Genomic DNA, 54843 nt, shown 5'->3' on the forward strand with positions numbered 1-54843 from the left:
ACATCATAACCAAGAGCCGCAATGAAGGGCATCACCAAGGCGTTTTTCGTGGCCTCTTCGGTTTTGAGGGTGTCACCGAGATTCTTTACCTTTTTCGACAATTCAGCAATTCTTTCCGAAAAATCCATAGCCCTCTCTCCCTGTTCTAATTTAATATATTAAGATTTATATATTTTTTTGTATGTTTTCCAAGAATACAGACCGGAAAGGATAGTGAGGATTCCCCATAACAAGGCCCCATTTGTATTGGGAGGCGTTTGGAGGGCACAACTCAGCCATAACACGGCTAGTACTACCGTCACCATCACTCCAATGATAAGGGCAATTTTTTTAGGGGGTGTCTGAGAACGTTCATGCTGTATAAACGGGCTTGGTTCTCCGCGCTCTTGTGTCAATTGTTCATCAAAAAGGTGTGCGCGGATAACCTCCATCATGGGGCTATTCACCTTTGCCAATGCCTTATTTCCATTTTTGAATTCAATAATGACGGTAGACTCAGTTGTCTTACCTCCTGCTACAGCGCCCGCAACCGCTCCGATGCCTCCAAGCAAGACGCCGCCGACAAGTGCGCCTCCCAAGGTCCCACCGAGTTTTTTGACCGATTCTTCATTGGCTACTTCGCAAGAGGCAATACTGGAAAGGAAAAGTTCCTTTGCTCCAAACATTTTTGAAGAGCAACGCAACTGATTTTTATTTTTAATGTAAATATATTCTTCTTTCCCATAGTCCCCAGCCAGAAACTTGATGTAGGTAGCCATACATCATCCCTCTTATTATAGATGAGGCTATCATGGCATAGGCCGTTTCAAAAATCCACCGCCGCCCCGAAAGGGGCTTTTGTTTTGCCCTGTGCGAACCTTGTTCACGGTGTGCCCCCACGCCGCCATGAGGCATTATGGCCGAAACACTATGGAGGCTCAGCAATGGAAAATTCCCCCTTGGCTTTTTTTGAGCATGAAAAGTTCGGTTCTCTTCGTGTCGTCAGAAGGGAGCAGGGTGATCCGTGGTTCATGGCGAAAGACGTGTGCGAGTGTCTGGGATTGGAGAATATTTCAGAGGCACTGCGGGGACTGGACGAAGACGAAAAGATTACCCTCAGCAATCCTGATGGTAATCCAAGGGCCGGAATTCCCCATCAAATGAATGTGGTATCCGAACCCGGCCTGTATTCCCTCATCCTCCGTTCCCGCAAGCCCGAAGCCAAGGCTTTCAAGCGGTGGGTGACGCACGAGGTCATCCCCTCCATCCGCAAGGCGGGCGGCTACCTGATGGCCAAGCCCGACGATACCCCCGAAGCCATCCTTGCCCGCGCCGTGCTGGTCGCGCAGGACACCATCAGGCGCATTGAAGCCGAGCGCGACGATGCGATCCGCACCAAGGCCGAAATCGGTTCACGCCGCGAGGCCACCGCAATGGCGACCGCATCCGCCGCCGTCCGCAAGGCTGCGGCTCTTGAGAACGAGCTTGGGCGGGGCAGGGACTACAAGTCCGTGAAGGGCATCCCGTGGTTCCTTGACGTCTTTGCGGATACGCCAGCCGCGTACTCCGTCGCGGGACGCAAGCTCTCCGATATGTCCCGCCGTATGGATTACGAGATCCGGGAGATCGAGGACAGCCGTTTCGGGAGCGTCAAGGCGTACCACGTCGACGTGATCGAAGCCTTCCGGCTGGCCCTGAAAAACGACTTGAACATGCTGGGCAAGTATCGCATTCGCCGGGCGGCATAGCCTCGAATTTTGTTCACGGTGATTTTTCCCCGTCCTTTTTGCCATGATGACCAAAACAACGGAGGACAGATATGGCCAGACCCAAAAAGAATACCGCCCCGGAAACGGTGCAGGCGACGAAGGCGGATACCGTGATGGTCGCCCTGAACCGGACGACCGGGATCATGTTCCCGATGCCCGACGGTCGCAAGGTGCTCATTGAAGGCAACGCCGCCGGCCTGCGCGGAAAGGAAAAGGGCGTGCTGCCCGTGGGCGCGTTCGGGCTGACGCGGGTGAATGCCGACGATTGGGCGTACATCGAAAAGACCTATGGCCCGCACATGGAGATTTTCAAGTCCGGCCTCATCTTCGCGCAGGCGCGCAAGGCCGACGCTGTGGACGAGGCCGACGAAAGGGCGGAACTGCGCCACGGTCTGGAACCCGTGGACGTAGCCAAGGCGCAGACCGAGCCGCTCCAGAGCAAGGCGGGGTTCTAGCCCGTGTCCGTGGTCGTCTTTGATCCGCAGGAGTTCCGGGATGCCTATCCGCGCTTCGTCGATCCGAAGACCGGGCAGCCTCTTCTGACTGATGCACAGCTTCGGCAGGCGTTCGACGTCGCCTGTCTGCTTCTGGACAACACGGACTCCTCCCCGGTTCCCTACGACCCGGCCCACGGCGTCATGATCCGCAAGACGCTGCTGTACCTCCTCGTCTGCCATCTGGCGACGCTGGCCTTGTGGCCGACGGGACAGGCCGGGCCCGTGGCTTCGGCTACGGAAGGGACTGTCAGCGTCAGCTTCTCCGTGCCTCAGAACACCGGGAAAGCCTTCTATGCGCAGACGCCGTGCGGACAGGCGTTTTGGCAGGCCATCCAGCCCTATGCCGTGGGCGGGCGCTACTATGCCGCCCGGTATTGGCATCCGTGGGGATAAAACTGTGCCCGGAGAACTCGAAAAACTGCTCAAGCGGTACATCACCCCAGACATCGTCGTGAAGGCCGGGGTACTCGAAAATGCGACGCGGGGCGAAGGCGGTACGCCCGTTGCGGAGTATGCGGCGTACAACGAATACGGCGCAACAATCGAAATCCCTGAGCGGACGCAAACCTTGTACTTCAAGCGGAAGCGTGACGGCAGCGTCGGAAATCGGTTCGTAAAGAAGGGCAAAAGCGATTTTGCGCAGGATGCGACGGTCAAAGCCCACACCGTCACCATCCCCTCCCGGCCTTTTCTGCGTTCCACGCTCGATGCCAAGGCGGGCGTATGGTGTGATAACCTCACGAAAGCGTTGGAAGCCGGACGGACACCGAAAGAGGCGATGCGGCTTGTGGGGCGTCGCATGGCAGACGACATTCAGGCGACGATCAAGAGCAATATGCCCCCGGACAACGCCGAATCCACCAAGCGCCGCAAGAACGCCAAGGGCGCGGGAAAGGGGACGCTCATCGACTCCGGGAGCCTGCTCAAGTCCATTGATTACGAGGTAGTCAAACGGTGAATCTTCATGAGCTGGTGCGTCCGCTTGTCGGCATCGTGAACCCTTTCCAGCCGATTGTAATTCTCGTCTCTGTGGGGTTCACGGTGAACGCGCAGTATGAGCAGGTTCCGGCATGGGCCCCTGCCGTGGAGGTCATGGCGCAGCCGCAGCCTGTTGCGGACAAGACGCTGCAATTCCTCGTGCAGCAGCGCCAGAATACGATCTGGCACGATTTTTACCTTTCCGGGGACTGGTCTGCCCTTGATCGTCCGGCGGAGCAGGGCGGCGATCTCGTCTATTGGGACGGCGCCGAGTGGCAGGTTGATCAAGTTCTGGAACGCTGGAACCCCACGGCGGGCTGGACGAAAATCCGGTGCGTAAAGCTCCGGAAAACCGCGCCGCCGGAAATCGGGGCCACGGAACCGCCCAAAGGGGAAGGCGATGAGTGACGGCATCCTCGTGCAGGCCCTTGGGGACTTTTGCAAACGCTACCTCGGCGATTCCGCCGTTGTTGTGCGCGGCTACGTCAACCGCGTGAGCAAGCCGAAAACGAAAAGCTACGTGCTCGTTACCCCCATGACCATGACGCGCCTCTCGACGAACCTGCATCAGACCGAGTGCGGCGGGACAGCCATCGTACAGCCGCAGCGCCGCCGGGTACAGCTCGACGTCTACGGGCCGACCGCCGCCGACCGCGCCCAAACGCTCGCAACGCTCCTGCGCGACGGCGTGGGATGCCGCTTCCTCCAGACATACGGGATCGCCCCCCTGTACGTCGAAGACCCGCAGGACATGACGCAGGCGGAAGGTGACGAGCAGTACAATCCCCGCTTCATGCTCAACGTGCTGATTCAGGCTAACCGCGTTGAACACGTTGAGATGGATACTTTTACCGACGCGGACTTTTCCGTTCATCCGCTGGCATAGCAAACACAGGAGGGCGCAATGAGCGTCAATGCCGACAAACTGGTTCAAATCATCCCCCGCATCATCGCAGGCGGCACGCCGGGCCTGACCTTCGCCGGGCTCCTGCTCTCGCAGTCCGAGCTTTTGCCCGCAGGCCGGGTCGTGCAGTTCGCCAGCGCGCAGGCCGTGGCGAATTATTTCGGCTCGCTCTCGGAAGAGGCGGGCATGGCTTCCATGTACTTTTCAGGCTACGTGAACACGACGAGCCTCCCGGACAAGATCTTTTTTGCCCGGTACAACGGCGAGGCCGTGGGCGCATGGCTGCGCGGCGCGAAGTATACGGGCAATCTCGCCGTGCTGCAGGCCGTGACCAACGGAAGCCTTACCCTTTCCATTGATGGAAAAGAGCAGCATGCAACGGGTATCGATCTCTCTTCAGTTACGAGTTTTTCAATGGTTGCTGAGGCGGTACAGGCCGCTCTTGTCCCTGCGAAGACCCCGGCAACCGCAGGTTATCTGCATGGCGGCGCAATCAGTGCGGCACCCTTCGCTTTTAAGTCGGTCAACGCAGGCGCACTCGATATCAGCATTGACGGCACGCTGCACGAGTTGACGGGTCTGAATTTTTCTTCGGTGGAAGATCTCGCGGGCGTTGCCGGGGTGCTCGAAACCGCGCTCTCGGCATGGGCGACCGTCGAACTTGAAGTTGACCATCTGATGATCACGAGCAAGACCACGGGCGCAAGCTCAAGCGTGTCTTTTGCAAGCAATCCGGGAGGCAGCAGCGAGCCGGATCCGACGCCGACAACGGACCTCGCCGGGGCTTTGGGTCTTACGTCCGCGACTGGCGCGACGGAAGCGCAGGGGACGCCGGAAATCCAGCCTGCGGGTCCCTCCGTCACCTATTCGAGTCAGACGGGGGCGTTCCAGATTACAAGTTCAACAACTGGAGCGGATTCATCTGTTTCTTATCCTACGCCGACTACTTCCGGGACCGACCTCGGCGCGCTTTTGCTGCTCACCGAGCAGGCCGGGGCCGTGCAGTCCGTGGGCATGGCCGCTCAGACGCTTCCCGACTGCATGACCAACGTGCTCCTGTACGCCCGCGATTGGGTGACGTTCGGGACTGTCTGGGAGCCTGAGCTTGACGACAAAATTTCACTTGCCCGGTGGTGCGCGGGGTATGACACCCGTTTCGCCTACGTGATGTGGGATACCGACAACGCCGCGCAGGTCGCGGGCTCTACGGCCTCGGCGGGGTATCAGATCGCCAAGGTGCTCGAACTCGACGGGACGGTTCCCGTGTTCAACACGCCTGAACTTGCGGCGTGGGTCATGGGCACGGCTGCCTCCATCAACTTTGAAGAGACGAACGGACGGCTCACCTTCGCGTTCAAGCAGGGCGAAGGGCTTGCCGTAACCTGCGACAACGACGAGAACTATGACGCGCTGATCGCCAACGGCTACAACTGCTATGCGGACTTCGCCACGGCCTCCAGCCAGTTCAAGTTTTTCCAGAACGGGCAGGTTTCCGGCAAATGGGGCTGGCTCGACACCTACCTTGACGCCATCGCCATCAAGGACGGCCTCCAGCTGAACCTCCTTGACCTGTTCAAGGCCGTAAAGTGCATCCCGTATAACGAGAGCGGCTACGGCATGATCCGCACGGCCTGCCTCGACACCATCACCCGTTTCCTCGACTTTGGGGCCATCCGCACCGGAGTGACCCTCTCGAACACCCAAAAAGTGCAGCTTCTTGCTGAAATTGGGCAGGACGTTTCCCAGACGCTTGAAACGCAAGGCTGGTACATGCAGGTCAAGGACCCCGGCGCAACCGTGCGCGGACAGCGCCAATCCCCGGAATGCAAATTCTATTACATGGACGGCGGCAGCGTGCAGCAAATCGTCATGCCCGCCACGGCCATTCAGTGATGAGGTAAAACATGGCTGACAACTTCGGCAACATGACGATTACGGCGGCGAACTGCACGCTTTTCCTGACGGTTCCCGGCCTCTACGACAGCCCCGTGCAGATCGAGGGGTTCAGCACCGACGCGATGGTCAGCGTCGCTGCAAATACGCCCATCGTCGCTGAAAAGGGCGTTGACGGGCATACCTCTTTTGGGTGGGTCCCGACCAACAAGGAAGTCACGATTACCCTCGCGGCGGACTCGCCCAGCCGCCAGCTCATGGAAGATTGGGCGACATATCAGGAAACGGCACGGGAGGTGATGCTCTGCAATGCCGAGTTCGCCATGCCGAGCATCAACCGGAAGATCACCGGGAAGCGGGGCGGCCTCACCTCCGTGCAGTCCAGCCCCAACGCCGCTCAGACCTTGCAGGCGAGCGCCTTCGTCATCACCTTCGACCAGTGGACCGCGAGCCCGCTTTAAACCGTGGAGGCCGTCATGCTCAACGAAAAGATCATTGCCATCGACAAGGGCCGCGACGCCGGGAAGACCTTCAAGGTCAAGGAAATGCCCGTCACGAAACTGGAAAAATGGGCCGCCCGTGCGCTGCTCGCCGTCTTCGGTTCCGAGATGCCCGCCGACATCCGGGCGCTCTCCGCGTCATCGAACACCGCCGCGTTGCTTTCCGCCGGACTCCGGGGGCTGTCCGGGCTGAAGTGGGAGCTGGCAGAACCGCTCTATGACGAGCTCCTCGGTCAGATCTACCGCGTCCCGAACCCCGGAAAACCCGATGACGTCATCAGGCTCACCCCGCAAAACCTCGACGCCCATGTCGAGGACGTGGGCACGATCTACCGCCTGCGTTGGGAGGCCATCGCCGTCTGTCTGGATTTTTTGCAGGGCGGCGAGGGCTTGACCTCCCGCCTGTCGCAGATCCTCAACCTCTCGGACTCCGGGACTACGCAAACCTTCCCGGATGCGTCGGCATCCCGGTAAGCCGGAACCTCGCGACGCTGCACGAGATGCAGACCGTGTACGGCCTGTCCGATGCCTACGAACTGATGGAAATTATTGCCGTGGACGGACATAACCAACGTCTCTGGAGTAAACATGAACGCCGGTGAACTCGTCGTCAGCCTTTTGCTGAAAGCAGGTGATTTTAAAGCACAGGTGCAGGCCGCACAAAAGGGGCTGGACGGCGTGCAGGCCGCAGCCGTTGACGCGGGGCGTGATGTATCGAATGCAGCAAAAAGAGGAGGACGCGGCCTTGATAATCTTGGCTCGGCTGCCCGTTCTGCCGGAAAGGAACTCAAAGAGGCAGGGAATCGGGGCGCACTCAGCTTTGAACGGCTCAAGGGAACGCTTACAAAAATTTTTGGAGTAATTGGTGGTGTTGCCTTTATCAAAAGCCAGTTCACAGCTTTTACCGACGTAGCCCTCGAAGTCGATACGGCGAGCAAGACTCTGGGGATGGACATCAAAGAGTTCCAAGGTTGGCAAAAAGCGGCGGAAAAAGTCGGGCTTGAGACGCAAGATCTGGTGCAGCTTTTCGGTGATGTCAGTGACCGGATGTATGACGCTGTTCTACACGATGCAGGCCCGTTCAAAGACGCCGTTGAGGATATTGGAATTTCACTCAAGGGTGTCAAAGAAGGGGCCACTTCTTCCGCGGATATGCTTTTGCAGTTTGCCAGAGCTGTAGAAAAGATGCCGAAAGACAAAGCCCACGGCCTTTTCACTCAGTACGGCTTTGATCCTGAGAGCATCAAGCTCATCATGATGGGGAAAAAGAGCTTGAAAAGCAGATCAAAACGGGGAAAGAAAAGGCTCGATTTGATAAGCAAGATATTGAGAACGCGAAAAAGCAGAAAGAAGCCCAGCAGCGGCTCAATGACGCTTGGAAGAAAGGTTCTGCAGCCGTATCGAACTTAGTTCTTCCATTAATGACTGCGGCTATCAACGTTGTTATAAAATTATTTAAGATAATTGAAGAAAATAAACAAGTTGTCATTGCATTTTTTACTACTTTGGGAACGATGATCAGTGTAGTAATGACACCTGCACTTTTGAAAATGGCTACAGCTGCATGGGCTGCTGTAGCTCCATTTACACCTTTTATTCTCGTTGCTGCTGCACTTGGTCTTATCTTTGATGATCTAAAAACATATATTGAGGGAGGGGAGTCAGCACTTGGAAAATTTTGGAAATTATTCGGTGAAGGTGATGAAATTGCCGTACGTTTAAAAATAATATGGGAAGGCATTAAGAGCATCTTGGGAGGCGTCTGGGATGTACTTTCAGGGTTCGCCAAGCTCTTCACCTCAATACTGACGCTGGACGGGAAAGGCGTTATCGAAGTCCTCAAAACGATCTGGAGGGGAATCTCCAAGATCAACGATGTGCTTGTCGAAATGCTGAATTGGGTAGCTCAAAAACTCTACAACCTTCTCCCAGACTGGATTAAGGACTGGCTCGGCGGCGATGAGTCTTCACGACCGGAAGAAACGAAGGCCGAGGCCGCGCCCGGCGGTGTTGCCGATTCGATGCGGGTTGGTGATGTCCGCCCGTCTATTCTGCCGCCGCAGGTGCGCGCGGGAGATGCGCGTCCGGGAAGCGTGAGCAACGTCAACAATTCTCGTCAAATGACGTCAACCACCAACGTAGGTGAGGTCAAAATTTACACGCAGGCTACGGATGCTGATGGAATAGCCGAAGGAGTGGTTCCGGCACTTCGCAATCAAACCGCGCAAGCAGATAGCGCATTCGGGTACTGACATGGCATTCGGCGCGCTCCCGCCGGGACAGCCCGGCAACTGGTCGATTTTCGATAAAGACGGCGCCAAGGCCCTCGACTTTGACACGTTCTTTTCGTGTTCGATCAAATCCGAATAGATGTGGACATCCAGAAGCCGGGCGGGAAAGAGAAGAACAAGGCCAAGGTCAAAATTTTCAATATGCCCTTGGCGGACATGGAAACGCTGACGACGCTGGCGTTCAAGCCGCTGCAGGCGTCGAAAAACCGCATTGCCGTGTACGCGGGCGACGAAGCGCACGGGCTGTCTTTGGCCTTTTCAGGCGACATCGTGAGCGCCGTCCCGAACTTCAATTCCGCCCCTGATCCCTCTTTCGACATCGAGTGCATCACGGGATACGTCGCCAGCATTACGCCCGTGCCGCCGTTGACGGCGCAGGGTTCGCAGGACGTTGCAACGCTCATGCGGGGGCTCGCGAAACAAATGGGGCTGGCTTTCGTCAACCGGGGCGTGTCCGTTTCCCTACGCAATGTCGCCCTCGTCGGGGGGCCGATGGAGCAGGCGCAGCGGCTTGCCCACGACGCCCGCATCGATCTTATCGTCGACGACGGCGAGATGGTCATCTCCCCGCCCGCGACGCTCCGCAGCGATGACGGCGGCTCGACGCCCGTGTGGTCCGCGAAAAGCGGGATGCTCGGCTATCCGAGCTTCGACAACGAGGGCGTGACGGTAAAAGGCATCTACGAGCCGAAACTTCAGCTTGGCGGCCCGGTGCGCATTGAGAGCATCGTCCCCCGCGCTTCCGGCCTTTGGCAGATCGTGAGCCTGAGCCATAAGCTCCAGGCCGGATACCCCGGCGCGTCGCAGTGGGTGAGCCAGATCAAGGCGAGCTACCCCGGAGCGAAACCGAAGAAGGACAAGGAATAATGCAGGGACAACGCGGCCTCTCGACAAACTCCAGCGAGTACAACGCGCAGGACTTCATGATCCGGCAGCTCATCGGCCAGATTGCTACGGCGGAACCCGTGCGCGTGGTCGCCGTATCCGGTTCGGGCATCTCCCCGGTCGGCTTCGTCGACGTGCAGCCCCTCGTCAACCTCGTGACTGGTGAGCAGAAGGCGCAGGAGCAGAGCGTGCTCTTCAAGCTCCCATACCTGCGCATCCAAGGCGGGAAAAACGCCCTCGTCATCGACCCGCAGCCGGGCGACATCGGCCTTGCCGTCTATGCCATGCGCGACACGGAATCGCTCAAGGAAAGCCGGGGGAAGGGCGGGAACGTCAATCCGGGATCGGCGCGCTCACTGAGCAAAGGCGACGGCTTCTACCTTGGCGGTTTTCTGAACGATGCGCCGGAACGCTATGTGCTGGTCGACGACGAGGGCGTCACCATCGAAGGTGTGGCAAAGTTGACGATGCACGGGGAAACCTCAGTCCTGACGGCGGAAAGCGGCCTCACGATCAACGCCGACGTGCGCATTAACGGCAGCCTCACATGGACGGGCACGGCGCAGGGTGACGGCGGCCCGGCCCGGTTCTCCGGCGGCCTCACGAACGCGGGCGGCACGGTTGAGAGCAACGGCAAGGTCTTGGAAACGCACGTTCATACCGGGGTAGAACCCGGATCCGGCATATCCGGTCAACCGCAATAAAGGAAAATTTATGCCTGATTTTCAGTACCAGCCCCCGACAGGACCGCTGTCCGGCAGCGAATTCGAGCGACAAACTACACGGTTCTTTCAGCAAGTGCAGGGAGCCGCAGACGCAGCGCAGTCTGCCGCATCTGCGGCACAGATTACGGCAAATGAGGCACTTGAGCGCGCTCAAGCCCCAAACCTCGTCGATGGAAAGACTACACAGGCTGACGCAAGCGGTAAGATCACCGTGAAGGATGTCGCAATCGGCGGGGATGTGTTGGATCTGGCGAGTGCCAGAGGGTTCTTCTACGATAAATATGTACCTTGGTACGCGGGGACGCCAGCAGACACGTATTTGATCACTGATTTTAACGAGTTCAAGAAACCCGGTCGGTATCATATCCGTTGGCGTGAGGGATCGCCCGCGAGCACTGGCGAAGAAGTAACTGCAAATAACCCCAATTTGGGAAATGGAGTAGAGGGATGGTTCGACGCTATCTTAGAGATAGACGGCCTATCACCCGCTTCATATGTCACAAGTAACGCACGTATTGTACAGCGAGTTATAGTAACGAATACCGTCAACAACCAAAATAACCGTATAGCGAGCCGATTACATGCTGGCAATACTTGGTATCCTTGGAAAGTTACAACGCTCAATTCGGACTTCGGCGACGGCCTGCGTATTACAAACTACAAAATCTCAGTCCCAGAGATGGAAGGAGCTACAGCTTCGGCCAATGGCGTGTCTGGCCTCGTCCCGCCTCCATTGAAAGCCGATCTTGGGAAGTCTCTGGGGGCTGACGGAGAGTGGACGTATCCGGCAGATGTGGCGGTTGGCAACGACATGTCTGACCTTGCGTCCGCACGCGGACAGCTTGGTGACGCCAAGTATATAACCATAACCGATTTCAACTTGTTTACCGATTCAGGGTTTTTCTGGGTTAAGTGGGGGGATTCGGCGTTAAATGCTCCGCCCTATGGTGTGAATGGGTTTGTGATAGTGTCGCGGCCCGGAACTCTCGAAAATGTGTGCCGCCAACTAGTTATGCGATGGGGTGTAGCGGGGACGAACGAGTGGCAGATTTTCACGCGAGAACTTACGACAACGAACGGAATCATGGCATGGAGCGAGTGGTCTTGGCTGCTTACATCAAAAAGCCTTGGTGACGGATTCAAGTTTTCTAATGGCAAGCTCTCTGTGCCCGAATATGATGGCGCAACGGCATCGTCCGCCGGGATCTCCGGCCTTGTCCCGCCCGCAGCCGCCGGACAAGCCGACTATGTGCTTTGCGGCGACGGTGAATGGCGCGACATCAAGACGCTTGTCGCCGCTGCGCAGGCCCGGCTTGCAGATGAGAAAATATCATGAATTTTCGAACGGTTTTGAATATCCGCGCGCTCTCCAATATTCGTGATGAAGCACAAGCGCAATCTATAGCCGAAGAAACAGATTCAGGGCTCCGTTCATTACGGCTTGATGATACGTGGGATTTGACGCTCTCCGCAGGGGGCGATCTTGCTTCGGCGGGGGGGACTGTGCGCATCGTGCAGGATGTGGCCTCGTATGTACGCACGTTTCAAGGAGAACCGTACTACGCGCAGCAAGACGGCATACCGTATTTTATACGTGAGCTTGGCTCCCTTCCCCCCGCCGAACTCGTTCGGGCGCGCTCAAACGCCCGTGCGCTTGAAGTACCCGGCGTGGCGCAGGCTGATACGCAGCTTTCCCGGCTTGAAAAACGTATCCTGAGCGGGACGATCCGCATCACCACGGAAACGGGGGAAACCGCAGATGTCACAGTCTAGCATTGATGTTACCGAAAACGGCCCGGTCGTCCCCGATACCGCAACCGTCCGGGACGCCGTTGAAACGGACTGGCAGGCGGCCTTTGGCAATCGGCTGAACCCGGATCCGGCAACGCCGCAGGGGCAGCTCATCACGTCCGAAACGGCCATCGTACAGGACAAGAACAGCCAGTTGCTTTTCTTGGCGAACATGTTCAACCCGGAGACTGCGGAAGGCATCTATCAGGACGCGCTCGCCAAGATTTACTTTCTGACCCGGCAGCCCTCCCGCCCCACGGTTGTCCCCTGCACCTGCACGGGGCTTCCCGGCACCGTTATCCCCGGCACCGACAGCGACGCCCCGGCGCTTGCAAAGGATGCGGATGGGAACATCTTGGTCTGTCAGACAGGCGGCACGATCCCCCAATCCGGCAGCATTGTCCTTGATTTTGCCTGTCAGGTTCCGGGGCCCATTGAAATCCGGCAGGGAACCGTGACCACGATCGTGCGGACTATCCCCGGATGGGACACGATCACCAATGACGCCGGGATTACCGGGCAGAACGTCGAGAGCCGGGCGGCATTCGAGGCCCGGCGCTACGCCAGCGTCGCGAAGAACGCCCGGAGCGTCGCGGCCGCCGTCTATGCCAACGTCGGCGATCTGGATGGCGTGCTTGACGTCTGTGTGCGCGAGAACAAAACCAGCGCGCCGCTTGAAGTGTAGGGCGTCACGCTCAAGCCTCACTCGATTTACGTTGCGGTCGTCGGCAGCGCGGCGGATAGTGATATTGCTGAGGCCATTTATGCCCGGTGTTCCGCCGGATGCGATTACAACGGCAACACCAGCGTCACTGTGGCCGATCCGGTGACCGGAGCGGTCGAGACGGTGCTCTTTGAGCGCCCGGAATCGCTTCCCGTAGGCCTGAAGGTGACCATCCGCAAGAATGCCTCGATGCCGAGCAATGTCGAAGAACTCATCAAGGCCGCTGTTGTCGCAGACTTTTACGGAGAAAACGCCGATGCCTGCGGAAATGCTGGGCAGCGGGTGCGTATCGGGGACACGGTGTACGCCAGCCGTTTTTATTCGGCGGTGCTCGGAACGGGCGTCACCGACTTGGTGAGCATCGAAATCGCGGCGCCCGTCGGTGAAGGCTCCCAAACATGGGGCGACTACATCACCATCAATATAGATGAAGCCCCCACGCTCGTCTCCGGCAACGTCACGGTGAACATTCTTGAGGCGAGGTCAGGACGTGGATAACTGGCGCGAAACGATACTTTCGCAGTACGACAACTCGGAACGGCTGCTGGCGCTCATCGAATCGATGAATACCGCCATTGAGCCCACGGCGGATATTGCGGCGTTCTATGAGTCCGTCTTTGACCCCGAAACGGCGTTCGGATGGGGGCTTGACGTATGGGGGCGCATCGTCGCCATCCCCCGGACGCTTGAAGTGGAGGCGACGGACATCAAACCGTTTGGTTTCGCCGGGTCGTCCCTCAGCAACTTCGGGCACGGCCCGTTCGCCTACGAGAGCCAATCGAACACGTTCGTCCTGCAGGATAATGCGTACCGGCTTTTGATCTGGATGAAGGCCGCTTCAAACGTCACTGACGGCAGCCTCCTTGATCTGAACAAGATCGTCCACTGGCTTTTTTCTGAGCGTGGACACATCGCCGTCGTGCATGTCGGTACAATGAAAATCCGCTACGTCATCGGGTTCAAGCTCCAGCCATACGAGCGGGCGCTTCTCCTGCGCGATGACGTTCCCCCAAAGCCCGCGGGCGTCGGCTATGACGTTTATCAGGTCATCCCAAAGCACACTTGGGGATTCGCCGGTTCCGGCGGACGAAATTTCAATAACGGCGTGTTTCAGCCGTATGGAGGCCCTGTAGATGCCTATTCCCTCAACGCCTAGCATCATGCCTAATGTTTTAGGATATGCAGCGGATACCGTGCAGATCCCTGAGACGACCCCCACAGGTCAAGGCATTCCCTCTTTCCGGGATCTCTTTCCGTTCATCACGCAGGTCGACCCCGACGCGGGCGGCGTCATGGTCGAACGGGCATGGATGAATGCGCTTTTCAACCTGCTGGGGCAGCACGCCTTTTTCCAGCAGTCCGGCTGCGTCTACCCGTGGCAGGCGACACTTGACTATATCGCCGGATGCCACGTCATGGGAAGCAACGGAGTCGAGTACGTGGCTCAACAGCCGAGCGGCCCGGATGTCCCAAATGTTGGGGCAAAGAATCCTACGGCTGACACAGGGGTGTATTGGAAGGCCTCTGGCTCGGGAGGCGGAAGAATCCCCGGCGAGGTTGTGCCTTTCTATAACGTGAAACTCGGCGGGCCAGCCAACCGCAACCCCATTTTCTGGGGACAGTCCGAGCCCGATACGGGCTGGCTCATCTGCGACGGCGGCAGCGATGGGCGGGGTGGCTCCGTGCCCGACCTGCGCGAAAAGTTCATCATGGGTGCGGATGGTATTGATGACGCAGGGCAGACGGGAGGCGCGGACAGCGCAACGCCGACGATTTCTGTGCAGAGTGCCTCCACTGGAGTGAAAACACAGGGAACAACGCTCACCATTTCTACAATCGCGAACCATGCCCACAGATTGAATCTTCAACAGTACAAGTTTGGTGACGGAATAGCCAACTACGGTTTTGACAGCTCTCTGTCGACGGTCACGCCTCTAGGAGGCCGCATCGAAAATACTGGCGGTTCCGATTCGCATGCCCACGGCGTGACTGAGCCAGCACACACCCACACTGCAACTGCCTCGGAAATTTCCATCACTCCCCCGTTCTATAAGCTCGTGTGCTGTGTCAAACCCCCGGAATCCTAATGTATACACCAGAATGTAATAAGGAAGAAAACAAATGAAACGACATGTTACGGTTGTACCATCCGATAAGCCCATCATCGTTGACGGAACCGTATTGCGCTTTGACTTTCCCGCTCTTGAGAACGTGCACGCGCTCCAGTGGCATGAAGAGAGTGGTCATATTGAGTGGACGGACGACGACATCAACCACTCATTGACGCCCGCAGACTACGCGGAGGACGTCGCCCCGTTTGTCACTCTTTGGGAAGCGGAAAAGGCCCGGCTTGAGGAAGAAGCTGCAACAACCGAAGCCGCCCGGCTTGCCGAGTACAACAGTGAAGAATCCCGCGCCGCGCGCATTCGTGCCGAACGTGACCGCCGCCTCAACGCGACGACGTGGCTTGTCGAACGGCACAAGGAACAGACTGCAGAGGATATTGCTACTACGCTTACCGATGAAGAATACAGCGGGTTGCTTGCGTACAGGCAGGCTCTCCGCGATTTGCCACAACAGCCGGGCTTCCCGTGGGGAGGCCCGGACGATCCGGCTTGCCCGTGGCCTGTGAAACCTCAAAAGTTGCAAAAATCTTAGGTACGGCTAGTCTCTCTGAAAAAAGGAGAGAGTATATGCCGCTACCTATGCCCGAAGAAGAGGAAAATCTGCGTTGCCCGCACGGTGAACGCTACCAAGCCTTAATGCTGTGCTCTCTGGACTGTGCAATAAGTGGTGCCCACCCAAACAGGAAAACAAAGGTCGATGGTCGGTTCATCATCACGCCGTGGGTGTGTCTGCATAAGTGCAGGTGGCTGCCGGAGCACAGAGACGAGATTCGATTCGTAGTGAAAAAGTCGGATTGAAGGCACAAAAAAATCCCCCTTTCGGTGCGAACCGAGAGGGGAAGCGAAGTATACACAATATATTAAGGCACCTTTTTTTAGCGCGTTGGAAGACGCTTTTTGCTGTCTGCACCAAGCTGTTTGGTACAGAATTTTTGTTACCTATTGAAATAGCTACACTATATCCCTTCAATCAGGAGAACGGCCGCAGTAGAGGTGGATTAACAGCTAGTTTAATAATTTCAACATATTATATCTAGTTGACGATGCAATCCAGGACTCACGCCGTAGTAGATACCCTTGGCAGCCCTTTGCGCATTCATCTCACCGCAGGCAATGTAAACGGCATTGGTCCTGCGTGTAGCTTGATGGAGAACTTACCGGCAGACAAGCTCCTTGTGGACAGGGCTCATGATGCCAATAAACAGCTCGCGTCGGCGGAACGCCGAAACCATGAAGCGCCTCCCATGCCTGGTAGACTGATCCAACAGGAATACGACGCACATACGTATAACAACGTCATATTATTGAATGTTTATTTACTAAGCTAAAATCATCCAGCAGGATTGTTGCCCGATATGATCAACTTGCCGTAATGTTTAAAGCGGCTGTCATACTCGCCGTATGCCTCATTTGGCTGCAATAAACTCTTTAGAGACGGCCCCTAGGGGATTTTCGGGGCCGCTTTCAGGAAAACCCCTGATACCTTCCATGCCGCCGCTCCGGTAGAACATCATTATGTGGAAAAAAGAACGTGCCGTCCGGGCACGCCACGAGGAGCGAACAATGGACAGAAAGGTATTCTACAACGGAACTATCCTGACCATGCAGGCCGAAGGGCATACGGTTGAGGCCGTGTATACCATTGGCGACAGGATTGCCGCAATCGGGAACCGTGACGACGTGTTCAGCCAGATCACGGACGACACCGAACGTATTGACCTTGAGGGTAAGACCCTTATCCCCGGCTTCATCGAGTCCCACGCACACGTCACCGACTGGGCGGAATGCGAATTCCTCCAGTTCACCTGCTACCATATCAAGGACATCGCCGAGCTTCAGGACATGATCCGCGAGAACGCCAAGACCAAAAAGGCGGGCGAATGGGTCATCGGGTACGGCTACAACGACAGCATGGTCGCCGAGATGCGGCATCTGGAGCGTGCGGATATTGATGCCGCCTGCGCCGACCATCCGGTTTTCGTCATGCACGGCAGCGGGCACCTTGCCTATGTCAATACAAAGGCGCTGGAGCTCTGCAACATCCATGTAGATACGCCGATCCCCGAAGGCGGGCAAGGCGAAATCCACCTCGGCGCGGACGGCCTGCCGAGCGGCCTGCTCATCGGGCAGGCGTACAACCTCGCCTTGAGCGCCATCCCCAAGTACACCATTGAGGAATACAAGGGCGCATTCCGCAAGGGTATCGCCGCCGCCAACGCCAAGGGCGTATGCAGCATCGGGGACGGCTCCATCGGCTACATGGGCAACCAATGGCAGATCCTCCGGGCCTTCCATGAGCTGGAAAAGGAAGGCGGCCTCAACCTGCGCCTTTACCTCGTGATCATGGATTACGGGTACATCCCCTTCATGGAAGGCGGGCTGGTGACCGGGTTCGGTTCGGAAAGCCTTCAGCTTGGCTCCATCAAGCTGCTGCTCGACGGCTCCATTCAGGGCCGTACCGCCAGCGTCAAGGAACCCTACCTCGGCACCGATGAGAAGGGCCTCCTTCACCATACCCCCGAAGACTTGCAGGCCCGTGTAGAGCGCTATCACCGGGGCGGGTGCCAGATTGCCATCCATACCAACGGCGACAACGCCATCGAAGAAGCCATCAACGCCATTGAGAAGGCACAGGCGGCCTATCCCCGCCCGGACGCCCGGCATATGCTCATCCATTGCCAGATGGCGTCAGAGGAACAGCTTGACCGCATGGCGAAGCTCGGCATCATTGCCAACTTTTTTGTCGGGCACGTGCATGTATGGGGCGATCTGCACCGTGACATGTTCATCGGCGAACGTGCGCTGCGCATGGATCCGGTCGCCAGCGCCAAGAAGCGGGATATGCCGTTTTGCCTCCATACCGACCTCCCGGTGACGCCCCTTGATCCCATCCTCAGCATGTACGCCGCAACCGCCCGCCGTACCAAGAGCGGGAAGATCCTCGGTGAGGATCAGCGTGTTTCCGTTTACGACGCCCTGCGTGCATGGACTGTAAACGCCGCGTATTCGATGTTCGGTGAAACGGTGAAGGGGAGCATCCGGGAAGGCTATCTCGCCGACCTCGTCATCCTGTCCCAAAGTCCGCTGGAAACGGCCCCTGACGACCTCTTGGACGTGCAGGTTATGCAGACCATCGTCGGCGGCAAGACCGTATACCGCGCCTAACCCACACAGGAGCCCATCATGTCGAATTTCCTCAAGTACATGCGCCTGTTCGCGCTCGGCATCACCTTCTCGTCGTCCATGGCCCTGCCGTATGTGCAGATCAAGTTTTACGACGTGTTCCGCGAGGCGACCCAAGCCAGCAACAATGAACTCGGCCTGCTCATGACTATTTTCACCGCGGTCAGCATGGCCCTGTATATCCCCGGCGGCGTGCTCGCGGATCGTGGTTCCCCAAAGAAGCTCCTGCTCCTTTCGTTGATCATGATGTGCGGCCTGAACGCCTACTTTGCTTTCCATACCTCCTACGGCGCGGCACAGCTCATCTGGGCGCTGCTCGCCATTGCCGCAAACACGATCCAGTGGCCCACGCTTATCAAGGCTATCCGCGATAGAGGCAGCAGTGAGGAACAAGGCCGCATGTTCGGCACGTTCTACGGCACCACCGGCATCTTCTCGTCCATCATCGGGTTCGTGGGCGCCTGGATCTACTCCAGCGGTTCGAGCAACATCGAAGGCTTCCACCTCATGCTCCTCGGACAGTCCGCGTTTTGCGCCTTGGCCGCCATCGCCGTCGGCTTCTTCGTCGAGGACAAGACCCCGTACAACAACGATGTCCCCGCACCGAAGGAAAACCCCTTCAAGAGCGCGGTGACGGTCATGAAGCTCCCCGCCGTGTGGATGATGGTCGTCCTGATCTTCTGCGGCTACGGCATGTACATCGGCATCACCTACATGACCCCGTACACCACCAACGTCCTCGGCGCGTCCATCGCTTTCGGCGCCGTGCTCGGAACCATCCGCGCCTTTGGCCTGCGCGTCCTGACAGGGCCCTTCAGCGGCTATATTTCCGACAAGATGGGCTCCGCCGCAAAGATCCTTGCCATCTGCTTCGTGATCATCATCGGCATGCTGTTCGTCATCCTCTCCCTGCCCAAGGGCACGTCAAACGCGTGATCATCCTGCTTACCATGATGTTCAGCTTCTTCGGGCTCGTTATCTACACGACCATGTTCGCCTGCATGGAAGAAGTCAGCATCCCGCCCCAGTACACCGACATTGCCGTCAGCGTGATCAGCCTCCTCGGTTACCTGCCCGATGGCCTGTTCCCGCCCCTGTTCGGCCACTGGCTCGACGTGTACGGCAATCAGGGCTACTCGGTCATCTTCTACTTCCTCGCCGGCATCAGCCTTCTTGGGTGCTGCGTCGCTATCCTCATCTACCGCAAGGGGCGAGCGCTCCGTTCAGGCCAGAAGGGGGTGATGCCTAGGCCTGTATTGGAAAGGGAGGAAAACTTCTTCTCCGATTTTTCCCTTGGCGGATCCACGGCTAAGGCATTTTCTCGGTTATCCCTTTGGAGCTTCAAGGAAAAAAACATCAACCATTTTCTATAACACAGCCTTCGGGAAACGGATGCCCCGCGCCTCCTGCCTCGGAATGGGCATATGCAAAGCGGCTCCCGCTTGCCGGGAGTGGTGCATTATGACATCCTATGCTCATGAAGATGCGGGAGCATACCGCCGGATTCCTTTTCCGGCAACGAACCGGATCCGTACGCATCCCTCTGCCATTTTCGAGCCTGCTCCGGCCGAGGAGCGCGTACGGGAGGAAACATGACATCTCAGTTACGAAAAATACATAGCGTCATTGAACAATTTCTGCTGCCGATGGCGGAAGCCGTTTCCGGCTGGCCCACTCTGGCGGCGATACGATCCGCGCTTATCGTCACCCTGCCGCTCATGTTCCTCGGTTCCCTTGCCGAACTGCTGATCAGCTTCCCGTTGGATGCCTACAGGGACTTCATGTTCCGGCAGTTCGGCCCTGAATGGCGGATGTTTGGGCAAATCCTGAAAGACGCCACCTTTTCCGTGATGTCCCTCATCATGGTTTTTTCCATAGGCCACCATCTGACGGATCAGTTCAACCATGACCATCCGGTTCTGCGGGCCAATCCGGTCATCGCGGGGCTTGTGGCCTTTACAGCCTTCTTCTGCCTGCTTCAGCAGGACGGGGCGGCGCTTAACCGGCGGTGGCTCGGCGTTGCCGGGCTGTTTGTGGCCATCCTCGTGGGTGTGCTCGCTACCCGGCTGTTTTTGCGCTTCTTTTCCATGAAGCGGCTGCACCTCCACTTGCCCGGCGGGACGCCCGACATCGCCATCCCGCAGGCATTCAACGCCTTCCTTCCCGGCATGCTGACCGTGCTCGTGTTCGCGGGGGTTGGCGCGGGTATGCAGGCGTTCGTGGGCATGTCCCTGCATGAGGCCGTATATCAGATTATCAGGATGCCTTTTGACGCCATCGGGGAAGGGCTCGGCCGGGGGATGCTGTATATCCTTTCGCTCCACGCGCTTTGGTTCGCGGGGATCCACGGCTCCAACGTCCTCGACCCGATCACCCACGATATTTACGGCGCGGCCATGCTCGCCAACGAGATGGCGGCCGCCGCCGGGGAGCCCTTGCCGCACATCATGACCAAGACGTTCATGGATACCTTCGTATTCATGGGCGGGGCAGGGACGGGCATCAGCCTCGCCGGGGCGCTGATCCTCTTCGGCAAGACGCAGGCCAGCCGGAAAATCGGGATTTTTTCGCTTGTGCCGGGCCTGTTCAACATCAATGAAGTGCTGCTGTTCGGCCTGCCCATCGTGCTCAACCCGCTCATGCTGATCCCGTTCCTGTGTACGCCCGTCCTGCTGGCGGCGATCAGCTACGTCGCGGTTGCCGTGGGACTGGTTCCGGGAACCAACGTAGCCACGGAGTGGACGACCCCCATCCTGCTCAACGGCTACCTGTCCACGGGTTCCCTGAGGGGCTCGGCGCTGCAATTGGCGAACCTTTCGGTGGGTGTGCTCATCTACGCGCCCTTTGTCATTATTTTAAATAAAATCAAGGTAAAGCAGATCAACGACGCCTTTAGGAGCCTGCTCCGCCGCTCCTGCGCCACGGCGGACGCTTCCCGGCGCTGCCTTGACCATAATGACGATGCGGGTTCCCTTGCCCGGAGCCTGATTACGGATCTTGAGTACGACTATCGGCACGGCGAAGGGCTGTTCCTCGAATTCCAGCCGCAGATCTGTTCCCGAACCGGCAGGGTTGTAGGCGTGGAATCGCTTATCCGCTGGAGGCACCCCTCCTATGGTTTGATCCCGGCCCCCATTACCGTGGCGCTGGCCGAGGATTCCGGGCTTATCCGGCCCATCGGGCTGTGGGTCTTCGAGAGGGCCTGTCAGGTGCGCAAGAACTGGCTCGACGCCGGAATTACGGATCTCTCAATGGCGGTCAACGTGTCGGCCCTCCAGTTGGAGCGATCTTTTCCGAAACGGCTTCTTGACATCGCGGCCCGTTACGGTTTGCCGCCGTCCCTGATGGAGGTGGAGGTTACGGAGTCGAGCGCGTTGGGTTCCGATACGCCGGAAAGCCATATCCTTTCCCGCGTCTACGAGGCGGGATTCCCCGTAGCCATCGACGATTTTGGGATGGGGCACAGCTCCCTCAAATATTTGAAGCAATTCCCCGTCAGTGTGGTCAAGATCGACGGCGCGATCAGCCGGGAGGTGGGCACGAACTCAATCTGTTCGGACATCGTGGCTTCGATCACCCGCCTCTGCCGGGCGCGGAACATGCTCAGCGTGGCGGAATTCGTTGAAAACGAGGAGCAGGCCGCACTCCTCCACGAACTCGGCTGTGACGTGTTCCAAGGCTACCTGTACAGCAAGTCGCTCCTGCCTTCCGACTGCCTCCGGTTCATCCAAAAGACGAACGGCGGGAACGGTGCGTAAGGCCAGCTTGGAACGGCGTGTGTTTCAGGGGGGCATCCTGTGGGCGAACCCGATGCTGGTGGGGCAATCCAAAACCATGCCCCCCTGCGCGCCCGCAATGAAAGCGGAATGGACGCGGAAGGCGCGAACCTTCAAGTGCTCCTTCAAGTTTTTGTTTCGCCCTGCCGGGTACGTCCCGCCCGTAATGCTTTGGTTTCGCCGGATGTTTCTCCCGCCATACTTTTCCGTTTGGATGCCCCGCAGCCCCGCCTTTTCGGACGCCCGGAACATCGGGGCGGCCCAAACCCTGCCGCGCCTGCGCCTTGGGATCGCCGCGGTTGCGTGCGTGCTGCTGGCTGCCCTGAGCGCCGTCCCCGCCGGGGCGAACGATGATCTCGCGCCCGAAACGCAGGGGCTCGACTCGCGGGAAGCTTTCCGCACCGGGACGCGTTTTTTCGACGAAGCGGAGGTTTCGGGCGGCCTGTATTTCTTCCGGCGCGACCGCAGGCGCTACGACGTGGACAAAGGCCGGTACGGGACGAACCTCAACCACGCCTCGGTGCAGGCGAACGCGGATTTCGTCTCCGGGTTTGCGGGCGGCTGGCTTGGGTTTGATTTCGGCGTATTCGGCTCGCACGATATCATGAACAAGGGCGCAGTGGATCACGAAATGGGCTTTGAGCCGTGGGGCGACCCGTGGCATCCCGACTGGGGCAAGCGCCGCACCGATGACGGCGTATCCGTATACAAGGCCGCGCTCAAGGCCAAGGCCGGCCCCGCATGGGCCAAGGCGGGATGGTTCCAACCCACGGGGCCGGGCGTGCTTGGGGTCAACTGGTCCATCATGCCGGGCACGTACCGGGGCGTGAACGCCGGGGCCGACTTTGGGCGGCTGTCGCTGGCGGCGGCGTGGGCCGACGAATACAAGTCCCCGTGGTTCATCAACATGAACCGCTTCCGCAGGAACGACGGCGAAACGCCCGTACCGTGGCTGTGGAGCGCCGGGGCGCGGTACGCCTTTGAAGGCGGCCTGACGCTTGAACTCGGCTGCGGCGCATCCAAAAACCATTTGCGCAACGCCCACTTCAAGGGCAGCTATCGGACAGGGGGCGGCGCGGGCCCCCTTACCGTTGGCTACCATGCCTATTTCATGGACGACAGCGACGATTCGGGAAAGGGCGAGAACGACAATTTCGACGGCCTCGCCTCACTGCACTATCTGTTCGGGAAATACGAGGCCCCGCCGTGGACTTTCCGGCTGGAGGGAACCTACGCCCGCGCCCCCATGTCCGGGCCGCAGAGCCAGGGGCAATTCTCCTACCGCCTGACCGACCGCAACGGCAGTTCCAGCGGCGCGTTCGACGTGTGGTGGGACGCCCGTTCGGACTGGAACGCCGACAACGAAAAGGCCGCTTATTTCGGCGCAATGCGCACGCTCGACGACCTGCTCCCCATAGCCGGGTTTTCAGCGGGCGCGGGTACGGCGCTGGGCTTCGACGGCAGGGGCTATGGTACGGCGGAGCATCTCAAGGAGTGGGCTTTCACCTTCGACCTTGCTTACGTGAAGCCCGGCGGCCCGCTTGAAGGGGCTTTCGTCAAACTGCATTACACCGAATACCGCAACGGTACGGCCCAGCCGAGCTGGGGCACATACCGGAACGCCTTCCAATCCGAACACGATCTCAAGCTGCTTATGGGGATTCCTTTTTCGCTGTGACTCTTGGAATCCCGAAAGAGGGCGCCCCTTGCCGCAGCCGTCCGTTTCCAAGAACGCGGCGGACGGGGCTTGATGCGATGCAGGCCCCGCAGGATGTGTCCGCTTCTTCACGATATGGTTGGGCTGCGGCATCTTTTCCCGTGGCCCTGTCATGGGATGTGGCAGTTTCATCTCTGCAATCCAGTGAAAAGACAGCCGTTTTCTTTTTGCTTCGGCTGGTTCCATCATGAACCGTTCTGCCGGATATCCCTTTGGAACTTCAGGAAAAAATCAAGGCTCTGTCATGGTACATGGTTGTTTTGTTTCAGCAATATACTGAAAATATATGCTTTTTCTCCAAATTTTCCGCTGGCGGGCTCTGTGATTGGGGAATTTTCTTGGTTATTTCTTTGGAATTTCAAGGAAATAAAGCATCAACCGTTTTCTATGACACAGCCAAAATCAATAGCCTGCCTGCGGAGAGCCTTTCTCCTGTCTTTGCGGCAAGCTGTATGGTGAGGCGTTTTATCGGCTTCACGGCATGATGAAGCGACAGCCGTTTTTCCTTTGGCTGTGTTGTAGAAAATGGTTGATGCTTTTTTCCTTGAAGCGCCAAAGGGATAACCGAGAAAATGCCTTATCCGTGGCTCCCGCCTTACGGAACGCCTGCGGGTTCGCCTTTGGGATACAAAATGCTTTATCCGCGGCTCCCCCCAAAAAAGGGGAAAAACGGAGAAAAAGTCTGTATTTTCACCGCACTGTGGAGATGAAACAACCACAAACCAGAACAGGGCCTTTCCTTTTTGGGCTGAGCCCACGATTGAGCCATGTTGCTGGCCATCTCTTTGGAACTTTAAGAAAAGCCATCGCTTCCTACGGCGGAATCAAAAAACCTTGAAGGGGGAGGGGGAAATATTTTTAGGCGTTCCCCCTCTCCCAGCCCAGAGGCTGCCTCCGCTCAGTCCGTGCGCCTGTTGAGCGAGACGAGCAGGAAGGCGGCCACGGTGCCGATTGCGGCTACGAAGGTCATGCTCTGGATGGCGCGGGGCAGGCCGTAGCCGTCGGCGATCCAGCCGAGGAGCGGGGCGACGATGCCGCCCATGCTGGTGGCGAGGCCAAGGGTGACGCCGGAGGCGAAACCGATGTTTTTCGCCAAATACTTCTGCCCAAGTACGACCATTGAGCTGAACGGCGCGTACAGGGAAAAGCCGAGGGGCAGCAGGAGCGCGAAGGCTGCGTAGAGGTTGTCCACCAAGCCGAAAAGGATGATGGAGGGGATCAGGATCACGTAGGAGAGCCGGATGATCCGCAGGTAGCCGAAACGATCCGAGAGCATCCCGCCGATAAAGTTGCTGATGACGCCGAACGTGCAGAAACAGGTCAGGGCCGCGGCCCCGGCAGCCTTGGACTGGCCGAAGTTATGGATCCAGTAGAGCGGGATGAAGGTGTTGCAGCCCACAAACAGGACGGAACGGGAAATGATCGCCAGCGTCAGCTTGGAGAATTCTTTCCAGTTGTTCGTCACCTCTTCGGCTTCCCCGGCCGCTTTCGCATTGTCGGCTTCAATTTTCTTCATGCCTGAGAGGTGTGAAATCTGGTAGAGGAGGATGACCGACATGACGAGGGCGATGAGGCCGAAAACGGACGTCCCGGACAGGCCGAACGCGCCGATGGCCGCGACCGCAAGCATGGGGCCGAATACGAACCCGCTGTTGCCCCCTATGGAGAAGAGGCTCAGGCCCGTGCCCTTGGAAGCGCCCGAAACCTTATTGGCGAAACGCGCGCCTTCGGGGTGGAACAGGGCCGCGCCCACGCCGCTCAGGGCAATGGCCGTGAAAATGGCCCAGTAGCTGTGCAGGAAACCGATGGAGGCCAGCCCGCCCCCGGCAAGCAGGACGCCCACCGGAATGAACCACGGCTTGGAAAGCCTGTCGGACAGGTAGCCGAAAGCCGGCTGGATGATCGAGGAGAGGCAGGAAAAGGCGAACATGAACCCGGCGGATGCCTGATAATCGAAGCCGTACGCGGCGATCAGGAAGGGCAGGATGGCGGGCAGCGCGCCGCCGTTGATGTCGCACGAAAGATGCCCAAGCGACACAAGGAAAAGTTTCTTTTTGTCCATGACGATAACCTTTGTCCGCAGGCGGGGACGGATGAGGGGACGGGCATTCCCGGCGGCACGAAAGTCCGGCGCGGCAGCCACGGCACGTTGGATAGTGGGAAATCTCAGGCGAAAAAGCAAGGCCCTTTCTGGGGGAAGGCCCTGCCACGGCATGTGGTGGCTTTTTTTACAAGAGGGCAACCGGCATGTTCCTCTACGTTTCCACCGGCCGGCCCTCTAGTTGGGGGTTTCCATAGGGCTCTTGTTTGGGTTTTTGAGGAATGGGCATCGTCCGTTTGCCCTCGGCAGGGCCTGATGGAAAACAAAGGCGCTCAGGGGGATGGAAGGCCGGGGCGGAGTGCCGTTTGCCGGGGCGGTATCCTGTGCCGCGTGCTGTACAAAGGGGCGGGGCATCCTGCTTTGCCTGCGGAAAACCGCCTCCCGGATCATATCCCGGAGGCGGTTTCCATATGGGGCCTCATGGCCCTCCGCTTATGGAAAAGGGAGGGTTACGGCCTGTTGAGATCGAGCCGTTCAAACGTATGCGATCCGTCCGTGCCGACAAGGATCTGCATGTTGAGGGTGAGCGGCAGCGACGGATCGGATAGAATGTCCACGAGGACGGTGCCGTCCGGCTGCTCCTTGGCGAAAACGGAGAAATTGCCGTGCTCGCTGAACTACACGCCGGGGAAGCAGGTGCTGAGCACACGGGGCATGATCAACGGCGCTTGCGAGAAGCACTGCATGACCCGCGCAAGCTGCCTTTCGGAATGGGTCATGGCGCCCACACTGCCGATGATCCCGGCAAAAAACGGGTTTTCCGGCTTATTCTCCTCATCGGGGATGTGGGACGGGTTGACGGAGAAGCCGTGCCCGTTGCGATCCTCGAAGTGCATGAGGGTATTCCTCCCGCGGCGGCGGAAGTCTGTTACGAGGCCGTACGCCGTCCTCTGATCAATGCCGCTCAGTGTGCCCATATCACTGACTATGGAGATCTCATCCAGAGAGAGCCGCGCATGGGGGCGGGTCAAGGCGAGAAGCTTCTTGGGGCTCAGGCCGTAACTGCTGTTGTTCATGAGGGAGACTTCCCTCACCTCCTCGACCATATCCGGTGCCGCGGCCTGAAGCAGGGCCTGATACTTTTGGGAAACGAACGCGATGAGATCCGCGCCGAAGTGTTCGTCGCTGATGCCCCTGGGCATGGAGCCGCCGATCATGGCCGCCCAGATCTGCCGGTTGGAAAGCGGCTTGCCGTGGTTGCTTCTCAGCGCGGCGAGCAGGTCGGAAGCCGAGGACTCCACCCAGTACGAAAGCAGGAAATCCTGCGGGCCCTGTGAGGTCTGGACAAGCTGCGTATGGATGCTGCGAAGCTGTTCCCACTCCTGCGGCGTGAGCCGTTCGGCATGGCGGTTCATCTGGGCGTCGAAATCGGTGATGACGCCGGGGGCGAACTGGCGGAGCCGGCCGAGCGGGGAATTCGTGTCGCCGGGCATCTCGCACAGGTGATTGAGCTCTCTGCTGAAATACATGGGATCAATCTGCGGGTTCCGGCCAATCCGGTATTCGGCGTTCTGGCGCAGGTAGTTCATGATCTGCATTACGCCTTTCAGCGGGGCGGTATTGTCCGGGGCATTCCGGTGCCCCGCAAGGTAGATGCAGGCCCCGGCGAGCTGGTGCGCCATCTCGGACTGCATGTTCTCCGCGACATCGAGAAGCTGCCCCTCCGTCATGCCTTCAAGGATGAAATCGCACATCATGGGAAGCAAATCTTCGGCTCCGGGCAGTTGCTCGTAATGCTCATGGAACGCGCAATACTGTCTGGACATATCTGTGATGGCCTCCGTGAAGCGCCCGGGGGTTTGATCAAGACGCTCCATTCTGATGAGCCGGGCCTGCTCGGGCAGCGACTTCGCCGCCGTGAACGCCTCGGCTATGGCCCCGGCATCGCGCACGCCGTAGCGCTGGGCGATCTTCTTCATGATCGCCTTGTCCTCAGCTCTGAAGTGTCCGGGAGGCAGGTAGGCTCCGGGCTCAGGGGCCGGGTTTGGGGGCAGGGCGTCGATGTCGTCCAGGGTGTCCTTGAGGGCCAGAAGTTCGGCCCCGATGACGTCCTTGGCGAGTTGGCGCAGTTCCGCCGCGTCAACGGCATACCCTCCTTCATTGGCCGCGTTGATCAGGGGCATAAGGGCATGGCTGACGCCCTGATAGAACGGCCTCGGATTGATGGCGTCGGGATCCAGGCCCGCGAGATCGCCATCCTCGTTGAAGGAATCGAAAAGGGCGCGGAAGGCGTCCGTATTCTCCTCGACGACACTTTCAGTCTCAGGGATGAGTTCACTTACGACGTCATTGAAGGTCTTCAGATTGGCCTTGGACAGGTCGCTGCTCTGCTTGGCGCTGAGCCGGGGGATGTCAAGGCCGTGTGCGCGGGCGAACTCCCGCAGCACGACGGGGAGTTGTTCCGCATCCCCAAATACCTCGAACTTTGATTCGAGGAAACTGCTCAGAAGCTCCCCATCCTGCCGTTGGATTTCTTCGGACTGCGGATCGACGTCGCCGGGCGTTGCAATCCCCATTTCGACCTTTTGTTCGCGGGACATGAGGCTGATGAGCACCCTGGCGTGCCCTTCGAGGCTGCGGAACTGGGTCATGCTTTCCTTGAGGAATTCCAGCCCCGACGCCTTGCCGAGCCCGCGCTGGATGGCTCCGTTGAGCGTGGCGAACTGGCTGGCGAGGGGGCCGAACTTGTCCACCGCCCTGTGCATGAGTTCGGGCAGCATGTCCTGCGTGACCCCGCGCCGGGCCAGCAGCATGGAGACGGAGTTGCGGAGCACGGCGGCGATGTCGTCCGCGCCGTAATCGCCCTCAAAGCTGTGGGCCGCCGAATTGAGCGCGTCGGCATGATCGGCGATGCGTTCGAGGAAAGCGGCGTCCATAGGCACGCTGTCGTTGAGGAGCTGCTCCACCATCACGTCGCCCGCGAGCATGGCATTGATGTAGCGGGGCATGGTTTCCGCAGTGACCGGCGGATTCAGGTTGCCCGGCGGGTCTTGCGCCATGATGGAAAATTCATGGAGCAGAGGGAGGTTGCTTTCCACAAAGGACTGCACGGCTGTGCCCAGCGCTTCGGCCACGCGCTCCTGGGACGGAAAGACGCCGGGGCCGGGGTTGGCGTTGAGCAGCGCCTTGCAGTGCTTGACCACGGCAGGGTTGTTGGCGATGGCGGAACTGAAGTTCTGGGGCAGCCCGGCAAGGGTCATGGCCTGGCGTATGCCTTCGGATTTGGCGGCGATGTTCATCATGAAGCCGCGCACGGCGTCCTGCCGTTCGGCGGGGGTGGCAAGCGCGGGCATGTTTGTGGCGAAACTGACCGCCAGCCCTTGCAGGGCGTCCCGCCCAAGCGTGGGGAGCGCTTCCTTGAGCGCGGCGAGCATGTCCTTGCCGTTGGGGAGATGCGGCAGCGGTTCGAGGATATTGGGTTCCAGCGCGGAAAGGATCTCTATGTCCTCGGCCTTGGCGCTGCTGAAGGCCGTCTGGAGCCGGGTGAAGGCCCCTTGGGTTCCGTGGGCTTCCATGTCGGCCTGCAACTGCTCGGCGAAAAAGCCTCCGTCGCCCGTGAGCGGTTGGCTGAGGAGCATGAGGGCCTTGCTTACGGCTGCGCCGTGCCCGCCCGCTTCGGGGAGCCGGGTGAGCGCGCCAATATTCTGGGGGACGACCTTTTCGCAAAGATACGCCTGTACGGCTTCGCGTTGCCCTTCCGGGGTGCCGGTATCCAGATTGCGGGCCAGCGCGAACTGGGCGAAGGCGGCGGCGTGCCCGGCAGGGATCGCGTTGTCCTCGGCAAGCTGGCGGCCTACGGCAATGGCTTCTGCATACAGGACGGAATCGCGCACGAGCTTGACGTCCCCGGCGGTGAGGGGCTTGCCCCCTTCAAGCTTCGCGTTGAGTATCCCCCGCACGTCGGCGCTGATGTTGCGGAACTGCGGGGATTGTTCAAGGGCGTTCAAAAAGGCCGTGACCGTGGCCCGGTTCTCTTCGGCCTTGGCGCTGCGGGAAAGCTTGTGGATGCCGTGCAGCGAAGACGTATCGCCAACGGATTCACCACCGTTTTGCAGGAAAAGGGATGCGGAATCGCCAACTGTATTGGCGCTGTTGAAGAATTGTTGAAGGGAAACAGGCATACGGCCTCCTATAGCTGAAACAAGATGGGTGTCCGGTACGAAGCCTCGGCTCCTTGATTATAAGGATACGCCGTGTTGTGGTTTAAGCCCCGCCGCAGCAAGGGTTTGGTTTTATTCTATGCCGGTTCGAGAGAGTTTTTTCCGCCGTGGGCTTCACCACCGGATGCCTTCAAAAAATCCAATAAAGCCCATCGCGGCAATGCGCATCAGGCAAGCGCGCACCAAGTAAATGCCGTGACGGAGCCCTGAGCCGTCCATCCCCGGCGCCGTTTTCGGCTGAAGCTGCGCCGCCGTACGGCGCATATTGCTGCCCGGCGTGGGAAGGCGAACTGTTGAAGGTACGCCGCATACGGCGTGCCGGATTGCCCGGCTTCGGGGCGTTCCGCCTAGACGCGGAGGAATTGCGCGGCTGAGAAAGCCGGTTCCGCGGCATCCCCCATGCCGCCGTCGAGGACGGCTTGCTGCGCCTTTTCCGTAAGCTCTTCCTGTTCCTTGTTCATGGCGTCGAGGCGGGTTTTCCATGTTTCCGAGAACAGGATGACGTTGTTGACGGCTTTGAGGAAATCCCCGGTGTCGAGCCCGTAGACGGGGATCGGGAAGTTCAGCCCGACCATGCCGGTGGCGTCGTTATAGCTGAGTGCGCCGCCTTGCGTGTCCGCGAGGAGGAAGTTCGAGGCCAGTAGCAGGCGGCAGATTTCGCCGTTGCGCCAACCGCCGAGGGCGCCGACTTCAACATACACGATGAAGGAGTTCGTTGCCTCGATCCATTGGATCAGCAGGTTACGGCCTCCGAGCGAAAGGGTGGCCGCCCCGGATGCGGACAAGGTGATGTCCATGCCGGTTTCTTTACTCAGTGCCTCGATGTACGGCGTAGCGCTCATGGTTTCTCCTGAAAAGGTGAGGGGTACGGCATCATACGGAGATGCCAATAATGTTGTTGAAAATATCCTTCTGAAAGGAATTTAGCAAGAAGCGATCCAAAGAACCGGAGGAAAGCCCGCTGTGGTGCGGGGCTCCATTGGCTTCGCTGAGCGGCGTCGGGCAATGTGCTCCATGCGCATGGAAGTGCGGGACTCCATTGGCTTCGCTGAGCCGTGCCCACTTTCTGCCCTTCGGAGAAGAGGCAGCCCAAACAGATCCATGACCGCCGGGGCAACCTCGACCCCGACCGCGAATCAGGGCCGGTAGCCACGCGCTTTATGGGCGGAATGGCGGCTGAGGCGGCTGGGGATTGATGTGGAAGGCTGCCGCGGCGATAAAGGGTGAGGGACTGGCATCCGGGGGGTAAACTTTTCTGGGGCCTGTTCACACAAACAAAGAATAAACATATTTTTTACAAATGGTTATCCTCGTTTTTTTGAACGATGCTGCATTTTTCTTCAACCATCTTCAATCATGGGAAAAATTCAGCATAGTGTGAATACGCCCTAGGGAAAAGTTTATCACTCTCTCTTCCAAAGAGTTTCGGCTGGTGGGGAGGCCGTGCGGAGGGGCGCTGTTCCGATGTGGGAAGACTTTTATGGATGGGGTGGCCCTCTAAGTGGCTTCATTTCTGGGAATGCTGCGGACAGGGATAAGCGTAAGGCTCTGTTAGAGTATGTGATTGTTTCATCTCCACAGCACAGCGAAAAGACAGCCTTTTTCTCCAGTTTTCCCCATTGGCGGACTTCATGGCTGAGGCATTTTGTTGGTTATTTCATTGGAATTTCAAGGAAAAAGGCATCACCCATTTTCTATGGCATCCCAAGCGTAAAAGCCTTTGCAGGAGGAGGGGGAAGTGCCAACCGTGCAGGCGGTTTTGGAGGAGGGGGGGGAATGCGCCCCCTTTCCCAAAGATTCACCTCCCTTTTTAGGTTATGTCGTCAATTAGATATAATCTGTTGAAATTATAAACTATATTTAAAGCCATGAAAGACTGTTTTTGATAATTTCAAATAGTTACATGCAAAATGACGACACAACCTGAAATGCCATGCAGTTCTTGTGTCAGATGCCGTAAAGCCGTTTGACCTCGGATGGGGCAAGCGTATCAAGGATCAGGCCGTGCCCTTCGTCCATGTGCGCAATGGCTTTCATATCCTGATCATCGAGGGTGAAATCCCAGATACGGGCGTTTTCTTCGATGCGCTCCCTGTGGACGGACTTGGGAATCACGGCGACCCCGCGCTGGATGTTCCAGCGGAGCATGACCTGTGCCGCCGTCTTGCCGTATTTTTGGCCGATGGCGCACAGGAGCCCATTCCTGAAAATCCCGCGCATCCCTTCGGCAAAAGGTGCCCATGCCTGCGGCTGGACGCCGCATTCCCGCATGATCTCCAGAGCTTCCTTTTGCTGGCAGAACGGGTGCATTTCCACCTGATTGAGCATGGGAGGGATGCTTGCATTGCGGCACAGATCCATCAGCCGGTCAGGGAGGAAGTTGCATACGCCGATGGCCCGTATCCTGCCGTCTTCGTAGAGTTCCTCCATCGCCCGCCATGAACCGTAATAGTCCCCGAAAGGCATATGGATCAGGTATAAATCCAGAGTGTCGAGCCCCAGACGGTTCAGGGACGCTTCAAAGGCTTCCTTCGTTTTCTCATAGCCCGCCTCCTGAATCCATACTTTAGTGGTGATGAACAATTCCTTGCGGGGGATTCCGCTCTTGCGGACGGCGGCTCCCACGGCTTCTTCATTCCGATAGACCGAAGCCGTATCGATGAGCCGATAACCTGCCGCCAGAGCCTCCGAAACGGCTTGTTCGCACAGGGTGGCATCCGGCACCTGAAAGACGCCGAAACCTGCCAGCGGCATTTCGATTCCATTACGCAACGTCGTGGTCTGCATGGGCATTCCTTTTGAAGTATGGGGAGTGCGGCTCATTTCCATGTTATCCCCGTGTGTATTTTGAGCATCCATGTGCGTTTTTTTATTCCGCCCGCTCGAAGGCAATCGAAAAGTCGCCGCGCATGGCAGCCAGCTTTTCTATGCCCGAAGTGATGCGCCCGAAGCGGATCAGCCCTCTGGACAGGCGGAACTCCCGGTAAAAGATGGCGATGTTGCCCCACGGGACATAGAACGTCAGATCGCCCGCCAAAGGCTCAATGCTGTCCGGCATGCCTTCCGTGGCAATCCTGCGCGGCGGGTCGCCGATTTTTTCCGTCCCGTTGTAGTCCCTCACCGTCAAGGTGAGCGGGAGCATGCTCAAGAAATCGCGGCCTGCCGGGTTATCTTCCAGTATGGCAGGAAGGGTTTCCCCGTCTACGATCAAACGTATGCGCATGGGTTCACCTGCCAGAGAGGAGTGGGGGAGAAGTGCCGCCAGTACCGCCAACAAAAAGGCCGTCATGGATAACAGGCATTGCTTCAGGGGCGGTCTGCGGTCTTGTCGTATAGTCTGTTCGTTCATGGCCTTACGCCTTGTTGCCCAGTTCAAAGGCGGACTTCAGGGCGGCGGGAACCTGTAGGATCGTCCCGGCTCCATCGGCGCCCGTACCCCGCACGACGCCCCTCAGCGCGGCCTTTTCAAAACAGGCGATCCAGCCCTCCAAGCCTTTGACGGCCCCGTCCATTGAACTCTCCGCGCTGTCCGCCGCCGCTGCCAGCAGGTAAATGTCCCTGAAGGCGTAGTCCGACGGGAACAGGGGGTTGGAGCGGTCGAGCAGGGTCTTCATCTGCCCGCACATCTCATAAAAATAGATGGGGGTGGCGAATGCGATCACGTCCGCATCCTTCATTTTTCGGACGATGGCGTCGGCATCGTCATGGATGACGCACCGCTGCGTTTTCTGGCAGGCCAGACAGCCTTTGCAAAAGCCGATGGCCTTGCCGCGCAGGCTGATCAGTTCCACGTTGTGTCCGGCTTCCTCCGCGCCTCTGGCGAATTCGCGGGCCAGCATTTCGGAGTTGCCGTCCTTGCGGGGGCTGGTCGAAAGGATCAGGATGTTTTTCGTTTTCGTCATGGGAATGAATCTCCTTTCAGTAAGTTGCGGAAAATAGTTTTATTATGGCTCTGTTATAGTTTATGGTTGTTTCATCTCCACAGTGCGATGAAAATACAGCCTTTTTCTCCGATTTTCCCCTTGGCGGGAGCCACGGATAAGGCATTTTTCCGGTTATCCCTTTGTAATTTCAAGGAAAAAAGCATCAACCGTTTTCTATAACACAGCCTTTCTTATTGGCCCTGTCATGGTATTGGGTCGCTTTATTTTCACGGCATGCTGAAAATAGAGGCTTTCCATCCAATTTTTTCCGCCAAAGGACTCCATGATTGGGGCATCTTATTCATTATTCCTTTGGAACTTCAAAAAGAAAGCCTCTACCGTTTCCTATGACACAGCCTTATTCTTTTAGGCTCTGCCATAATATTATGTGGTTGTTTCATCTCCACAGTACGCTGAAAATACTGTTTTTTTATCCAGCTTTCCCATTGGCGGAATCCACAGCTGACACATTTTGTTGGTTATCCCTTTGGAACTTCAAAGGGAAAAGCATCAGCCATTTTCTATGGCACAGCCTTATGTTATTGCCAGTTATGTGCGCTATTGAAGATGAGCGTCGAAAAAGCGTCCCAGTTCGCTGAAATGGAACCGGGTTTCCGGCGCGTCTTCCGCCATGTGGTATTGGGCGTGCGACATGCCCTCGAACACGATGAGATCGGCGGGGACGCCCGCTTCCCGTAGTTTCAGGTGCATCCGTGCGGTGTTGCTGAGGAAGAGATCCCGTGTCCCCGAAGTGAGCAGGGTCGGAGGGAAGCCGCTTACATCGCCGTAAACCGGGGACAGCATGGGGTCTTTCAAGTCATGCTTCCCGGCGTACAGCCGTGCGGCATCCCCCAGCCATCCGTCATAGCTGACGAGGATGTTGTCCACGCCCTCGTTGGTGAAATACGAATCTCCGGTTTTGCTCAGATCCGCCCACGGCGTCCCAGCCGCGACAGCCGCCGGGAGGGGCAGCCCTTCGGCCTTGGCGCGGAGCCCCAGGATCAGGCTCAGGCCCCCGCCCGTGGAGGTGCCGAACACGCCGATCTTTTGTGCGGGCGTGGCCTTGAGCAGTTCGCGGTATACGGTCATGGCGTCGTCGACCGCAGCCGGATAGGGAAATTCGGGAGCCATCCTGTAATCGGCGTATATGACCCGGAATTTGCCTATGCCCGCCATCAGGACGGCTTCCTGCGTCCCTGATTCCCCTTGTCCGAGGACATAGCCTCCCCCATGCAGGTTCAGGAGGACCCGATCCCGGTTTGCTTCCGGCAGATCCTTCGGGGTGAACGTGAAGACCGGCACGCCGCCGAGTTCCCCTTTTGCAACGTCAACCTTCAGTTTTTCACGCAGGCCGGGGAGTGTTTTTGCCGCTTCCCTGGAAAGGGCATCGGCCCAAGCCTTCCATTCCCGAACGGTGCCGGGATGGGTGTCCCAGTAAGGCGGCGGGGCCTTGGCAATGAGCTCCCGGAGTTCGGGGCTGGCCGTTTGCGGGACGGGAAGCGGGTGGGGAAGTTCCCGCGCCCCGGCGGGGAAAACGGCGGCACACGCCAGCAATGCGGCGGACATGGCCTGTTTGAGGCGGTTCATGTGCATCTCCTTATAATGAAAGGTGAAGCGGAGTATGGGCAGGTATGGGAATGGGTGTTCAGGCCCTGCGCCCCGTGTCCCTGGCGAAGAGGGAAAAGCTGGCCGCGATCAGCAGGGCCGCCATGACGCTGATGCCCGCCGCCGCCAGAAAAATGCCGTTGATGCCGAGGTTGTCGTAGGTAAACCCGCCCACGGCGGCGGCAAGGCCGATGGCGAACTGCGTCGCCGCGACGGTGAGCCCCCCGGCAAGTTCCGCCTTGTCGGAGAGGGTGCGGGCAATCCATGTGGACCAGCCTACCGGGGTAAAGCCGAAGGCGAATCCCCAGAAGACGGCCAGCGCGACGCCGACGTCCGCGTGCCCTTGGGTGAGAAGCAAGGCGAGCGCGGCGGCTGCGAAGGCCAGATGGATCAGAATCATGGTTGGCCGGAAGTGGTTTCCAAGCAGCGCGCCCGCAATGAAGGTGCCGAGGATGTTCGCCACCCCGAAGGCCAGCAGGATCACGGAAAGCGTATCGGCTCCCAAGGCGAGATCCAGCTCCAGAAAGGGCCGCAGGTACGTGAAGAAAATGTGGTATCCGCCGAAACTCAGGATGTTCCCGCCGATGCCCGCCAGAACCCATGTGCGCCGGAGCAGGGCGGTCATGTCCCGGAAGCCGCTGCCCGCGCGGGCCGGAAGCGGGGGAAGGGCGCGGTATTGCCAGACGAACCCGGCGGCGCCCATGAGCGCGCCGAGGAAAAAGACATTCCGCCAGCCGATCAGATGCCCGATCCAGCTTGCCACGGGCAGGGCGATGATCGTCGCCACGGAAACCCCGGCATAGACGATGCTCAGGGCACGGGGGACGTCCTTCGTGGGGACGAGCTGAAGGGTGACGGCGGAGGCCAGCGACCAGAAGCCGCCCACGCAGATGCCGAGCATCGCGCGCCCGATGAGCATGATCGAATAGGTCGGGGCCATGCCGATCAGCATGTAGGACGCGACAAGCATGGCGGAAAAGGCCAGCAGGATGCGCCGCCTGTCGATGTTTCCCGTCAGCGGGGCCAGCAGGAGGCTGGTCAGCACGGCGAACACGCCCACGGCGGTAACCGTCTGCCCGGCCATGCCCTCGGAAACGGCAAGATCGCGGGCGATGGGCGTCAGCAGGCTTATGGGGATGAATTCGGCTGAAATCAGGGCCATCACGCCCATGAACAAGGAAAAGACCGCCGACCACTGGGTTAGCGATCAATTCGGGAAATACGGGTAATTCGGAAAATGGGTAGATTAGCCTTGCGTTGCAGTAGGTTATGAAGAATTTTGAGGCGGAAGATTTCGCGCGCGATTCGGTACAGATTGATCGTTTTTGAGCGCCAGTTAGATGTTTTTAGCGCGCAATTTGGGATAGAATGAGCACAGGAAGATTGAAAACGGGCGGTTCCTTATCGGAGCCGCCCGTTTGTTGTTTGGTGTCAAAATGTACACCAAAACGCATGTATTTTTCGCGGTCAAAACAGGCCGCGATTTTTATTTCCTACTTGTATTCCCGTCCGCACCATAAAACGCGGCCTATGACGCGGAATTGGTCGCTCAGTTGCCCCCGTATGTCCAACTCCATTGGGGGGTATGCGGGATTGACACTTTTCAGAATAGCTTTTCCCGGCATAACATCGATACGTTTTAGGTAAATAGCTTCTTCAAAGCCCACGGCAAACATCTGACCTGGAACAATGCGGGTCTTCCCTTGGTCGATCAACACGACATCACCGTTTAGAACGTCCGGCTCCATGCTGTCACCTGAAACTCGCATCAATATCATATCGTTAGGATTTCCTTTGCGCTCGATAAAATCCCTCCGAAAGGCGTAATCGCGTCCAGTTATTGCACTAGTTTCAAAGCTCCCTCCACCCGCAGATAGTACCGCCTCCACCATAGGGATCATAATTATGTCATCGCGTCGACCTATGATTTCCATAGTCTTTTTACGTAATTCATTGTTAATGCTATCTTCTTTCATGGGGCCACGACCAAAGAGCAGCCAATCGGTGTTCACCTTAAAAATAGTTTTAAATCGATCAATGGTCGCAAAATTTAGTTCACTCTTGTTGTTTTCGTAATTCCCTAAGGTGGTTGCAGGAATGCCAAGTTGTTCAGAAAACTGTTTTTGAGTGAGTTCTCCGCGCAATAACTTGATTCTTTCTCCTAGTGTCGTCATGGGTAAAACTTCCTTGCCCGAACCATTACCCTAAATTTTACGTATGGGAAAAACTATAATTAGCTATATTTATTTAAATAATTATTTTTTACAGCTAAAATAAGTTTTACCCATTTTTTACTTGATAATATGTAAAAATTAGGGCAAAAGGGTTCTACGGGCGGTTGAGAAATACAGTTGATAACTCAACTTACCCGGCAACTGACTCAAGATCAACTTTTAGCTGTTAGGCTTACCAAAAACTACGGCTAGGCCGCATGATGGGCCGGGGGAACTATGAAGTTTGCAACCAACGACACGTCTGTCAGGGCGAAAATAGGAGAACGGCGTTGTTTTTATTCCATGCGCATTCACGAGGCATTGCGGCGCAACGGGCGGACGGCAACCGTAATAGCCTATGAACTCAAGGTTTCCCTGTCCGCCGTCTCTGCAACAATCCTTGGCAAGAACCACAGCGCCCGCATACTGGACGCGCTCCGGGATGCGGGCGTGCCTGATAAATATCTGTTTGATCCTCGGTATCCCGAAAGGTGGGCGGAAAAGGAGACGGCGGCATGACTACGGGAACAGTGAAGCACAGCAAGCCCGCCTGTAGCTTCTGCCGTGTCGGAGATGAAGGATGCGAGTTTCTCATACGGGTTGAAGATAAAAACATCTTCATCTGCGATCAGTGCGTCAGGGGAATTACAGCCCTTTTAAAGGCCAATCCCGGAAGAAAACATCTTCGGTATTTGCCGAACAGGAACAAAAGTAAGGAGAAAACGCATGACTCCCCTTATTGAGAAAATCCCAATCACCGCCGCCGTGCTTCATCGTAACGGGCTGTGTATCTATCTTGAAGAGGATAGGGACGATTTCTGGATGAATCTCGGCCCTTGTTGGGGGAGGTTTACGAACTGTGACCGGCTCTATAACCGGCCACAAAATCCTACCGAAGTGCTTTTTCTATTAGTTGAAGTGCTTCCGGCAAGTGAAGAACCGCCGCATCCAATAGTTTCTTCATCAAATGTTCTGTGGCGGAAAAAGGAAGCTCTCGAAGCTTTGCTACGAGAGAACTCTTTTTATTCTGGTCTATTCCGCTGTTCAGGATAAATTTTTCAATCGTTGAAATAAAATCTGCATGAAAACGAACCGTAACAGTGTTTTTTATAGCAGTTAGACCACCGTCTTTTAACAGAAAATCAACTCCTTTTTCAGTAAGTGCAAGACATGGAAATAGAAAATTATATTCTCCAGCGTTTATCGGGATGTTACGAGTTATATATTCATGCTGTTCAAGGTAGCATAGATTAGCTTCAAGAATATCTCTATCACCATGTGTCAATTCAAGTAAGTGCTCTTCTGCATCGTCTTGGGCCGCATTTGGATAAAGTGTTCCAAGGTAACTAAGTATTTTTACTATAATTAAAGTATCTACTTTCATATTTCCGCCTCCTCGGCATTCCCGAATGGTTTGGGAGTTAGATGGTTGTTTTCGATGTGCTCAATCTAACCGAGAAGGCGGAACCTTACAAACAGGGCCGTAGAGTGCCTAGAGCGCCACGGCCAAAACCTGCCGCGACCGTGCAGACGCCCACTTTAACATGGGGCGGGCGGCGCAACCTGCACAACGGCGAATACCGCGAAGCCTCCACGCGGGACGCTCCCCGGAGCGGCATAATCCGGGGCGAATTTTATGGGGTGAGGATATGAGCGAGATTAAGGAAGCATATACGACACGCGAGCTCGCCAAGATTGAGGGTGTAGCACCCAAGAATTTGCTTAGGAGGGCCAAGCGCGAAGACTGGCCGTTCCGTCTCCGTTCCGGTCGTGGCGGTGGTTTTGAATATCCCACCGTCACGCTCCCCGCCGATGTGCGCGAAAAGATCGCGCTGGCCGTTTCTGCCGAGGAACGGGAAAGCCTCCCGGTCGTCCTTGAGCCCGCCACGCCCGCCGTCCCTCAAGCCCCCGTCGTTTCCCTCGCGCATCTTTCTTCCCGTGAACGGGATGTCGTGTTGTCACGCAAGGCGTTTATTGACGCCGTATACAATTTTGAAACCGCAGGGCATACGCGCCGGACGGCAATTATTACTCTGGTTGAAGGATACAAAAACGGCACATTGCCGCAAAACCTCATGGATGCAGCCTATATTGCCAACGCCCGTCGCGGTTCTTCGCGGGGGATTTCCATTACCAGACTTTATGATTGGTGTTCGACATATGAAGCAAAGGGCGTCCTTGGCTTGGTTCCCATCAATCCGCAAAAGGGTATGGCGCCTCCCGCATGGCTCCACGTCTTTCTGCAACTCTGGCAAAAGCCTCAAAAGCCCTCAGTGCAGCAGTCCTATAATGAATTTGTGACGCTGATCGAATGGGTTGGTGCAGGTATGCCCGAAGGTACGGCATTGCTTTCGGTTCTTCCCGGCAAAGAAATAGCTAGAAAGCCCCACAATAGCGGCATCCTGAAAGAGTTGGCCGAACACCCGGAAAATATCCCGTCCATTCATGCCGTGCGGCGCTGGCTGGATAAAATGCCGAAAAAGGAACAGATGCACGGGCGCGCCACCGGCAACGCCTTTCGGAAGTTCTGCGCGTACAAACGCCGTTCGACGGAAAACATGCTCCCGGTGGAGGGTTTCACGGGCGACGGCACCACGCTCGACGCCATGTTTTTTCACCCCTACCAGAATAGGGCGTTCAAGCCGGAAATCACACTCATTCTGGATATTGCCACGCGCAAATGCGTCGGCTCCTCCGTGGATACGTCAGAAAACGGCCTCACCGTACTGGACGCGCTCCGGGCGGCTTGCGTGAGCTACGGCATTCCGCAGTTTTTCTATACCGACAACGGGCCGGGCTACAAAAACGCCATGCTCACCAAAGAAGGCACGGGCATTTTGACGCAGCTCGGCATTGTCGCCAAGCATTCGATCCCGTCCGTTCCTCAGGGCAAAGGGCTTATGGAAATAGCGGTCAAAACCATCTGCACCCCTCTCTCCAAGCGTTTTGATTCCTGCACGCACCGGGACATGGACTCGGACGTGGCTCGGAAGTTCTATTTACTTACCCGCAAGGAAATCGAAAAGAGCGCAAAATCCGATAGGTTGCCCACGCTTGACCAGCTTCTCGCGGCGCTCCAGTACCGCATTGAGGAGTATAACGCCACGCCACACACGTCACTCCCGAAGTTTACTGACGCCAATGGCAAGCGGCGGCACTACTCGCCCAATGAATATTGGGAAATGAAGCTCGCAGAAAACCCCGATTATGAAATTTTGGCGGTGCCTTCGGCGGTTCGGGACGAGCTGTTTATGCCCACTAAGGAATGCATGGTCAAAAACTGCCGGTTCAAGCTCGCCGGGCACGAATATTACGCCAAGGATCTTGATCTGTTTCACGGTGAAAAAGTCAACGTCCGTTACGACATGCGCAACCCTAAACGGGTAACGGTGTGGACGTTGGACATGGAAATGATCTGTGAGGCGTTTCTTGACGGCAACACCATTGAATACATGGTACTTTCTGAACAAGAACAGCGAGAAGCCCAAAAGATGCGCGACGCTATCGGAAGGATTGAAAAGCGCGCGCAAAAGCTGGTTCCCGGTGCAACCATCGTCTGCCCGGACGGCTCCAATATTGTTGAAGCTACGGCAACCGTCGTCAATTCCATCCGCCGCCCGATCGGGCCGGTAGTCGATGTGCAATCGTTGCCGGAAGCCGGGGCGGATTGGCCGAGGGAACCAGCGGAAAGCCTTACCGAATCCGTTGCCCTGCGTACTGCGGAGCCGCGTTTTGAGTTCCCTTACGAAAAGTTTGAGCACTACATGGTTCATCGGGAATCATGGACGCCGGAAATTACGGAATGGATGAAATGGTATGTCCAGACCGAAGAGTACGCGGATTATGAACCTATTTTTGCCAGCAAAGGGCTGGCATGGGAGGAAGCGTCATGCGCAAAATGTTCGTAAAGACAGAAAATTACCGCAAGTTCGTCAGCGCCGTGAAGGCCGTTGAACAACGCGGTGCCGCCGAAGCCGGGATGATGCTGGTCTACGGCGTTCCCGGCCTTGGCAAAAGCCACATTGTGAGCAGTTGGGCTGCCGAAACTGGCGCGATCTTTTTGCGGGCAAACAAGGATTGGACGCCCCGGTATGCGCTTTCTGAGCTTGCCGCCGCACTGGAGATCGATGGGCGTGGTAGCTCGCAGCAGCTTTTTGCCCGTCTCTTGAAGCCCATCGCAGAGAACCAGTGGCCGATCATCATTGATGAGGCGGAATTTACGCTGGCGAATCAGGCGGCTTCCCTTGAGAAAATCCGGGATATTTCCGACCGGGCCGAAAACACGGTGATTCTGATCGGTATGGGGAATATCCAGAACGATATTAAGCGGTACGGGCAGATTTCCAGTCGCATCGCGCGGGTGGTCGAATTTTTGCCCGCTACGCTTGAAGACGTACAGTCCGCATGCAAGCAACTCGCCGAAGTTGAAATATCGCCTGAGCTTATGGCGGAAATTCATCGTCTCTCGCGCGGCTGTATGCGCGAAGTGCTGAATATGATTCCCGTTGTTGAGCGGGTGGCGAAGACCAACCGGCTTGCCTGTGTGGGTATTGATGACCTTGCCGGGATTCCGCTTTCCCATGACTGGCAAAACCGGACGCCTATCACCGTAAAGCAGTCGGGCGACAAGAAGAAGGTGGCCTGATATGGTTCCCGAACGCCCACTAACCCACGCCATTCTTGAGGCGCTCGCTGACGGCGAAGAGCATTTTATCCGCGACCTTGCCGCAACATTTGATGTTTCTGCGAAAAAAATAGCGGATTCCGGCGGGCATCTCGTCAGAGAAGGCTATGCGACGCGCGACCTCGGCATATACCGCGCCACTGAAAAAGGGCTTGCCGCCCTCAAGGCGGGCCTTAGACACGGCGGCAAGCCCGGCATGTCCGTTGCGCGCTATCGTACATCGCTCCGTGCGCGAGCATGGAATCTCATGCGGATAAAGATGTGGCTGAGCGTCGACGACATGCTTATGACCCTTGCCGACGGCTCTGAGAAATGCGCTGAAAAAGATCTGCGGCGCTACATTAGAGCTCTTCGGAAAGCGGGATATATCGCACACTCGACACGCAACCCCCAACTTTTCCGGCTTGTTAATAATACCGGACGCAACGCACCGGCATATAACACGAAAAGAGAAACCGTAACGGATACGAACACCGGGGAGGTGCATCATGTCTGATTGGCTCGCATTACTCCGCGCCCGCGTTGCCGAGATCGGCATCGGCCCGACGGCCCGTGAGATCGGAATCAGCCGTACATCCGTCGATCTGTTGATCAAGGAGCGATACCCGGCAAGCACCGATCGCATGGCGGCACGTATCATAGACCGGTACACGCGCCACGAATGCCCATATGACGGGGCATTGCTCCATAGCGACGCCTGCTCCCGGTACGCCGGAAAAGCGCCCACGTCCAGCCCGGCGGCCCTGCGCCGCTGGCGGGCGTGCCAGAAATGCAAATTTAACCCTAACCGTAAAGGATAACGCCATGTTTTCTGAAAAGATCGAACGTCAGATTGCCCATGCCGAGACGGTTCTCCGCACCAATCCCGCCGGAATTGCCGACATTCTCCCCATAATCCTCAAAAACCTCAGGGGCGAAGTTTCGGCTCTGAAAGATGCCGAAGACGAAGTGCTCAAGCTCTGCATCGCCAACCAGTACGCCAAGGAGGCGCTCAATGCTTAACGAAAATCAGATTCCCGAAGGTTACATGGAAAACGCGCAAGGGTGCCTCGTGCCGCGCGCAAACATCCGCCCGATCGACATTGAACGCGACGCGCTAGTCAAGGAAAAGATGGAGAAAATCAAGGCACTGCAAGCGGAAATGCGGGCCGTCAAGGCAAGCCTCCTTTCCGACGTTGACGCCTTTGTACAGCTTTCCGGCGAGCGGTACGGCGTCAAACTTGGCGGCGTCAAGGGCAACGTCCAGCTCCTTTCTTTTGACGGCAAATACAAACTGTGCCGCGATTATGGGCAGTTGCTTGCGTTCGATGAAGGTTTGCAGGCCGCCAAGGAGCTGATTGACGGGTGCCTGCGCCGCTGGTGCGCCGATTCCCGGCCTGAGCTTAGGGCCGTGGTCGAACAGGCTTTCAAGGTCGACAAGAAAGGCCGCATCAATACCGGCGCTGTGCTCAGCCTGCGGCGAATCGAGATCGACGATCCAGACTGGAAAGAGGCCATGCGGGCGATCACCGAAAGCCTGCAAGTTCTGGACAGCCGCGTCTATGTCCGGGCGTATGAGCGTGACGCTTCCGGCGCGTACCAGCCGATCAGCCTCGACTTTGCCAGCGTGTGAGGTGGTTATGGCGGCGGTATCAAAGAAGGATCTTGAGCGGCTTTCCGGGCTGTACGCCGATCGGCTGGCGCGGAATGCCCGCTACCATGTTGAGGATATGGCGGAATTGACGGCTTCTGACGTGTGGCGGGAGGCATCGGACGAGGTAAGGCGCTTCCTCAAGGCGCAGATCCGGGAAAAGGCGTTTAAACTGCTGTTGGATGCGGGTTTTCCGCCGGATGCCGTCCGGCGGATCAGGGAGGGGAGAGAATGAAGTTTGCGGACATCGCCGTCAGCGCCTTCCTGATTCTGTTCCCGCTCGCGTGGCTGGCCTCGTCCGCCTATGCGACTTGGAAAGAGTACCATCGGCATATCGAACAGATAAAGACGATCGACAACATGCGCAGGAGCGACGGCGCGACGAATGCCCTTCTGGCAAAGTGTCTGATTGCATGGGTGAATCAGAAGTCGCTCATTGCCTACCGCGACGAAGACGGCACCCTGCAAGTGAGGGCCATAGACACGGCGGGGCGGGAAGAAATCAATAAACTTTTTAAGGAGTATCAAAATGAATAAAAACAAGGTGCAAGAATGCGAGCAGACAATCAAAAACAAGCGGCTTGAAGCGACGCTTTCCGATTATCTTTTGCTCATGCTTGAAGCAAAGACTACTCACTTGACGACTACACATACTGTTCCCGGTGTGTTTAAGATGAAAGTTTCGTTTGAATTGCTTGACTTTGAAAGCACGAATCAAGGGTGAATATATGGGGATGTCTTTTGATGAAGAACTGTTGATTAAGAAGGTTGTTGAAAGACCTTGGGAAGCGACCATAGCGCAGGCCATACGGGTTATGGAGGGAGCCGAGATTGAATGACTGGGGTTTAAGTGCAGAATAGGCGACGGTAGATTCAAGGTGGAGCTTACACTGACTGAGGTTGGCGAAGAATAACGCGAAACCGCCCCACGCGGGGCGGTCACTGGATGATTTCCGGTCTGATGAGCACAAGCAAGAAAAGGAGACGCTATGACCGTTGCAGAGTTTATCGAGGAGTTACAGGAAGATTACGATCCCGACGTTCTGGTTGAAAGTATCCACATGAAAACGTCCGATGGAATAATCTACTTCTACGGAGCAACATCATTCTCCGGGGGTGACGGTAAAAAGGAGGAAGAATGATGCCCGCAGTCTACACTTACTCGCCCGCGTCGACGGAGGATGAAGCCGTAAGAAAGCTCCAGACGTTCCCCAAGGAAGTCATCATAGAAGGTTTCCTTTCCGTTTGCTTGTTCTTACGTGTGGGCTCCGTTGTTTCTGAATGTAAAGAGATACATAGAGACAGACAGCTTAATATGCTCATGAAACGCGACGAGGAACTCAGCAATCAGCGGTGTATACTCGCAAACCAACTGAAAGGAGACATAGAAAATTATTATGAATGGAGGAAAAAGATGAAGAAGCTCACCGACGAACAGAACATCATAGAAAAAAAGATAGACAGGCTTTTGACCAGATAACCATGCGAAACGGCACCGGCCTGACGAGCGCCCCAAGGAGAAAAGCACCATGCGTGGAGCGATTTCGGATGAAGTTTTGTCAATCGTGAGAGAGATGGTCAGCATGAATGCTGCAAACGTAACACTGCCGTCTAATGCGGTGGAGGCTATGATTAACCGGATAGACCGTCAAGATAAAATGCTCCGTGCATATCGAGTTCTTGTCGCTTGCCACGACAACTACCTTTCTGAGGTAGATAAAACCACGGCTGTGTCCGAACGCTTCGACAGGCTGGAAGCTGCGAGGCAAATCGTGGCCGAGTTGGAAATTTAGCGAAACGGCCCCGCATGGGGCCGTCGCCGGATGATTTCCGGCCTGACGAGCGCAAGCAAGAAAAAAGGAAGGATACATATGCCCCGTTTCATCCCCACACGTTCCGGCGCTGGCATCCCCGCCATTCAAGACACGGCAAAGAAGCGCATCGCGGCGGCTTTCTTTGTCGATAAGGACGCCCCGGACGCCGCCGACGCCATGCTTAAAATCTGCTGTGATGCCCTCAATGCCGTAGCCCCGACGGCTCCCACGCCAAAAGCCGCGCGGGGACGGTGCGGAAAATGACGCGCCCGGATAAGGTTTTCTGTGGCTCTATTGGTGTACGTTTTGGCACCAATCGGGCGAAGATCGAGCTTTCCCCGGCGGAAAACCACGGCGGCCCCGCCGGGCGCTTCCGGGTTCGGCTCGATCGGCGCTGGTACGATCTGGATGATCGGAAGCTGTTCCTCTGCCCCGGCGAAGTCGCCGCCCTTGCCGCCGAGTTCGCGGCGGGCGGCGAGATCACGCCCGTGACCGTGCCGGATCTTCCCGTAAAGACCCGCGTCAAAGTGCCGCGCGGCGTGCCCGGCGCGTCGCCCGTCTGGACGGGCTACGTAGCCAGCGCACCTATCCGCGCCGCCGACGGTCTTTGGTATGTCGCCGTCATGGTGTACGGCGGCGTTGAGCTTCACCCTGTCGATAACCTTGTGAGGTGCTGAATGGAATCGCGCAAGTCGCTTATGGCAAAGATACATATCGCACAAAAAGACCTTGGACTTGATGAAGATACTTACCGCGCCATGTTGCAAAACCTGACCGGCAAGCGCTCCTCGGCGGACTGCACGGATCGCCAGTTGGTTATGCTCGTCGCGGCCCTGCGCAAGCGCGGATGGAAAGACAGCCGCCCGAAGGGGCCGAAAGTGCGCCCTGAGTTTGAAAATCTGCTCAGTAAGATCAACGCTCTGCGCCTCGACACCAAAAAGTCATGGGCATATGTCGAATCCATCGCGGAAAAGATGTATGGCGTGCGCATTCCGTGGCTTGACGGCGAGCAGCTCGGCGGCGTGATCACGGCTCTGGTCAAGCACCAGCGGGCGCGGGAGAAGGCGTAATGTCTGACGAACGCTTGCCCCGCAACGCCCGCGACATCATTGATCGCCTTGGCCCCGCCGTGACCCTGCGCCTCATAAGGGCTCTCGGCGGGACGACGATCCCTGTGCCCATGCGGCTGACGCCCGTCGGCGAGGCCCGTTACAGGAGACTGTGCGACATGATTGGGGAGGATGCGGCAAAGGCCCTGTGCCGGGAATACGCCGGAACGAATCTTTACATCCCCACATGCAGGCAAGCCGCCGCCGATGAGCGCGACGCGGCCCTTATCAGGGATCGGGACGCAATGGCCCGTGCGGGGCTGTCCGAGCGTGAGATCGTAACGGGGCTTGCCCTTAAATACCATCTTTCAGACAGGCACGTTTGGCGCGTGCTGCACCGTGTCCCGGAAGAGAAAACCTCTCTTTTTCCGCTGCAACGGCAAGGGCGGCTGTTATGACCTTTCCCCTTCAATTCCACCCGCTGACATATGTCGGCTTTCGTAAATCTCCGGTGCTGGTAGCTTGCCAGTAACCGGGGATTCCTCTTTCTGGAATCCCGCAAACCATAAGGGGTTTCAGATGAAGTTCTTTGCAAGACTGCTCAATCCGCGCTTTCAGTTCTTCTTTTTCGCCGTGCTGGCGCTTTTTGTGACCGGCCTTGTGGCTTTCTGCTCGCCGGAACAGTTCCCGATCGTCCGCTATAAACTTTCGCTCGGTATGCTTGCCGCCGTGATCGCCGTTTTTTTCGACATGGCGGCATTCCCCTATGCTTCCCCCGACTCCTACCTTGACGACGATTGGAGGAAAGTCCCCGAAGCGGAGCGGCAACACGCCGCCGACTTTCCCGTTGCACCGGGGTGCCGTCTGCTCTTTGCCGTGGCCTGCCTGCGCCGTATCGCCGTGGTGGCCGTCTTTGTGCTTGCCGTCTCTCTGGGGCTTTAGCCATGCGCGCCGCCTTGAAAAAATGGGGCATGGCCTTTCTTGAATGGCTGTTTACCGGCATAGCTTTCGGGCTTGGCGTGCTACTCGTCGCGGCCCTGTTCTTGGGCATCTGCGCGACGTTCGCGGGCGCGGCACAAGCCGAAACCGTCACCATCCCCCGCGCCGCCTATCAGCACCGGGACACGTTGATCCGTGCCTCCCGCATCGTGTGGGGACTGGACGCGCCAGTGTCCGTTTTCGCTGCGCAAATCCACACCGAGAGTTGGTGGAAAAACAGCACGGTGTCGAGCGCCGGGGCTCAAGGTTTGGCGCAGTTCATGCCGTCAACCGCGAAATGGCTCCCCACAGTTGCGCCGGAAGTGGGCGCGCCCGCGCCGTTCAATCCCGGCTGGTCGCTCCGGGCGTGCGTGACATACGACAAATACCTGTGGGATCGCCTTGCGGCCAAAAACGCGCAAAAAAAGGCGCTGACGCCCTGTAACCGCATGGCCTTTGCATTGTCCGCATACAACGGCGGCATGGGTTGGACAAACCGGGATCGGAACCTTGCCGCCAAGCGCGGCCTTGATCCCGATCGCTACTTTGGGAGCGTCGAGACGGTCAACGCGGGCCGCCGGGCGTCGGCGAAGCGCGAAAACCAGCGGTATGTTTCCTTTATCTTCGAGCGTCAGGCCGCTTACGTAAAAGCCGGTTGGGGGCCGGGGGTGCGCTGTGAGTAACCGTACCGCCGCGCTCATCGGCGCGGCCTTCATTCTCGCGGCGGGCGGCTGGATCGCCCATTTGTACGGCAAGCTCGAATTGCAGGAGGCCCGTTATGAGACGCGGATCGCTGTTTTGGCCGAGGAAGTATCGCAAAAAGATAAGGCCCGCGCCGAGGCGGTTGCCGCAGCCGAGCGGGCCGCCCGCGAAAGGCTGGAAAAGGAAACGGCCCGCGTGGCCGCATTATCAGCCGAACTTTCAGACGCCCGCAAAAAGCTGGCAAAAGAGCGTCAAACTTTTGATGCGCGTCTGCAAAAGGTGGCTTCTGCCGCTCGCCGCGATTGCGCTGGCCTGTCTGCTGGTTGGGTGCGCCTCTACAACGAAGCCCTTGGACTTGCCGCCGGTGCCAGTGGTGGCCCCGGAAGTGAAAGCGCCGATCCCGCCGGAACTGCTCAAAATGCCGGACAGGCCGGAACCGCTCGCGCCGGGGTACGCGGCGACGCACTAGCGACGCCGGAAGATGTGCTTGCCCACGTCCGGGACTACGGCGGGTATTGCCGGGGGCTTGAAAACCAGCTTGCCACGCTGGCAAGGGCGGTGTCGCCATGACGATGGATGCTGAAACAGCCATCTTGGGATTGCTCGGCCTTGTGTGCGGCCTGCTGGCCTATTGGGCTACCCGGCTTGAGGGCCGGGTTGACGAGCTGAAAGAAAACCAGTGCAGAATCGTTGAAGAAATGCACAAGAACTATGTGCCGCGTGAGGATTGCCGGGAACGGAACGGGCAGATCCTTGCGGGGCTGGAAAAGGTCGACGATAAGCTGGATCGTGTCGCCGATTCGGTACGCTCAGGGGGAAGTCATGGAAAACAAGCGTGATAACGAGGTAATGCAGGCATTGGCCCGCATTGAAAAGAAGATAGATGCCCTCGCGGCAACGGTTGAAAACGGGCAGGAACATGCCGCCGTGAACAGCGTCGTTTCCGGCGGGCTTTCCGGGGCCGTCGTCGCCGTGGCCCTTGTCTATGCACAGCTTGTCCTTGGGGTGCGCGCGTAATGGCCCACCCGAAAAGCAAGCGCATGGCCCTGCGCTCGGCCTACTGCTATAAGGCGCTGTCTCTTGAAGAGGCCGCCTCGTTGGTTGGCATCTCCATTGGCACGGCACGGCGCTGGAAGGCCGACGCGCAACGGGCCGAAGACGACGATTGGGATAAGGTCAAGGCGGCGTCAAGTCTGGCGGGCGAGGGCATGGAAGCCGTGGCCCGCCAGATGCTGAACGACTACGTGTTACAGCATCGCACATTGATGGAGCGGATTGGCAAGGATGAAGACATGCAGCCCGCCGAAAAAGTAGAGGCGTTGTCTTCCCTTGCCGACTCTTTCGCAAAAACCATTGCCGCCAGCAAGCGCATCCTGCCCGAAACGGACGAGCTCGCTACCGCTTTAGGCATTATCCGCAAGCTGGTCGACTTTACGAGCCAGCGTTTTCCGCAGCACGCCCCGGCGTTGCTTGAAGTGCTGGAGCCGTTTGGGGCGCTTATCGCCAAGGAGCTTGGCTGATGAAAAAGCTCTCGGCAAAACATTTTCAGTACGCGATCGCCGACATTGCCGCCACATTGCAGCAGCAGATCGAGGCGGATTGCGAGGGCTTCCCGTCCGATCCCAAGGCTTCCGCAGAGCGCCGGGAACGGGCGCTTGCTGACTTTACCTTTTTCCGGCGCACGTACTTTCCGCATTACTGTACGATCGCGGGGGATTCGGCTCTGCATACATGGCTTGACGCCGCATTGCCGCGCATGGCCGAAGCCCGCGAAGGCCAGCATATCGCCCTTGCCGCCCCGCGCGGCGAGGCGAAAAGCACGTTCATTTCCCTGTTTTTCGTGCTGTGGTGCGTGCTGACGGGGCGCAAGAGGTACATTCTGATCATTGCCGACGCGCTGGAGCAGGCCGCTATTTTGCTTGAAGCGGTCAAGGCGGAACTGGACGGCAACCCGCGCCTTGCTATGGACTTCCCCGCAGAAGCCGGGCGGGGGCGTGTCTGGAACGTCGGCACCATTTTGACCGCGCAAAACGTCAAGCTCCAAGCCCTCGGCGCGGGCAAGCGTATGCGCGGCCTGCGTCATGGCCCGCACCGGCCCGATCTGGTCATCCTTGACGATTTGGAAAACGACGAGAACGTGGCGAAGCCGGAACAGCGCGACAAGCTACAAGACTGGCTGCAAAAGACCGTGCTCAACCTTGGAGCCGCCGACGGAAGCATGGATGTGGTCTATGTGGGCACGATCCTGCATTACGATTCCGTGCTGGCTCGGACGCTGGACAAGCCAACATGGCAGGCAAAGCGGTTCCGCTCCATCGTCCAGTGGCCGGAACGGCTGGATCTCTGGGATAAGTGGGAGGCCATTTTGCACGCCGACGGCCCCGTTGTTGCCCGTGCCTTCTATGAGATTCACCGGGAAGACATGGAGCGCGGCGCGGTCGTGTCATGGCCTGCGGGCCGCCCGTTGTATCAGCTCATGAGCAAGCGCGCGGACAGTCACGCCGCCTTTGACTCCGAACAGCAGAACGATCCGCTGTCCGGGGACGACGCGCCGTTTGCCTCCTGCATCACGTTCTGGGTTGACCGCTCCCGTGACTGGCTTCTTTTCGGGGCCGTTGACCCGTCCCTCGGCAAACTCGGCGCGGGCCGTGACCCGTCCGCGATCCTTGTGGGCGGGTTGTTGCGCGACACCATGACGCTCGACGTGGTGGAGGCCAGTATCAGGAAGCGTCACCCGGATCGTATCATCGAAGACGTGATCGCACTGCACAGTGCATACCATTGCCTTGTTTGGGGCGTTGAAGCCGTCCAGTTCCAAGCGTTTTTTGCGGACGTTTTGGCGCAGCGGGCCGCCGCCCGTGGCCTCGCGTTTCCCGTGCGCCCGATCATCAATTCAACGGATAAGCAGCTCAGGATCGAGACGTTGCAGCCCTACTTTACGCAAGGGCGCATCCGGCTGCACACCTCACAGCAGACGCTTATCGATCAGCTACGGCACTTCCCGAAAGCCGACCACGACGACGGGCCGGACGCGCTCGAAATGCTCTGGCGCTTGGCCGTGGGCGGTTTTGTGTCCCTACGGGACGCATTCGAGCGCGTGCCGCGTCAAAGCCCGTGGGGTGTGCGCCCCAGTGAAGAGGACGATTTTGACAGCTTCGATACCTACGGGGGATGGACATGATTTTCAGAAGACCGGCAAAACCGCGCCCACGCCGCCGTGAGGCTCTTTCCGCGCAGCAGACGGAGACGGGCGGCGGCTTGACGCCCATGCTCTACCTTGAACGGTGGGGCAACATGACCAACAAGCTCACCCCCTCGCGCCTTGCTTCCATTTTGCAGGCGGCGGACGACGGCGACATTACCGAGCAGCACGTCCTTTTTGCGGATATGGAAGACCGTTGCGAGCACCTTGCCGCCGAGATCGGCAAGCGCAAGCGGGCCTTGCTGACGCTTGATTGGGAGATTTTGCCGGGCCGCGCCAAAGATAAACGGGCCGAAGACGTAGCCGCCGCCGTGCGTGAGCAGTTTGATATGTTGCCTACTACGTCCGATCTTCTGCTCGATCTGGCGGACGGCATAGGCCACGGCTTCGCCGCCCTTGAGATAGAGTGGACGCAAACCGGCGGCCTGCATATCCCGGCGGCCTTCCATCACCGCCCGCAAAGCTGGTTTCAAGTCATGCGGGAAAACCGCAACGTGTTGCGGCTACGGGACGGAACTTACGAGGGGGCCGAACTGTGGCCCTTTGGTTGGGTCATTCACACGCACCGCTCGAAATCCGGGTGGCTTCCGCGCGTGGGTCTTTTCCGCACGGTGGCGTGGGCGTACCTGATCCGCGCCTACGCACTGGAAAGCGCGATTTTATATACACAGGTTCACGGCCTCCCGTTCCGGCTCGGCAAGTACCCGCCGGGCAGTTCCGCCGAAGATAAAGCCGCGTTGAGAACCGCCCTTGCGAACTTGGGCCGGGACGCTTCCGGCATTATTCCGCAGGGCATGGAGATTCTTTTCGAGTCGCCCGCCAACGCCACACAGGACATACCGGGCATTCTTGTTACCCGGTGTGAACAGGGCATGAGCAAGGCTATCCTTGGCGGGACGCTCACGACGCAGGCGGACGGCAAAACGTCCACCAACGCCTTGGGTGAAGTTCATAACGAAGTGCGGCATGACATCCTCATGTCAGACGCCGCGCAGATTGCCGCGACGATCACCAGACAGATCCTCGCGCCGTTGGCCTATCTGAACTGCGGCGTCAGCGATCCGGCGTTGCTCCCGTGGTTCCGGTTCGACACAAGGCAGGCCGAAGACATCAAGTCTTTTGCCGACGCGCTTCCCAAGCTGGCGTCAGTGATGGACATCCCGGCGGCGTGGGCGCATGAGAAGCTGAAAATCCCGCAGGCCGAAGACGGCGAGAAAGTCCTTGCCGCCAAGCCGCAGGCCGTGGCTGAACCCGCCGCACTGACCGCCAGCGCCAAGGCAAAGGACGGCCCGGCGTCAAGCGGGTATGCGGATCAGGACGCGATCGACGCCATACAGCCCGAAGATGCCCTTGCCGACGCCGCCGAAGCCTTGCTTGCGCCGCTTATCGCCGAGATCGAAAATGGGCTGACGCCGGAAGAACTGCAAGAGCGCCTTGGCGATCTCTATCCGCAGCTTGACGAAACGCGGCTTGCCGAACTGCTCGCGCGGGCGTTTTTCATCGCCGATCTGTGGGGGCGCGCCCATGCCGAAACCTGATCTGTCTTACGCGCTTGGCCTCACGCCGGTGGAGGCCGTGCAATATTTCCGGTCAAAAGGCATTGCCGTTACCGAAAACTGGCATGATCTCTGGCAGGAAGCGCACGCCCGCGCCTTCACCGTTGCGGGCGTCGCCAAGCTGGATCTTCTCCAAGACATCCGGGGCGCGGTTGATACGGCGATCAAGGAAGGCAGGACGGAACGGTGGTTTCTGAATGAGCTTGCACCGATCCTCAAGAAAAAAGGCTGGTGGGGAAAGAAAGAGGTGACGAACCCGGATACCGGGGAAGTCCGGCATGTGCGGCAAGGCAGCCCGTCACGTCTGAAACTGATCTACCGCCAAAACACGCAAAGCGCGTACATGGCGGGCCGCTACAAACAGCAGCTTGAGAATGCGGACTCCGCACCGTATCTGTGTTATATCGCCGTGCTTGATCAAAAGACCCGGCCCGCCCATGCCGCCCTGCATAACATGGTTTTCCGGTATGACGATCCTTTCTGGGGTGCCATGTACCCGCCCAACGGCTGGAATTGCCGTTGCCGCGTCGCCGCCTATTCAGAATCCCGTTTGAAGCGCCGGGGGCTGAAAGTTTCAGACAGCGCCGGGCATATGGTCACGCGGGTGGTCGAAACCGTCAACCGGCAAACCGGGGAAGTCATCCGGCGCACCGTCACCGGCTACCGGCACGGCGGCAAGGGGAGCCTTGAATCCTTCACCGACGCGGGATTTTCCTACAATCCCGGCAAGGTGTGGCTTGAAGACGCACTTGCGAACGTGCCGGAACCGGCGCAGGCCACTACATGGAAGGATATGGGCTTGCGCCCCCTGCGCGACGTTCCCGCCGAGGAGCGTTTGCCCGCGCCGGAATTGCTTCCCGTGGCGGAATCGCAGGAAGAGGCGGAAAAAAGGCTTGCCGAGGCGTTGGGCTTTACGGACGAGCGCCAGCGCATCGTCAAGACGCCGATGGGGAGCCGCGTTATCCGGCGCGAATTGCTTGCGCATATGGTTGAAAAAAGGGCGGACGCACGGGAACGGTTTGCAAACTATGTTTTGCCGACACTCGAACGGCCTTTTGAGGTATGGCTCAAACAGCATGAGGATGGAAAGCTGAGAGAAAGCTATATCGGATTATTTCATGAAGCGAAATATTCCCTGCTTGTGGTGGTTCGCATCAATCGGGACGGTTCTCTTGTCTGGAATATGATGAATAGAGAACCTAAAAAAATGGACAGCCTCCGTGAAGGGATGCTTGTCCACCAAAAGAAAAGCTGATTCGGGGTTGATGTCCCGCTCGACAATATTCCGGTATCGGCGGAAATTTTCAGCCGTGCATTGCCCCGGCAGGCCCACGGTTTCGCACCCGAATCAGCTTGTTGCAGTAAGGATAACCATGATCCGCATAGATGTAAACCTCGATATGTCCGATCTTGAGGCCGCCATGATCCGCCTGCGGGAGGCCGCGCAGGACACTACGCCGATCATGCGCCGGTGCGCTGACGTACTGG

Annotated in this window: 67 protein-coding genes and 2 other RNA genes (2 of these 69 only partly in view); 56 read left to right on the forward strand and 13 right to left on the reverse strand. The window is 57.8% G+C overall.

Translation table 11 applies throughout. From position 1 onward, the window contains the following. Together AC6I1V_RS15300 and AC6I1V_RS15305 are read right to left on the reverse strand one after the other, a co-directional pair. Nucleotides 1-128 carry the beginning of a type I restriction endonuclease gene (locus tag AC6I1V_RS15300; RefSeq protein ID WP_486854349.1) on the reverse strand. The gene continues 943 nt to the left of window position 1, outside the view, so 128 of the gene's 1071 nt are visible here — the first part of the coding sequence; the start codon lies at nt 126-128; its stop codon lies off the left edge, out of view. A 30-nt stretch (nt 129-158) separates the two neighbouring features. Next, complete coding sequence (locus tag AC6I1V_RS15305; protein ID WP_486854350.1) at nt 159-758, reverse strand: hypothetical protein; 600 nt, start codon at nt 756-758, stop codon at nt 159-161. 165 nt (nt 759-923) lie between these two features. Here AC6I1V_RS15305 and AC6I1V_RS15310 point away from each other — a divergent pair, with 165 nt between their 5' ends. The 26 genes from AC6I1V_RS15310 (at nt 924) to AC6I1V_RS15435 (ending at nt 24223) form a co-directional block, all read left to right on the forward strand. Then, nucleotides 924-1727 (forward strand): BRO-N domain-containing protein, encoded by an 804-nt coding sequence (locus AC6I1V_RS15310; RefSeq protein WP_486854351.1) that lies wholly within the window; start codon nt 924-926, stop codon nt 1725-1727. A 71-nt stretch (nt 1728-1798) separates the two neighbouring features. Next, nucleotides 1799-2203, forward strand: coding sequence for a hypothetical protein (locus AC6I1V_RS15315; protein WP_486854352.1), 405 nt, complete (start codon nt 1799-1801; stop codon nt 2201-2203). A gap of 3 nt (nt 2204-2206) precedes the next feature. Further along, a complete protein-coding gene (locus AC6I1V_RS15320; protein WP_486854353.1) occupies nt 2207-2638 on the forward strand; it encodes a DUF4054 domain-containing protein in 432 nt (143 codons plus the stop codon). A 4-nt stretch (nt 2639-2642) separates the two neighbouring features. Next, complete coding sequence (locus AC6I1V_RS15325) at nt 2643-3203, forward strand: hypothetical protein (RefSeq protein WP_486854354.1); 561 nt, start codon at nt 2643-2645, stop codon at nt 3201-3203. Beyond that, nucleotides 3200-3631 carry a phage collar protein gene (locus AC6I1V_RS15330; RefSeq protein ID WP_486854355.1) on the forward strand — a complete coding sequence of 144 codons (432 nt, stop codon included), beginning with the start codon at nt 3200-3202 and terminating at the stop codon, nt 3629-3631. The genes AC6I1V_RS15325 and AC6I1V_RS15330 overlap by 4 nt, the downstream gene beginning before the upstream one ends. After that, nucleotides 3624-4109 carry a phage neck terminator protein gene (locus tag AC6I1V_RS15335; protein WP_486854356.1) on the forward strand — a complete coding sequence of 162 codons (486 nt, stop codon included), beginning with the start codon at nt 3624-3626 and terminating at the stop codon, nt 4107-4109. Before AC6I1V_RS15330 ends, AC6I1V_RS15335 begins: the two co-directional genes overlap by 8 nt. 18 nt (nt 4110-4127) lie before the next feature. Continuing rightward, on the forward strand, nt 4128-6020 hold the full coding sequence (locus AC6I1V_RS15340) for a DUF3383 domain-containing protein (protein WP_497737172.1): 1893 nt from the start codon (nt 4128-4130) through the stop codon (nt 6018-6020). An 11-nt stretch (nt 6021-6031) separates the two neighbouring features. After that, entirely contained in the window at nt 6032-6481 is a 450-nt protein-coding gene (locus tag AC6I1V_RS15345; protein WP_486853653.1) for a phage tail fiber protein, read from the forward strand. A 15-nt stretch (nt 6482-6496) separates the two neighbouring features. Further along, entirely contained in the window at nt 6497-6994 is a 498-nt protein-coding gene (locus AC6I1V_RS15350; protein ID WP_486853654.1) for a hypothetical protein, read from the forward strand. 114 nt (nt 6995-7108) lie between these two features. Next, the gene (locus AC6I1V_RS15355) at nt 7109-7930 is read left to right on the forward strand and encodes a hypothetical protein (RefSeq protein ID WP_486853655.1); all 822 of its coding nucleotides are present in this window, start codon (nt 7109-7111) and stop codon (nt 7928-7930) included. Between the two features lie 11 nt (nt 7931-7941). After that, nucleotides 7942-8772, forward strand: a complete 831-nt coding sequence (locus AC6I1V_RS15360) for a hypothetical protein (protein WP_486853656.1) — start codon at nt 7942-7944, stop codon at nt 8770-8772. Nucleotides 8773-8868: 96 nt separating this feature from the next. After that, nucleotides 8869-9678: a baseplate hub protein gene (locus tag AC6I1V_RS15365; protein WP_486853657.1), complete on the forward strand. Its 810-nt coding sequence runs from the start codon at nt 8869-8871 to the stop codon at nt 9676-9678. Then, nucleotides 9678-10400 carry a hypothetical protein gene (locus tag AC6I1V_RS15370; RefSeq protein ID WP_486853658.1) on the forward strand — a complete coding sequence of 241 codons (723 nt, stop codon included), beginning with the start codon at nt 9678-9680 and terminating at the stop codon, nt 10398-10400. The genes AC6I1V_RS15365 and AC6I1V_RS15370 overlap by 1 nt, the downstream gene beginning before the upstream one ends. A gap of 10 nt (nt 10401-10410) precedes the next feature. Continuing rightward, nucleotides 10411-11757, forward strand: coding sequence for a hypothetical protein (locus AC6I1V_RS15375; RefSeq protein WP_486853659.1), 1347 nt, complete (start codon nt 10411-10413; stop codon nt 11755-11757). Beyond that, nucleotides 11754-12194 carry a hypothetical protein gene (locus tag AC6I1V_RS15380; RefSeq protein ID WP_486853660.1) on the forward strand — a complete coding sequence of 147 codons (441 nt, stop codon included), beginning with the start codon at nt 11754-11756 and terminating at the stop codon, nt 12192-12194. Before AC6I1V_RS15375 ends, AC6I1V_RS15380 begins: the two co-directional genes overlap by 4 nt. Beyond that, complete coding sequence (locus tag AC6I1V_RS15385) at nt 12181-12897, forward strand: baseplate J/gp47 family protein (protein WP_486853661.1); 717 nt, start codon at nt 12181-12183, stop codon at nt 12895-12897. Before AC6I1V_RS15380 ends, AC6I1V_RS15385 begins: the two co-directional genes overlap by 14 nt. A gap of 129 nt (nt 12898-13026) precedes the next feature. Continuing rightward, on the forward strand, nt 13027-13434 hold the full coding sequence (locus AC6I1V_RS15390) for a hypothetical protein (protein WP_486853662.1): 408 nt from the start codon (nt 13027-13029) through the stop codon (nt 13432-13434). After that, nucleotides 13427-14092, forward strand: coding sequence for a baseplate wedge 1 family protein (locus tag AC6I1V_RS15395; RefSeq protein ID WP_486853663.1), 666 nt, complete (start codon nt 13427-13429; stop codon nt 14090-14092). Before AC6I1V_RS15390 ends, AC6I1V_RS15395 begins: the two co-directional genes overlap by 8 nt. Beyond that, a complete protein-coding gene (locus AC6I1V_RS15400) occupies nt 14070-15023 on the forward strand; it encodes a hypothetical protein (RefSeq protein WP_486853664.1) in 954 nt (317 codons plus the stop codon). Before AC6I1V_RS15395 ends, AC6I1V_RS15400 begins: the two co-directional genes overlap by 23 nt. A gap of 34 nt (nt 15024-15057) precedes the next feature. Beyond that, entirely contained in the window at nt 15058-15594 is a 537-nt protein-coding gene (locus AC6I1V_RS15405) for a tail fiber assembly protein (protein WP_486853665.1), read from the forward strand. Between the two features lie 1031 nt (nt 15595-16625). Then, entirely contained in the window at nt 16626-18227 is a 1602-nt protein-coding gene (locus tag AC6I1V_RS15410) for an amidohydrolase (RefSeq protein WP_497737173.1), read from the forward strand. An 18-nt stretch (nt 18228-18245) separates the two neighbouring features. Beyond that, complete coding sequence (locus AC6I1V_RS15415) at nt 18246-19181, forward strand: MFS transporter (protein WP_486853667.1); 936 nt, start codon at nt 18246-18248, stop codon at nt 19179-19181. Then, the gene (locus AC6I1V_RS15420; protein WP_497737174.1) at nt 19178-19618 is read left to right on the forward strand and encodes a hypothetical protein; all 441 of its coding nucleotides are present in this window, start codon (nt 19178-19180) and stop codon (nt 19616-19618) included. Before AC6I1V_RS15415 ends, AC6I1V_RS15420 begins: the two co-directional genes overlap by 4 nt. Nucleotides 19619-19837: 219 nt before the next feature. Further along, nucleotides 19838-22003 carry an EAL domain-containing protein gene (locus tag AC6I1V_RS15425; RefSeq protein ID WP_497737175.1) on the forward strand — a complete coding sequence of 722 codons (2166 nt, stop codon included), beginning with the start codon at nt 19838-19840 and terminating at the stop codon, nt 22001-22003. Next, nucleotides 21996-23699 carry an OprD family outer membrane porin gene (locus AC6I1V_RS15430; protein WP_486853669.1) on the forward strand — a complete coding sequence of 568 codons (1704 nt, stop codon included), beginning with the start codon at nt 21996-21998 and terminating at the stop codon, nt 23697-23699. The genes AC6I1V_RS15425 and AC6I1V_RS15430 overlap by 8 nt, the downstream gene beginning before the upstream one ends. 251 nt (nt 23700-23950) lie before the next feature. Further along, complete coding sequence (locus AC6I1V_RS15435) at nt 23951-24223, forward strand: hypothetical protein (protein WP_308771372.1); 273 nt, start codon at nt 23951-23953, stop codon at nt 24221-24223. Between the two features lie 413 nt (nt 24224-24636). Here AC6I1V_RS15435 and AC6I1V_RS15440 read toward each other — a convergent pair whose 3' ends face one another. The 10 genes from AC6I1V_RS15440 to AC6I1V_RS15485 all read right to left on the reverse strand — a co-directional run bounded on the left by AC6I1V_RS15440 (nt 24637) and on the right by AC6I1V_RS15485 (nt 37701). Next, nucleotides 24637-25800 carry an MFS transporter gene (locus AC6I1V_RS15440; protein ID WP_486853670.1) on the reverse strand — a complete coding sequence of 388 codons (1164 nt, stop codon included), beginning with the start codon at nt 25798-25800 and terminating at the stop codon, nt 24637-24639. A 656-nt stretch (nt 25801-26456) separates the two neighbouring features. Next, a complete protein-coding gene (locus AC6I1V_RS15445) occupies nt 26457-29960 on the reverse strand; it encodes a hypothetical protein (RefSeq protein WP_497737176.1) in 3504 nt (1167 codons plus the stop codon). 153 nt (nt 29961-30113) lie between these two features. Next, on the reverse strand, nt 30114-30263 hold the full coding sequence (locus AC6I1V_RS15450; protein WP_486853672.1) for a hypothetical protein: 150 nt from the start codon (nt 30261-30263) through the stop codon (nt 30114-30116). A gap of 83 nt (nt 30264-30346) precedes the next feature. Beyond that, nucleotides 30347-30841 (reverse strand): type III secretion system chaperone, encoded by a 495-nt coding sequence (locus AC6I1V_RS15455; protein WP_486853673.1) that lies wholly within the window; start codon nt 30839-30841, stop codon nt 30347-30349. Nucleotides 30842-31946: 1105 nt separating this feature from the next. Next, entirely contained in the window at nt 31947-32786 is an 840-nt protein-coding gene (locus tag AC6I1V_RS15460) for an aldo/keto reductase (RefSeq protein ID WP_486853674.1), read from the reverse strand. An 82-nt stretch (nt 32787-32868) separates the two neighbouring features. After that, complete coding sequence (locus AC6I1V_RS15465; protein WP_497737177.1) at nt 32869-33348, reverse strand: cyclophilin-like fold protein; 480 nt, start codon at nt 33346-33348, stop codon at nt 32869-32871. Between the two features lie 4 nt (nt 33349-33352). Next, nucleotides 33353-33901, reverse strand: a complete 549-nt coding sequence (locus tag AC6I1V_RS15470; RefSeq protein WP_486853675.1) for a flavodoxin family protein — start codon at nt 33899-33901, stop codon at nt 33353-33355. A 579-nt stretch (nt 33902-34480) separates the two neighbouring features. Further along, complete coding sequence (locus tag AC6I1V_RS15475) at nt 34481-35509, reverse strand: alpha/beta hydrolase (RefSeq protein ID WP_486853676.1); 1029 nt, start codon at nt 35507-35509, stop codon at nt 34481-34483. 58 nt (nt 35510-35567) lie between these two features. Beyond that, entirely contained in the window at nt 35568-36689 is a 1122-nt protein-coding gene (locus AC6I1V_RS15480; RefSeq protein WP_497737178.1) for an MFS transporter, read from the reverse strand. Between the two features lie 331 nt (nt 36690-37020). Further along, the gene (locus AC6I1V_RS15485) at nt 37021-37701 is read right to left on the reverse strand and encodes an XRE family transcriptional regulator (protein WP_486853677.1); all 681 of its coding nucleotides are present in this window, start codon (nt 37699-37701) and stop codon (nt 37021-37023) included. Between the two features lie 276 nt (nt 37702-37977). On the opposite strand from AC6I1V_RS15485, the gene AC6I1V_RS15490 reads away from it, so the two are divergent. After that, nucleotides 37978-38259 (forward strand): XRE family transcriptional regulator, encoded by a 282-nt coding sequence (locus AC6I1V_RS15490; protein ID WP_486853678.1) that lies wholly within the window; start codon nt 37978-37980, stop codon nt 38257-38259. Nucleotides 38260-38629: 370 nt separating this feature from the next. On the opposite strand, the gene AC6I1V_RS15495 is transcribed toward AC6I1V_RS15490, so the two are convergent. Continuing rightward, entirely contained in the window at nt 38630-39124 is a 495-nt protein-coding gene (locus AC6I1V_RS15495; protein WP_486853679.1) for a hypothetical protein, read from the reverse strand. Nucleotides 39125-39165: 41 nt separating this feature from the next. On the opposite strand from AC6I1V_RS15495, the gene AC6I1V_RS15500 reads away from it, so the two are divergent. The 29 genes from AC6I1V_RS15500 to AC6I1V_RS15640 form a co-directional block, all read left to right on the forward strand. Continuing rightward, a complete protein-coding gene (locus tag AC6I1V_RS15500) occupies nt 39166-39393 on the forward strand; it encodes a hypothetical protein (RefSeq protein ID WP_497737179.1) in 228 nt (75 codons plus the stop codon). After that, on the forward strand, nt 39390-41648 hold the full coding sequence (locus AC6I1V_RS15505) for a transposase (protein ID WP_497737180.1): 2259 nt from the start codon (nt 39390-39392) through the stop codon (nt 41646-41648). Before AC6I1V_RS15500 ends, AC6I1V_RS15505 begins: the two co-directional genes overlap by 4 nt. Further along, nucleotides 41630-42385, forward strand: coding sequence for an AAA family ATPase (locus AC6I1V_RS15510; RefSeq protein ID WP_497737181.1), 756 nt, complete (start codon nt 41630-41632; stop codon nt 42383-42385). The genes AC6I1V_RS15505 and AC6I1V_RS15510 overlap by 19 nt, the downstream gene beginning before the upstream one ends. A gap of 1 nt (nt 42386) precedes the next feature. Then, nucleotides 42387-42920, forward strand: coding sequence for a hypothetical protein (locus AC6I1V_RS15515; protein WP_497737182.1), 534 nt, complete (start codon nt 42387-42389; stop codon nt 42918-42920). Further along, on the forward strand, nt 42913-43224 hold the full coding sequence (locus AC6I1V_RS15520; protein WP_497737183.1) for a LacI family transcriptional regulator: 312 nt from the start codon (nt 42913-42915) through the stop codon (nt 43222-43224). The genes AC6I1V_RS15515 and AC6I1V_RS15520 overlap by 8 nt, the downstream gene beginning before the upstream one ends. A gap of 4 nt (nt 43225-43228) precedes the next feature. Then, the gene (locus AC6I1V_RS15525; RefSeq protein ID WP_497737184.1) at nt 43229-43426 is read left to right on the forward strand and encodes a hypothetical protein; all 198 of its coding nucleotides are present in this window, start codon (nt 43229-43231) and stop codon (nt 43424-43426) included. Beyond that, complete coding sequence (locus tag AC6I1V_RS15530) at nt 43419-44036, forward strand: DUF3164 family protein (protein WP_497737185.1); 618 nt, start codon at nt 43419-43421, stop codon at nt 44034-44036. The genes AC6I1V_RS15525 and AC6I1V_RS15530 overlap by 8 nt, the downstream gene beginning before the upstream one ends. Before the next feature lie 7 nt (nt 44037-44043). Continuing rightward, a complete protein-coding gene (locus tag AC6I1V_RS15535; protein WP_497737186.1) occupies nt 44044-44289 on the forward strand; it encodes a hypothetical protein in 246 nt (81 codons plus the stop codon). Next, nucleotides 44286-44591 carry a hypothetical protein gene (locus AC6I1V_RS15540; protein WP_308771385.1) on the forward strand — a complete coding sequence of 102 codons (306 nt, stop codon included), beginning with the start codon at nt 44286-44288 and terminating at the stop codon, nt 44589-44591. The genes AC6I1V_RS15535 and AC6I1V_RS15540 overlap by 4 nt, the downstream gene beginning before the upstream one ends. Beyond that, nucleotides 44584-44778 carry a hypothetical protein gene (locus AC6I1V_RS15545; RefSeq protein WP_308771384.1) on the forward strand — a complete coding sequence of 65 codons (195 nt, stop codon included), beginning with the start codon at nt 44584-44586 and terminating at the stop codon, nt 44776-44778. Before AC6I1V_RS15540 ends, AC6I1V_RS15545 begins: the two co-directional genes overlap by 8 nt. A gap of 189 nt (nt 44779-44967) precedes the next feature. Next, nucleotides 44968-45029: hammerhead ribozyme type II (locus tag AC6I1V_RS15550), an RNA gene on the forward strand. Between the two features lie 14 nt (nt 45030-45043). Continuing rightward, the gene (locus AC6I1V_RS15555; RefSeq protein WP_497737187.1) at nt 45044-45196 is read left to right on the forward strand and encodes a hypothetical protein; all 153 of its coding nucleotides are present in this window, start codon (nt 45044-45046) and stop codon (nt 45194-45196) included. Then, the gene (locus tag AC6I1V_RS15560) at nt 45193-45534 is read left to right on the forward strand and encodes a hypothetical protein (RefSeq protein WP_497737188.1); all 342 of its coding nucleotides are present in this window, start codon (nt 45193-45195) and stop codon (nt 45532-45534) included. The genes AC6I1V_RS15555 and AC6I1V_RS15560 overlap by 4 nt, the downstream gene beginning before the upstream one ends. Nucleotides 45535-45583: 49 nt before the next feature. After that, the gene (locus tag AC6I1V_RS15565; protein WP_497737189.1) at nt 45584-45847 is read left to right on the forward strand and encodes a hypothetical protein; all 264 of its coding nucleotides are present in this window, start codon (nt 45584-45586) and stop codon (nt 45845-45847) included. Next, an RNA gene (locus AC6I1V_RS15570) (hammerhead ribozyme type II) lies at nt 45845-45908 on the forward strand. Before AC6I1V_RS15565 ends, AC6I1V_RS15570 begins: the two co-directional genes overlap by 3 nt. Nucleotides 45909-45925: 17 nt before the next feature. Next, the gene (locus tag AC6I1V_RS15575; protein ID WP_308771382.1) at nt 45926-46132 is read left to right on the forward strand and encodes a hypothetical protein; all 207 of its coding nucleotides are present in this window, start codon (nt 45926-45928) and stop codon (nt 46130-46132) included. Further along, nucleotides 46129-46545 (forward strand): hypothetical protein, encoded by a 417-nt coding sequence (locus AC6I1V_RS15580; RefSeq protein ID WP_497737190.1) that lies wholly within the window; start codon nt 46129-46131, stop codon nt 46543-46545. Before AC6I1V_RS15575 ends, AC6I1V_RS15580 begins: the two co-directional genes overlap by 4 nt. Further along, the gene (locus tag AC6I1V_RS15585) at nt 46546-46938 is read left to right on the forward strand and encodes a phage protein GemA/Gp16 family protein (RefSeq protein WP_497737191.1); all 393 of its coding nucleotides are present in this window, start codon (nt 46546-46548) and stop codon (nt 46936-46938) included. It abuts the gene before it with no gap. Next, a complete protein-coding gene (locus tag AC6I1V_RS15590) occupies nt 46938-47375 on the forward strand; it encodes a Mor transcription activator family protein (protein WP_497737192.1) in 438 nt (145 codons plus the stop codon). The genes AC6I1V_RS15585 and AC6I1V_RS15590 overlap by 1 nt, the downstream gene beginning before the upstream one ends. Before the next feature lie 121 nt (nt 47376-47496). Further along, complete coding sequence (locus AC6I1V_RS15595) at nt 47497-47859, forward strand: putative holin (protein ID WP_497737193.1); 363 nt, start codon at nt 47497-47499, stop codon at nt 47857-47859. Between the two features lie 2 nt (nt 47860-47861). Next, nucleotides 47862-48578 carry a transglycosylase SLT domain-containing protein gene (locus tag AC6I1V_RS15600; protein WP_497737194.1) on the forward strand — a complete coding sequence of 239 codons (717 nt, stop codon included), beginning with the start codon at nt 47862-47864 and terminating at the stop codon, nt 48576-48578. Then, the gene (locus AC6I1V_RS15605; protein WP_497737195.1) at nt 48571-49167 is read left to right on the forward strand and encodes a hypothetical protein; all 597 of its coding nucleotides are present in this window, start codon (nt 48571-48573) and stop codon (nt 49165-49167) included. The genes AC6I1V_RS15600 and AC6I1V_RS15605 overlap by 8 nt, the downstream gene beginning before the upstream one ends. Then, entirely contained in the window at nt 49164-49436 is a 273-nt protein-coding gene (locus AC6I1V_RS15610; protein ID WP_497737196.1) for a hypothetical protein, read from the forward strand. The genes AC6I1V_RS15605 and AC6I1V_RS15610 overlap by 4 nt, the downstream gene beginning before the upstream one ends. Next, nucleotides 49420-49614: a hypothetical protein gene (locus AC6I1V_RS15615; RefSeq protein WP_497737197.1), complete on the forward strand. Its 195-nt coding sequence runs from the start codon at nt 49420-49422 to the stop codon at nt 49612-49614. Before AC6I1V_RS15610 ends, AC6I1V_RS15615 begins: the two co-directional genes overlap by 17 nt. Beyond that, the gene (locus AC6I1V_RS15620) at nt 49614-50117 is read left to right on the forward strand and encodes a DUF1804 family protein (protein WP_497737198.1); all 504 of its coding nucleotides are present in this window, start codon (nt 49614-49616) and stop codon (nt 50115-50117) included. The genes AC6I1V_RS15615 and AC6I1V_RS15620 overlap by 1 nt, the downstream gene beginning before the upstream one ends. Further along, nucleotides 50117-51778, forward strand: a complete 1662-nt coding sequence (gene terL / locus AC6I1V_RS15625) for a phage terminase large subunit (protein WP_497737199.1) — start codon at nt 50117-50119, stop codon at nt 51776-51778. Before AC6I1V_RS15620 ends, terL begins: the two co-directional genes overlap by 1 nt. Then, nucleotides 51775-53337: a DUF935 domain-containing protein gene (locus AC6I1V_RS15630; protein ID WP_497737200.1), complete on the forward strand. Its 1563-nt coding sequence runs from the start codon at nt 51775-51777 to the stop codon at nt 53335-53337. Before terL ends, AC6I1V_RS15630 begins: the two co-directional genes overlap by 4 nt. After that, nucleotides 53324-54610 carry a phage minor head protein gene (locus AC6I1V_RS15635; RefSeq protein WP_497737201.1) on the forward strand — a complete coding sequence of 429 codons (1287 nt, stop codon included), beginning with the start codon at nt 53324-53326 and terminating at the stop codon, nt 54608-54610. The genes AC6I1V_RS15630 and AC6I1V_RS15635 overlap by 14 nt, the downstream gene beginning before the upstream one ends. Before the next feature lie 118 nt (nt 54611-54728). After that, nucleotides 54729-54843 carry the 5' portion of a phage virion morphogenesis protein gene (locus AC6I1V_RS15640; RefSeq protein WP_497737202.1) on the forward strand. It continues 419 nt past the right edge of the window, so only the first 115 of its 534 coding nucleotides appear in the window; it begins with the start codon at nt 54729-54731; its stop codon lies off the right edge, out of view.

It is taken from the genome of Bilophila sp. T19-St14, from assembly GCF_059728385.1.

Bases quoted from the DNA above. Each gene is read 5' to 3' on its own strand.
- AC6I1V_RS15305 (WP_486854350.1), bottom strand. From the start codon at position 758: ATGGCTACCTACATCAAGTTTCTGGCTGGGGACTATGGGAAAGAAGAA.
- AC6I1V_RS15310 (WP_486854351.1), top strand. From the start codon at position 924: ATGGAAAATTCCCCCTTGGCTTTTTTTGAGCATGAAAAGTTCGGTTCT.
- AC6I1V_RS15315 (WP_486854352.1), top strand. From the start codon at position 1,799: ATGGCCAGACCCAAAAAGAATACCGCCCCGGAAACGGTGCAGGCGACG.
- AC6I1V_RS15335 (WP_486854356.1), top strand. From the start codon at position 3,624: ATGAGTGACGGCATCCTCGTGCAGGCCCTTGGGGACTTTTGCAAACGC.
- AC6I1V_RS15340 (WP_497737172.1), top strand. From the start codon at position 4,128: ATGAGCGTCAATGCCGACAAACTGGTTCAAATCATCCCCCGCATCATC.
- AC6I1V_RS15345 (WP_486853653.1), top strand. From the start codon at position 6,032: ATGGCTGACAACTTCGGCAACATGACGATTACGGCGGCGAACTGCACG.
- AC6I1V_RS15350 (WP_486853654.1), top strand. From the start codon at position 6,497: ATGCTCAACGAAAAGATCATTGCCATCGACAAGGGCCGCGACGCCGGG.
- AC6I1V_RS15355 (WP_486853655.1), top strand. From the start codon at position 7,109: ATGAACGCCGGTGAACTCGTCGTCAGCCTTTTGCTGAAAGCAGGTGAT.
- AC6I1V_RS15360 (WP_486853656.1), top strand. From the start codon at position 7,942: ATGACTGCGGCTATCAACGTTGTTATAAAATTATTTAAGATAATTGAA.
- AC6I1V_RS15370 (WP_486853658.1), top strand. From the start codon at position 9,678: ATGCAGGGACAACGCGGCCTCTCGACAAACTCCAGCGAGTACAACGCG.
- AC6I1V_RS15375 (WP_486853659.1), top strand. From the start codon at position 10,411: ATGCCTGATTTTCAGTACCAGCCCCCGACAGGACCGCTGTCCGGCAGC.
- AC6I1V_RS15380 (WP_486853660.1), top strand. From the start codon at position 11,754: ATGAATTTTCGAACGGTTTTGAATATCCGCGCGCTCTCCAATATTCGT.
- AC6I1V_RS15385 (WP_486853661.1), top strand. From the start codon at position 12,181: ATGTCACAGTCTAGCATTGATGTTACCGAAAACGGCCCGGTCGTCCCC.
- AC6I1V_RS15400 (WP_486853664.1), top strand. From the start codon at position 14,070: ATGCCTATTCCCTCAACGCCTAGCATCATGCCTAATGTTTTAGGATAT.
- AC6I1V_RS15405 (WP_486853665.1), top strand. From the start codon at position 15,058: ATGAAACGACATGTTACGGTTGTACCATCCGATAAGCCCATCATCGTT.
- AC6I1V_RS15410 (WP_497737173.1), top strand. From the start codon at position 16,626: ATGGACAGAAAGGTATTCTACAACGGAACTATCCTGACCATGCAGGCC.
- AC6I1V_RS15415 (WP_486853667.1), top strand. From the start codon at position 18,246: ATGTCGAATTTCCTCAAGTACATGCGCCTGTTCGCGCTCGGCATCACC.
- AC6I1V_RS15425 (WP_497737175.1), top strand. From the start codon at position 19,838: ATGACATCTCAGTTACGAAAAATACATAGCGTCATTGAACAATTTCTG.
- AC6I1V_RS15440 (WP_486853670.1), bottom strand. From the start codon at position 25,800: ATGGACAAAAAGAAACTTTTCCTTGTGTCGCTTGGGCATCTTTCGTGC.
- AC6I1V_RS15445 (WP_497737176.1), bottom strand. From the start codon at position 29,960: ATGCCTGTTTCCCTTCAACAATTCTTCAACAGCGCCAATACAGTTGGC.
- AC6I1V_RS15450 (WP_486853672.1), bottom strand. From the start codon at position 30,263: ATGCGCCGTACGGCGGCGCAGCTTCAGCCGAAAACGGCGCCGGGGATG.
- AC6I1V_RS15455 (WP_486853673.1), bottom strand. From the start codon at position 30,841: ATGAGCGCTACGCCGTACATCGAGGCACTGAGTAAAGAAACCGGCATG.
- AC6I1V_RS15460 (WP_486853674.1), bottom strand. From the start codon at position 32,786: ATGCAGACCACGACGTTGCGTAATGGAATCGAAATGCCGCTGGCAGGT.
- AC6I1V_RS15465 (WP_497737177.1), bottom strand. From the start codon at position 33,348: ATGAACGAACAGACTATACGACAAGACCGCAGACCGCCCCTGAAGCAA.
- AC6I1V_RS15470 (WP_486853675.1), bottom strand. From the start codon at position 33,901: ATGACGAAAACGAAAAACATCCTGATCCTTTCGACCAGCCCCCGCAAG.
- AC6I1V_RS15475 (WP_486853676.1), bottom strand. From the start codon at position 35,509: ATGAACCGCCTCAAACAGGCCATGTCCGCCGCATTGCTGGCGTGTGCC.
- AC6I1V_RS15480 (WP_497737178.1), bottom strand. From the start codon at position 36,689: ATGGCCCTGATTTCAGCCGAATTCATCCCCATAAGCCTGCTGACGCCC.
- AC6I1V_RS15485 (WP_486853677.1), bottom strand. From the start codon at position 37,701: ATGACGACACTAGGAGAAAGAATCAAGTTATTGCGCGGAGAACTCACT.
- AC6I1V_RS15490 (WP_486853678.1), top strand. From the start codon at position 37,978: ATGAAGTTTGCAACCAACGACACGTCTGTCAGGGCGAAAATAGGAGAA.
- AC6I1V_RS15495 (WP_486853679.1), bottom strand. From the start codon at position 39,124: ATGAAAGTAGATACTTTAATTATAGTAAAAATACTTAGTTACCTTGGA.
- AC6I1V_RS15500 (WP_497737179.1), top strand. From the start codon at position 39,166: ATGGTTGTTTTCGATGTGCTCAATCTAACCGAGAAGGCGGAACCTTAC.
- AC6I1V_RS15505 (WP_497737180.1), top strand. From the start codon at position 39,390: ATGAGCGAGATTAAGGAAGCATATACGACACGCGAGCTCGCCAAGATT.
- AC6I1V_RS15510 (WP_497737181.1), top strand. From the start codon at position 41,630: ATGCGCAAAATGTTCGTAAAGACAGAAAATTACCGCAAGTTCGTCAGC.
- AC6I1V_RS15515 (WP_497737182.1), top strand. From the start codon at position 42,387: ATGGTTCCCGAACGCCCACTAACCCACGCCATTCTTGAGGCGCTCGCT.
- AC6I1V_RS15520 (WP_497737183.1), top strand. From the start codon at position 42,913: ATGTCTGATTGGCTCGCATTACTCCGCGCCCGCGTTGCCGAGATCGGC.
- AC6I1V_RS15525 (WP_497737184.1), top strand. From the start codon at position 43,229: ATGTTTTCTGAAAAGATCGAACGTCAGATTGCCCATGCCGAGACGGTT.
- AC6I1V_RS15530 (WP_497737185.1), top strand. From the start codon at position 43,419: ATGCTTAACGAAAATCAGATTCCCGAAGGTTACATGGAAAACGCGCAA.
- AC6I1V_RS15535 (WP_497737186.1), top strand. From the start codon at position 44,044: ATGGCGGCGGTATCAAAGAAGGATCTTGAGCGGCTTTCCGGGCTGTAC.
- AC6I1V_RS15540 (WP_308771385.1), top strand. From the start codon at position 44,286: ATGAAGTTTGCGGACATCGCCGTCAGCGCCTTCCTGATTCTGTTCCCG.
- AC6I1V_RS15545 (WP_308771384.1), top strand. From the start codon at position 44,584: ATGAATAAAAACAAGGTGCAAGAATGCGAGCAGACAATCAAAAACAAG.
- AC6I1V_RS15555 (WP_497737187.1), top strand. From the start codon at position 45,044: ATGACCGTTGCAGAGTTTATCGAGGAGTTACAGGAAGATTACGATCCC.
- AC6I1V_RS15560 (WP_497737188.1), top strand. From the start codon at position 45,193: ATGATGCCCGCAGTCTACACTTACTCGCCCGCGTCGACGGAGGATGAA.
- AC6I1V_RS15565 (WP_497737189.1), top strand. From the start codon at position 45,584: ATGCGTGGAGCGATTTCGGATGAAGTTTTGTCAATCGTGAGAGAGATG.
- AC6I1V_RS15575 (WP_308771382.1), top strand. From the start codon at position 45,926: ATGCCCCGTTTCATCCCCACACGTTCCGGCGCTGGCATCCCCGCCATT.
- AC6I1V_RS15580 (WP_497737190.1), top strand. From the start codon at position 46,129: ATGACGCGCCCGGATAAGGTTTTCTGTGGCTCTATTGGTGTACGTTTT.
- AC6I1V_RS15585 (WP_497737191.1), top strand. From the start codon at position 46,546: ATGGAATCGCGCAAGTCGCTTATGGCAAAGATACATATCGCACAAAAA.
- AC6I1V_RS15590 (WP_497737192.1), top strand. From the start codon at position 46,938: ATGTCTGACGAACGCTTGCCCCGCAACGCCCGCGACATCATTGATCGC.
- AC6I1V_RS15595 (WP_497737193.1), top strand. From the start codon at position 47,497: ATGAAGTTCTTTGCAAGACTGCTCAATCCGCGCTTTCAGTTCTTCTTT.
- AC6I1V_RS15600 (WP_497737194.1), top strand. From the start codon at position 47,862: ATGCGCGCCGCCTTGAAAAAATGGGGCATGGCCTTTCTTGAATGGCTG.
- AC6I1V_RS15610 (WP_497737196.1), top strand. From the start codon at position 49,164: ATGACGATGGATGCTGAAACAGCCATCTTGGGATTGCTCGGCCTTGTG.
- AC6I1V_RS15615 (WP_497737197.1), top strand. From the start codon at position 49,420: ATGGAAAACAAGCGTGATAACGAGGTAATGCAGGCATTGGCCCGCATT.
- AC6I1V_RS15620 (WP_497737198.1), top strand. From the start codon at position 49,614: ATGGCCCACCCGAAAAGCAAGCGCATGGCCCTGCGCTCGGCCTACTGC.
- terL (WP_497737199.1), top strand. From the start codon at position 50,117: ATGAAAAAGCTCTCGGCAAAACATTTTCAGTACGCGATCGCCGACATT.
- AC6I1V_RS15630 (WP_497737200.1), top strand. From the start codon at position 51,775: ATGATTTTCAGAAGACCGGCAAAACCGCGCCCACGCCGCCGTGAGGCT.
- AC6I1V_RS15635 (WP_497737201.1), top strand. From the start codon at position 53,324: ATGCCGAAACCTGATCTGTCTTACGCGCTTGGCCTCACGCCGGTGGAG.